This is a genomic window from Nocardia sp. JMUB6875 (assembly GCF_041154655.1).
Lineage (GTDB): Bacteria > Actinomycetota > Actinomycetes > Mycobacteriales > Mycobacteriaceae > Nocardia.
On record NZ_BAAFGR010000024.1, the window covers coordinates 1 to 55,238 of the forward strand.

55 protein-coding genes, 2 pseudogenes and 1 riboswitch (1 of these 58 running past the window's edge) are annotated in these 55,238 nt (G+C 68.9%); of the genes and pseudogenes, 29 read left to right on the forward strand and 28 right to left on the reverse strand.

Going from position 1 to position 55,238, the window contains the following annotated elements; all coding sequences use genetic code 11:
* Positions 1–147: 147 nt before the first annotated feature.
* Positions 148–1,419, reverse strand: a complete 1,272-nt coding sequence (locus ACAM49_RS08645; RefSeq protein WP_369634925.1) for a sensor histidine kinase — start codon at positions 1,417–1,419, stop codon at positions 148–150.
* Between the two features lie 100 nt (positions 1,420–1,519).
* On the opposite strand from ACAM49_RS08645, the gene ACAM49_RS08650 reads away from it, so the two are divergent.
* A complete protein-coding gene (locus ACAM49_RS08650; protein WP_369634926.1) occupies positions 1,520–2,287 on the forward strand; it encodes a TSUP family transporter in 768 nt (255 codons plus the stop codon).
* 4 nt (positions 2,288–2,291) lie between these two features.
* Here the strand turns inward: ACAM49_RS08650 and ACAM49_RS08655 are convergent, their stop codons facing one another.
* Positions 2,292–3,104, reverse strand: coding sequence for a TetR/AcrR family transcriptional regulator (locus tag ACAM49_RS08655; protein WP_369634927.1), 813 nt, complete (start codon positions 3,102–3,104; stop codon positions 2,292–2,294).
* 179 nt (positions 3,105–3,283) lie between these two features.
* Between ACAM49_RS08655 and ACAM49_RS08660 the strand changes: the two genes are divergently transcribed.
* From ACAM49_RS08660 to ACAM49_RS08675, 4 genes are all read left to right on the forward strand, one after another.
* On the forward strand, positions 3,284–4,819 hold the full coding sequence (locus ACAM49_RS08660; RefSeq protein WP_369634985.1) for a TldD/PmbA family protein: 1,536 nt from the start codon (positions 3,284–3,286) through the stop codon (positions 4,817–4,819).
* 37 nt (positions 4,820–4,856) lie between these two features.
* Positions 4,857–6,248: a metallopeptidase TldD-related protein gene (locus ACAM49_RS08665; RefSeq protein ID WP_369634986.1), complete on the forward strand. Its 1,392-nt coding sequence runs from the start codon at positions 4,857–4,859 to the stop codon at positions 6,246–6,248.
* A 119-nt stretch (positions 6,249–6,367) separates the two neighbouring features.
* Complete coding sequence (locus tag ACAM49_RS08670; RefSeq protein ID WP_369634928.1) at positions 6,368–6,964, forward strand: dihydrofolate reductase family protein; 597 nt, start codon at positions 6,368–6,370, stop codon at positions 6,962–6,964.
* Between the two features lie 98 nt (positions 6,965–7,062).
* Complete coding sequence (locus ACAM49_RS08675) at positions 7,063–8,061, forward strand: S1C family serine protease (RefSeq protein ID WP_369634929.1); 999 nt, start codon at positions 7,063–7,065, stop codon at positions 8,059–8,061.
* A 6-nt stretch (positions 8,062–8,067) separates the two neighbouring features.
* On the opposite strand, the gene ACAM49_RS08680 is transcribed toward ACAM49_RS08675, so the two are convergent.
* A complete protein-coding gene (locus ACAM49_RS08680) occupies positions 8,068–8,334 on the reverse strand; it encodes a helix-turn-helix transcriptional regulator (RefSeq protein ID WP_369634930.1) in 267 nt (88 codons plus the stop codon).
* A gap of 77 nt (positions 8,335–8,411) precedes the next feature.
* Between ACAM49_RS08680 and map the strand changes: the two genes are divergently transcribed.
* The 3 genes from map to ACAM49_RS08695 all read left to right on the forward strand — a co-directional run bounded on the left by map (position 8,412) and on the right by ACAM49_RS08695 (position 10,884).
* Positions 8,412–9,179: a type I methionyl aminopeptidase gene (map, locus tag ACAM49_RS08685; RefSeq protein ID WP_369634931.1), complete on the forward strand. Its 768-nt coding sequence runs from the start codon at positions 8,412–8,414 to the stop codon at positions 9,177–9,179.
* Positions 9,180–9,399: 220 nt separating this feature from the next.
* Positions 9,400–10,101, forward strand: coding sequence for a hypothetical protein (locus tag ACAM49_RS08690; RefSeq protein WP_369634932.1), 702 nt, complete (start codon positions 9,400–9,402; stop codon positions 10,099–10,101).
* A gap of 120 nt (positions 10,102–10,221) precedes the next feature.
* Positions 10,222–10,884 carry a TetR/AcrR family transcriptional regulator gene (locus ACAM49_RS08695; RefSeq protein ID WP_369634933.1) on the forward strand — a complete coding sequence of 221 codons (663 nt, stop codon included), beginning with the start codon at positions 10,222–10,224 and terminating at the stop codon, positions 10,882–10,884.
* On the opposite strand, the gene ACAM49_RS08700 is transcribed toward ACAM49_RS08695, so the two are convergent.
* Positions 10,885–11,583 (reverse strand): glyoxalase, encoded by a 699-nt coding sequence (locus ACAM49_RS08700; RefSeq protein ID WP_369634934.1) that lies wholly within the window; start codon positions 11,581–11,583, stop codon positions 10,885–10,887.
* Positions 11,584–11,698: 115 nt separating this feature from the next.
* Between ACAM49_RS08700 and ACAM49_RS08705 the strand changes: the two genes are divergently transcribed.
* Positions 11,699–12,079: a PPOX class F420-dependent oxidoreductase gene (locus ACAM49_RS08705; protein WP_369634935.1), complete on the forward strand. Its 381-nt coding sequence runs from the start codon at positions 11,699–11,701 to the stop codon at positions 12,077–12,079.
* 92 nt (positions 12,080–12,171) lie between these two features.
* On the opposite strand, the gene ACAM49_RS08710 is transcribed toward ACAM49_RS08705, so the two are convergent.
* Both ACAM49_RS08710 and cobN read right to left on the reverse strand, forming a co-directional pair.
* Positions 12,172–12,711, reverse strand: a complete 540-nt coding sequence (locus tag ACAM49_RS08710) for a hypothetical protein (protein WP_369634936.1) — start codon at positions 12,709–12,711, stop codon at positions 12,172–12,174.
* Between the two features lie 340 nt (positions 12,712–13,051).
* Entirely contained in the window at positions 13,052–16,687 is a 3,636-nt protein-coding gene (gene cobN / locus ACAM49_RS08715; protein WP_369634937.1) for a cobaltochelatase subunit CobN, read from the reverse strand.
* 32 nt (positions 16,688–16,719) lie between these two features.
* Positions 16,720–16,855: riboswitch (cobalamin riboswitch) on the reverse strand.
* A 129-nt stretch (positions 16,856–16,984) separates the two neighbouring features.
* On the opposite strand from cobN, the gene ACAM49_RS08720 reads away from it, so the two are divergent.
* From ACAM49_RS08720 to ACAM49_RS08730, 3 genes are all read left to right on the forward strand, one after another.
* Complete coding sequence (locus ACAM49_RS08720; RefSeq protein WP_369634938.1) at positions 16,985–17,239, forward strand: hypothetical protein; 255 nt, start codon at positions 16,985–16,987, stop codon at positions 17,237–17,239.
* Positions 17,240–17,422: 183 nt separating this feature from the next.
* Positions 17,423–18,625 carry a precorrin-3B synthase gene (cobG, locus tag ACAM49_RS08725; RefSeq protein WP_369634939.1) on the forward strand — a complete coding sequence of 401 codons (1,203 nt, stop codon included), beginning with the start codon at positions 17,423–17,425 and terminating at the stop codon, positions 18,623–18,625.
* A 231-nt stretch (positions 18,626–18,856) separates the two neighbouring features.
* Positions 18,857–19,408: a hypothetical protein gene (locus ACAM49_RS08730; protein ID WP_369634940.1), complete on the forward strand. Its 552-nt coding sequence runs from the start codon at positions 18,857–18,859 to the stop codon at positions 19,406–19,408.
* On the opposite strand, the gene ddaH is transcribed toward ACAM49_RS08730, so the two are convergent.
* Complete coding sequence (ddaH, locus tag ACAM49_RS08735) at positions 19,377–20,249, reverse strand: dimethylargininase (protein ID WP_369634941.1); 873 nt, start codon at positions 20,247–20,249, stop codon at positions 19,377–19,379. The genes ACAM49_RS08730 and ddaH overlap by 32 nt on opposite strands.
* 123 nt (positions 20,250–20,372) lie before the next feature.
* On the opposite strand from ddaH, the gene ACAM49_RS08740 reads away from it, so the two are divergent.
* The 4 genes from ACAM49_RS08740 (at position 20,373) to ACAM49_RS08755 (ending at position 23,769) form a co-directional block, all read left to right on the forward strand.
* Positions 20,373–20,843, forward strand: coding sequence for an Lrp/AsnC family transcriptional regulator (locus ACAM49_RS08740; RefSeq protein ID WP_369634942.1), 471 nt, complete (start codon positions 20,373–20,375; stop codon positions 20,841–20,843).
* Between the two features lie 113 nt (positions 20,844–20,956).
* Positions 20,957–21,592, forward strand: coding sequence for a precorrin-8X methylmutase (locus ACAM49_RS08745; RefSeq protein ID WP_369634943.1), 636 nt, complete (start codon positions 20,957–20,959; stop codon positions 21,590–21,592).
* The gene (gene cobJ, locus ACAM49_RS08750; RefSeq protein WP_369634944.1) at positions 21,589–23,187 is read left to right on the forward strand and encodes a precorrin-3B C(17)-methyltransferase; all 1,599 of its coding nucleotides are present in this window, start codon (positions 21,589–21,591) and stop codon (positions 23,185–23,187) included. Before ACAM49_RS08745 ends, cobJ begins: the two co-directional genes overlap by 4 nt.
* A gap of 36 nt (positions 23,188–23,223) precedes the next feature.
* Positions 23,224–23,769: a PadR family transcriptional regulator gene (locus tag ACAM49_RS08755; protein WP_369634945.1), complete on the forward strand. Its 546-nt coding sequence runs from the start codon at positions 23,224–23,226 to the stop codon at positions 23,767–23,769.
* Between the two features lie 6 nt (positions 23,770–23,775).
* Here ACAM49_RS08755 and ACAM49_RS08760 read toward each other — a convergent pair whose 3' ends face one another.
* From ACAM49_RS08760 to ACAM49_RS08775, 4 genes are all read right to left on the reverse strand, one after another.
* On the reverse strand, positions 23,776–24,510 hold the full coding sequence (locus tag ACAM49_RS08760; protein ID WP_369634987.1) for a cobalt-precorrin-6A reductase: 735 nt from the start codon (positions 24,508–24,510) through the stop codon (positions 23,776–23,778).
* Positions 24,507–25,097, reverse strand: a complete 591-nt coding sequence (locus ACAM49_RS08765) for a hypothetical protein (protein ID WP_369634946.1) — start codon at positions 25,095–25,097, stop codon at positions 24,507–24,509. Before ACAM49_RS08765 ends, ACAM49_RS08760 begins: the two co-directional genes overlap by 4 nt.
* Before the next feature lie 287 nt (positions 25,098–25,384).
* Complete coding sequence (locus tag ACAM49_RS08770) at positions 25,385–26,134, reverse strand: cupin domain-containing protein (protein WP_369634947.1); 750 nt, start codon at positions 26,132–26,134, stop codon at positions 25,385–25,387.
* Positions 26,135–26,142: 8 nt separating this feature from the next.
* Positions 26,143–26,712 carry a TetR/AcrR family transcriptional regulator gene (locus tag ACAM49_RS08775; protein ID WP_369634948.1) on the reverse strand — a complete coding sequence of 190 codons (570 nt, stop codon included), beginning with the start codon at positions 26,710–26,712 and terminating at the stop codon, positions 26,143–26,145.
* A 181-nt stretch (positions 26,713–26,893) separates the two neighbouring features.
* Between ACAM49_RS08775 and ACAM49_RS08780 the strand changes: the two are divergent.
* Positions 26,894–27,061: pseudogene (locus tag ACAM49_RS08780) on the forward strand (TetR/AcrR family transcriptional regulator); the annotation flags it as partial.
* Positions 27,062–27,577: 516 nt separating this feature from the next.
* A complete protein-coding gene (locus tag ACAM49_RS08785) occupies positions 27,578–28,210 on the forward strand; it encodes a carbonic anhydrase (RefSeq protein ID WP_369634988.1) in 633 nt (210 codons plus the stop codon).
* Positions 28,211–28,222: 12 nt separating this feature from the next.
* On the opposite strand, the gene ACAM49_RS08790 is transcribed toward ACAM49_RS08785, so the two are convergent.
* On the reverse strand, positions 28,223–28,927 hold the full coding sequence (locus ACAM49_RS08790) for a GAF and ANTAR domain-containing protein (protein ID WP_369634949.1): 705 nt from the start codon (positions 28,925–28,927) through the stop codon (positions 28,223–28,225).
* Positions 28,928–29,132: 205 nt separating this feature from the next.
* Here ACAM49_RS08790 and ACAM49_RS08795 point away from each other — a divergent pair, with 205 nt between their 5' ends.
* Entirely contained in the window at positions 29,133–29,399 is a 267-nt protein-coding gene (locus ACAM49_RS08795) for a cold-shock protein (RefSeq protein WP_369634950.1), read from the forward strand.
* Between the two features lie 95 nt (positions 29,400–29,494).
* Here ACAM49_RS08795 and ACAM49_RS08800 read toward each other — a convergent pair whose 3' ends face one another.
* A complete protein-coding gene (locus ACAM49_RS08800) occupies positions 29,495–29,740 on the reverse strand; it encodes a CsbD family protein (protein WP_369634951.1) in 246 nt (81 codons plus the stop codon).
* A 170-nt stretch (positions 29,741–29,910) separates the two neighbouring features.
* On the opposite strand from ACAM49_RS08800, the gene ACAM49_RS08805 reads away from it, so the two are divergent.
* Complete coding sequence (locus ACAM49_RS08805) at positions 29,911–30,474, forward strand: type 1 glutamine amidotransferase domain-containing protein (RefSeq protein ID WP_369634952.1); 564 nt, start codon at positions 29,911–29,913, stop codon at positions 30,472–30,474.
* Between the two features lie 17 nt (positions 30,475–30,491).
* On the opposite strand, the gene ACAM49_RS08810 is transcribed toward ACAM49_RS08805, so the two are convergent.
* From ACAM49_RS08810 to ACAM49_RS08850, 9 genes are read right to left on the reverse strand one after another with little or no spacing between them, the layout of a single operon-like run.
* On the reverse strand, positions 30,492–31,304 hold the full coding sequence (locus tag ACAM49_RS08810; RefSeq protein ID WP_369634953.1) for a hydrolase: 813 nt from the start codon (positions 31,302–31,304) through the stop codon (positions 30,492–30,494).
* Positions 31,305–31,359: 55 nt separating this feature from the next.
* Positions 31,360–32,274, reverse strand: coding sequence for an ABC transporter substrate-binding protein (locus ACAM49_RS08815; RefSeq protein WP_369634954.1), 915 nt, complete (start codon positions 32,272–32,274; stop codon positions 31,360–31,362).
* Positions 32,271–33,401, reverse strand: a complete 1,131-nt coding sequence (locus ACAM49_RS08820; RefSeq protein WP_369634955.1) for an LLM class flavin-dependent oxidoreductase — start codon at positions 33,399–33,401, stop codon at positions 32,271–32,273. The genes ACAM49_RS08815 and ACAM49_RS08820 overlap by 4 nt, the downstream gene beginning before the upstream one ends.
* A complete protein-coding gene (locus ACAM49_RS08825; protein ID WP_369634956.1) occupies positions 33,391–33,909 on the reverse strand; it encodes an LLM class flavin-dependent oxidoreductase in 519 nt (172 codons plus the stop codon). Before ACAM49_RS08825 ends, ACAM49_RS08820 begins: the two co-directional genes overlap by 11 nt.
* Positions 33,906–35,096, reverse strand: a complete 1,191-nt coding sequence (locus ACAM49_RS08830; RefSeq protein ID WP_369634957.1) for a M20 family metallopeptidase — start codon at positions 35,094–35,096, stop codon at positions 33,906–33,908. Before ACAM49_RS08830 ends, ACAM49_RS08825 begins: the two co-directional genes overlap by 4 nt.
* Positions 35,093–35,797 (reverse strand): ABC transporter ATP-binding protein, encoded by a 705-nt coding sequence (locus tag ACAM49_RS08835; protein ID WP_369634958.1) that lies wholly within the window; start codon positions 35,795–35,797, stop codon positions 35,093–35,095. Before ACAM49_RS08835 ends, ACAM49_RS08830 begins: the two co-directional genes overlap by 4 nt.
* Positions 35,794–36,654 carry an ABC transporter permease gene (locus tag ACAM49_RS08840; RefSeq protein WP_369634959.1) on the reverse strand — a complete coding sequence of 287 codons (861 nt, stop codon included), beginning with the start codon at positions 36,652–36,654 and terminating at the stop codon, positions 35,794–35,796. Before ACAM49_RS08840 ends, ACAM49_RS08835 begins: the two co-directional genes overlap by 4 nt.
* Positions 36,651–37,661 (reverse strand): ABC transporter substrate-binding protein, encoded by a 1,011-nt coding sequence (locus tag ACAM49_RS08845; RefSeq protein WP_369634960.1) that lies wholly within the window; start codon positions 37,659–37,661, stop codon positions 36,651–36,653. The genes ACAM49_RS08840 and ACAM49_RS08845 overlap by 4 nt, the downstream gene beginning before the upstream one ends.
* Before the next feature lie 28 nt (positions 37,662–37,689).
* The gene (locus ACAM49_RS08850; protein ID WP_369634961.1) at positions 37,690–38,706 is read right to left on the reverse strand and encodes an ABC transporter substrate-binding protein; all 1,017 of its coding nucleotides are present in this window, start codon (positions 38,704–38,706) and stop codon (positions 37,690–37,692) included.
* A 107-nt stretch (positions 38,707–38,813) separates the two neighbouring features.
* Here ACAM49_RS08850 and ACAM49_RS08855 point away from each other — a divergent pair, with 107 nt between their 5' ends.
* On the forward strand, positions 38,814–39,617 hold the full coding sequence (locus tag ACAM49_RS08855; protein WP_369634962.1) for an IclR family transcriptional regulator: 804 nt from the start codon (positions 38,814–38,816) through the stop codon (positions 39,615–39,617).
* Between the two features lie 12 nt (positions 39,618–39,629).
* Here the strand turns inward: ACAM49_RS08855 and ACAM49_RS08860 are convergent, their stop codons facing one another.
* The gene (locus tag ACAM49_RS08860; protein ID WP_369634963.1) at positions 39,630–41,003 is read right to left on the reverse strand and encodes an ABC1 kinase family protein; all 1,374 of its coding nucleotides are present in this window, start codon (positions 41,001–41,003) and stop codon (positions 39,630–39,632) included.
* A gap of 102 nt (positions 41,004–41,105) precedes the next feature.
* Between ACAM49_RS08860 and ACAM49_RS08865 the strand changes: the two genes are divergently transcribed.
* Positions 41,106–41,753, forward strand: a complete 648-nt coding sequence (locus ACAM49_RS08865; RefSeq protein WP_369634964.1) for a TetR/AcrR family transcriptional regulator — start codon at positions 41,106–41,108, stop codon at positions 41,751–41,753.
* A 21-nt stretch (positions 41,754–41,774) separates the two neighbouring features.
* On the opposite strand, the gene ACAM49_RS08870 is transcribed toward ACAM49_RS08865, so the two are convergent.
* Entirely contained in the window at positions 41,775–42,896 is a 1,122-nt protein-coding gene (locus tag ACAM49_RS08870; RefSeq protein ID WP_369634965.1) for an esterase/lipase family protein, read from the reverse strand.
* Positions 42,897–43,132: 236 nt separating this feature from the next.
* On the opposite strand from ACAM49_RS08870, the gene ACAM49_RS08875 reads away from it, so the two are divergent.
* On the forward strand, positions 43,133–44,146 hold the full coding sequence (locus ACAM49_RS08875; protein WP_369634966.1) for a MaoC family dehydratase N-terminal domain-containing protein: 1,014 nt from the start codon (positions 43,133–43,135) through the stop codon (positions 44,144–44,146).
* On the opposite strand, the gene ACAM49_RS08880 is transcribed toward ACAM49_RS08875, so the two are convergent.
* The gene (locus ACAM49_RS08880) at positions 44,118–45,368 is read right to left on the reverse strand and encodes a PucR family transcriptional regulator (protein ID WP_369634967.1); all 1,251 of its coding nucleotides are present in this window, start codon (positions 45,366–45,368) and stop codon (positions 44,118–44,120) included. The genes ACAM49_RS08875 and ACAM49_RS08880 overlap by 29 nt on opposite strands.
* Before the next feature lie 307 nt (positions 45,369–45,675).
* On the opposite strand from ACAM49_RS08880, the pseudogene ACAM49_RS08885 reads away from it, so the two are divergent.
* Positions 45,676–47,368: pseudogene (locus tag ACAM49_RS08885) on the forward strand (FAD-dependent oxidoreductase).
* 10 nt (positions 47,369–47,378) lie between these two features.
* Here the strand turns inward: ACAM49_RS08885 and ACAM49_RS08890 are convergent.
* A complete protein-coding gene (locus tag ACAM49_RS08890; RefSeq protein WP_369634968.1) occupies positions 47,379–48,257 on the reverse strand; it encodes an alpha/beta fold hydrolase in 879 nt (292 codons plus the stop codon).
* A 146-nt stretch (positions 48,258–48,403) separates the two neighbouring features.
* Between ACAM49_RS08890 and ACAM49_RS08895 the strand changes: the two genes are divergently transcribed.
* From ACAM49_RS08895 to ACAM49_RS08915, 5 genes are all read left to right on the forward strand, one after another.
* Positions 48,404–49,786, forward strand: a complete 1,383-nt coding sequence (locus ACAM49_RS08895; protein WP_369634969.1) for a TIGR01777 family oxidoreductase — start codon at positions 48,404–48,406, stop codon at positions 49,784–49,786.
* A gap of 186 nt (positions 49,787–49,972) precedes the next feature.
* A complete protein-coding gene (locus ACAM49_RS08900) occupies positions 49,973–50,833 on the forward strand; it encodes a MerR family transcriptional regulator (protein ID WP_369634970.1) in 861 nt (286 codons plus the stop codon).
* Positions 50,830–51,651 carry a helix-turn-helix transcriptional regulator gene (locus ACAM49_RS08905; protein ID WP_369634971.1) on the forward strand — a complete coding sequence of 274 codons (822 nt, stop codon included), beginning with the start codon at positions 50,830–50,832 and terminating at the stop codon, positions 51,649–51,651. Before ACAM49_RS08900 ends, ACAM49_RS08905 begins: the two co-directional genes overlap by 4 nt.
* A gap of 45 nt (positions 51,652–51,696) precedes the next feature.
* Positions 51,697–52,626: an SMP-30/gluconolactonase/LRE family protein gene (locus ACAM49_RS08910; protein WP_369634972.1), complete on the forward strand. Its 930-nt coding sequence runs from the start codon at positions 51,697–51,699 to the stop codon at positions 52,624–52,626.
* Positions 52,627–52,697: 71 nt separating this feature from the next.
* Entirely contained in the window at positions 52,698–53,876 is a 1,179-nt protein-coding gene (locus tag ACAM49_RS08915; RefSeq protein WP_369634973.1) for an AI-2E family transporter, read from the forward strand.
* Here the strand turns inward: ACAM49_RS08915 and ACAM49_RS08920 are convergent, their stop codons facing one another.
* The gene (locus ACAM49_RS08920) at positions 53,877–54,962 is read right to left on the reverse strand and encodes a dihydrodipicolinate reductase (RefSeq protein WP_369634974.1); all 1,086 of its coding nucleotides are present in this window, start codon (positions 54,960–54,962) and stop codon (positions 53,877–53,879) included.
* A protein-coding gene (locus ACAM49_RS08925) for a Rieske 2Fe-2S domain-containing protein (RefSeq protein WP_369634975.1) crosses the window boundary here: on the reverse strand, positions 54,962–55,238 show its 3' portion. The gene runs 725 nt beyond the window's last position; the window shows 277 of its 1,002 coding nt (coding positions 726–1,002); the start codon falls outside the window, past its right edge — the gene reads right to left on this strand; its stop codon occupies positions 54,962–54,964. Before ACAM49_RS08925 ends, ACAM49_RS08920 begins: the two co-directional genes overlap by 1 nt.

Below are 55,238 nucleotides of genomic sequence, written 5' to 3' on the forward strand. Positions count from 1 at the left end.
CCGCAACCCTGCGCGCATGAGCTCCTGGTCATCGACAACGAGAACGGTGATCGGCACCCCCACAACCTATCCGGACGTCCCGCCGGGTACCGCACGCGGGCCGGGGCCGATAGCAGAATGCTCTGGTCAGCGGCGGTGTGTGGACGTTCAGTCGGTCAGCTCGCGGTCCAGGGGGATGGTGGCGCGGACGGTCCAGCCGCCGTGGGGGTTTCGGCCCCCGGTGAGGGTGCCGCCGCGGACGGCTATGCGTTCGCGCATGCCGACCAGGCCCAGGCCGCTGCCGGGGATGCGGGGCGGTGCGGGCGGGGGCGCGGATGTGGTTGCGGCGCCGCTGTTTCCGCCGGCACCGACGACGCGGTGGCCGCCGGTGGTGTGGCCGCAGTGGCTGCCCGGTGTGGTCGGGGCGGGAGGTGCGCCGCCGGAGTCGGTGATGTCGAGCAGGACGTCGGTGTCGCGGCGGGTGACGGTGACGACGGCGCGGGGGTCGGGGCCCGCGTGGCGGAGGGTGTTGGTGAGGGATTCCTGGACGATGCGGTGGATGCCGAGGCTGACCTCGGGGGTGACGGTGTCGAGTTCGCCGGACAGTTCGAGGGAGATGTCCAGGCCCGCGCTGCGCATCATGTCGACCACCTTGGCGATGCCGGCGGTGCCGTGTTGTGGAAGTGCTTCGGGGGCATGCTCAGTGCGCAGTAGTTCGACGGTGCGGCGCAGTTCGCGCAGGGCGTCGCGGCCGGTGCCGGCGATGGTGGACAGCGCCTGTTCGGCGGTGTCGGGATCATGTCGCAGGGCGTAGCGCGCGCCGTCGGCCTGGACGATGATGACGCTGACCGCGTGCGCGACCACGTCGTGGAGTTCGCGGGCGATGCGGGTGCGTTCGGCGGCGACCGCGTCGTGGGCGCGGCGTTCGCGGTCGTAGTCGGCGACGGCCAGGCGCGCGGCGACCTCGGCGTCGTAGGCGTGGCGGGCGCCCACGAATTCGGCCAGGGTCCAGCACAGCGCGTAGAAGAGCGCGGTGAACGCGATATCGGTGCCGCTGGGTTTCCCGATCGCGGCGGCCGAGATGAGGCTGTCGAGGATGAGGATGCCCAGATAGATCAGCCCTTGGCGGCGGCCGACATAGGCGACCAGCGTGTAGAGCATGATGCCCAGCCCCAGCAGCGCCGGATGCACCGAGATGTCGCCGACCGCGCCGTGCACCATCGAGGCGGCGACCGACAGCAGCACCGCGCCGATCGCCGCGGCCCAGGTGTGGGTGCGGCGGAACACGATCGGCACCACCAGCAGCACGCTGAACACGAGATAGGTCGCCTTGGAGCTGCTGTTGCCCACCGACAGCACGTCGATGCCCAGCAACAGCAGGGCCAGGATCGTATCGGTGATGAGGGGCTTGCCACGCAGCCACAAACTGAACCGGCGCACTCGACCACCCTACGGTCCGATCCCTCGATCCCCGTCGTGCGCGACTCGCGGTGCGATCTCCGGTTTGATCTTGTGCAGTCGGCTCTGGTTGGGTCTGTCTGTGAGCCTTGCGGACTGGGCGGTCTTGCTGACCGCGGCGACGGCGGCCGGATGGGTCGATGCGGTGGTCGGCGGCGGCGGGCTGATCGTATTGCCCACCCTGTTCGTGGTGCTGCCCGGTCTGGCCCCGCAGACGGCCTTGGGCACCAACAAGATCGCCGCGTTCTCCGGCACCAGCGCGGCGGTCATCACCTTCGCCCGCAAGGTGCCGATGCGCTGGAAGGTGCTGATCCCCGGCGCGGTGATCGCCGCGATCGCCGCCGCGTGCGGCTCGGCGGCGGTCGCGTTGATCGACAAGAAGTTCTTCGTCCCGATCGTCATGGTGGTGCTCGTCGGCGTGGCGATCTTCGTGACCCTGCGCCCCTCGGTCGGCGTCACCATGGCCACCCATCCCCCGACCCGCCGCAAGACGATCCTGGTCGTGGCCCTGGCCGCGGGCCTGATCGGCCTCTACGACGGCATCCTAGGCCCGGGCACGGGCACCTTCCTGATCATCACCTTCGCCACCCTGCTCGGCACCGAGTTCGTCCGCGCCGCGGCCATGGCCAAGGTCATCAACTGCGGCTCCAACCTGGGCTCGCTGATCTACCTGGCGAGCACCGGCCACGTGCTGTGGGCGCTGGGCCTGTCCATGGCGGTGGCGAATGTGGCCGGGTCCGTGGTCGGTTCACGCATGGCGCTGGCGAAGGGCGCGGGCTTCGTCCGCGCCGTGCTGCTGGTCGTCGTCATCGCCATGGTCATCCGCCTGGGCTGGCAGCAGTTCGGCTAGCAAGTCAGACGCGAGCGTCCTCGGGCTGGCGGTGGATGACGGGCAGGGCGCGTTCGAAGGGCGAGCGCGGCGCGGACTCCGAGGTCAGCCGATGCACCGTCCCGATCGGGCGGAAGGCTTCCGGCTCCGGGCGTAGCGGGACATCGGAGAGCAATTGCGTTTGCTCGCCGGGCAGTTCACGCGGCTCCGGCGCGGGCTGGGACAGCCACGGCGCCAGCACCTTCGAGGTGGTCTCCTGAATCTTGCGTTGCAGCGCTTCGCCGTCCTCGGCGAGCCCGGGCCGCTGGAACAGCACGGTCAGCGCCCCTGACACGGCCCCGACGACCGCGCCCACCAGCGCGGCCGCGCCGACATCGTCGAGTTCCTCGGGGAAGGCGGCACGCAGCTGGCGCGCGATCTCCTGCTGCGAGGCCAGCTGCGCGTAGGCGGCGCGGCCGCTCACCGCGGGCACGGTGCGCGAAACCTGCGCGCGCAGTACGGCGATCCGCGCGGCGAGGGTGTCGCCGAGGTGGTCGCCGGGATTGTCACCGGCGGCGCGCAACGCGCGCAGCAGCACCTCGACGGGGCGTTCCCCGGGCCGGCGGGTGGCGATGGCGCGCACGGCGGCCTGCACTCTTTCGTCCGGCTCGGGGAACAGTAGTTCCTCCTTGCTGGCGAAGTAGTTGAAGAACGTTCTCGTGCCGACTTCGGCGGCGGCCGCGATATCGGCGACGGTGGTCGCCTCGTATCCTCGGCTCTCGAACTGTTCGACGGCGGCTTCGAGCAGGGCTCGGCGGGTGCGTTCCCGTTTGCGATCGCGGAGTGCGGATGGCGGCACGCGGGCAGACAGTACGGCATCCGGTCAGCAAAACGTCGCATGTCCAGCCGTTGTGCGTGCCGTTTCACCGTGTGCGCGTTGGCACTTCGCGCATTGTTGCAGCGTATGCAGGTTTGCGCGGTCTGATATTTCTTGCGGGGTGAGTCGATTCTTGTCGCTGCGGCGTGTCGCCCTCTAGCGTGGTGCGGGTGAGCATCGCTACCGCTGTCGTGGACGACCAGTTCCGCGCGCTGCCGCTGTCCGCGCTCGCCGACGCCGCGTTGAGCGCGGCCCGCGCGGCCGGGGCGGAGTACGCCGACCTGCGTGTGCATCGACTTGTGCAGCAGTCCATCAGGTTGCGCGACGGGCGTGTCGAATCGGTGTCGGACAGTATCGATCTCGGGTTCGCGGTGCGCGTGATCGTCGACGGCACCTGGGGTTTCGCCTCGCACGCCGACCTGACCACCGACACCGCCGCCGAGGTGGCGCGCCGCGCGGTCACGGTCGCCACCACGTTGCGCGCGCTGAACCGCGAGCGCGTCGAATTGGCCTCCGAGCCGCGCTATGACGGCGTCGAATACGTCTCGCCCTACGAGGTCGATCCGTTCTCGGTGCCGACACCGGAGAAAGTGGCGCTGCTGCTGGACTATTCGGACCGGTTGCAGGCCGCCGACGGCGTCGATCATGTGACGGCGTCGGTGCTGCAGGTCAAGGAACAGACCTTCTACGCCGACACCTTCGGCTCCCGCATCACCCAGCAGCGCGTCCGCCTGCACCCGCAGCTCGAGGCGATCACCGTCGACCCGTCGGCGGGCGTGTTCGAGACCATGCGCACCCTCGCCGCCCCGGCCGGGCGCGGCTGGGAGTACGTGACCGGCGCGGACGGAACCTGGGACTGGGCGGGCGAACTCGCGCAGATGCCGCAGTGGCTGGCCGAGAAGGTGAAGGCACCCACCGTGGCGGCCGGGCCCACCGATCTGGTCATCGACCCGACCAACCTGTGGCTGACCATCCACGAATCCATCGGCCACGCCACCGAATACGACCGCGCCATCGGCTACGAATCCGCCTACGCGGGAACCTCGTTCGCGACCCCGGACAAGCTCGGCACCCTGAAGTACGGCACCCCGATCATGCATGTGACCGGCGACCGCACCCAGGAGCACGGCCTGGCCAGCGTCGGCTGGGACGACGAGGGCGTGGCCGGGCAGCAATGGGATCTGGTGCGCGACGGCATCCTCGTCGGCTATCAGCTGGATCGAGTCTTCGCGCCCCGCTTGGGACTCGAACGCTCCAACGGCTGCTCTTACGCCGACTCCGCGCACCACGTCCCGATCCAGCGCATGGCCAATGTGTCGCTGCAGCCGGATCCGGTGCGCGACACCAGCACCGCGGAGCTGATCTCCCGCGTCGAGAACGGCATCTACATCGTCGGCGACAAGTCGTGGTCGATCGATATGCAGCGCTACAACTTCCAGTTCACCGGGCAGCGTTTCTTCCGCATCCGCAACGGCGAATTGGCCGGGCAGTTGCGCGATGTCGCCTATCAGGCCACCACCACCGACTTCTGGGGATCGATGGAGGCCATCGGCGGGCCCTCGACCTGGGTGCTCGGCGGCGCGTTCAACTGCGGCAAGGCGCAACCCGGCCAGGTGGCGGCGGTCTCGCACGGCTGCCCGTCGGTGCTGGTGCGCGGCATCAATATTCTCAATACCCGCGCCGAGGCCGGACAGTAGGCAGCGTCATCTCCACGAAAGGACCGACACGGTGAGTGTGCTCCCCGCCCCCGAGGTCGTCGAACGCGCGCTGCGCGCCTCCCGCGCCGACGAGGCCGTGGTGATCGTCACCGACGCGCACGAGGCGTCGCTGCGCTGGGCCGGAAACTCCATGACCACCAACGGTTCCTCGGTCGCGCGGGACTGGGCGGTGGTCTCGGTGTTCCGCGACGGGCCCAACGCCGCGCGCGTCGGCAGCGTGAGTTCCACCAGCGTCGACCCCGCCGATATCGAGGCCGTGGTGCGCGCCAGCGAGGAGGCCGCGCGCACCGCCGAACCCGCGCGCGACGCCATGCCGCTGCTCGATCCCGACGCCGCCGACACCCCCGATCGCGGGCTGGACTGGTCCGGTGCGCCGGGCACCACCGATATCGGTGTCTTCACCACGCTGGCAAGCGATCTCGCCGCCGGCTTCGACGGCGCCGACCGCCTCTACGGTTTCGCCCACCACCAGATGCACTCCACCTGGCTGGGCACCTCCACCGGGGTCCGGCGGCGCTGGGTCCAGCCGACCGGTTCGGTCGAGATCAACGGCAAGCGCGGCGAGGGCGCGGAGCTGGCCAGCGCCTGGGTCGGCACCGGCACCACCGATTTCACCGACGTCGACACCCCCGGCCTGCTCGCCGAACTCTCCCGCCGCCTGGACTGGGGCAAGCGCCGCGTGGATCTGCCCGCGGGCCGCTACGAAACCCTGCTGCCCCCTTCGGCGGTGGCCGATCTCATGATCTACATGGCCTGGTCCATGGAGGGCCGCGGCGCGCACGAGGGCCACACCGCATTCTCCCGCAAGGGCGGCACCCGAATCGGCGAGCGGCTCACCGACATTCCGCTCACCCTCTACTCCGACCCGAGCGCCGCGGGCCTGCAATACCGCCCGTTCGTGGCGACCCCGTCCTCCTCGGAATCGCTGTCGGTCTTCGACAACGGCCTCACCGCGCAGCGCACCGACTGGATCGGCTCCGGCGTCATCGAATCGCTGGTCTACCCCCGCGCCACCGCCGCCGAATTCGACGCTCCCGTCACGCTTCCCGGCGAGAACCTGCTCATGACCGGCGGCTCCGACGCCACCCTCGCGGACATGATCGCCCGCACCGAACGCGGCCTGCTGCTGACCTGCCTGTGGTACATCCGCGAGGTCGATCCCGCCACCCTGCTGCTGACCGGCCTCACCCGCGACGGCGTCTATCTCGTCGAGAACGGCGAAGTCACCGCCGCGGTCAACAACTTCCGCTTCAACGAGAGCCCCTTGGATCTGCTGCGCCGAGTCTCCGAAGCGGGCCGCACCGAGATCACGCTGCCGCGCGAGTGGAAGGACTGGTTCACCCGAACCGCCATGCCCCCCTTGCGAATCCCCGATTTCCACATGTCCTCGGTGAGCCAGGCCACCTGATCTCGGTTCCCGGGAAAAATTCTTCGCCGACAACGATGATTGCTCGATACCGACTCCGACTACCTCGCAGAGACGGCAATTCCACGCCGCTCTCGTTCCATCGCTGAAGGAGTAGAGCAATGAGCAAAGTAGTCACCGGCGCGAGCATGTCCCTCGACGGATTCATCGCCGGTCCCGGCGAAACCGGATTCGAGCACCTGTTCGCCTGGTACCAGAGCGGCGATGTCCCGATCGCCAGCACCCATCCCGAGATCCCGTTCAACCTGTCCGCCGACGACGCCGCCTACCTGAAGGCGTGGCTCGACAGCGTCGGCGTCTACATCGTCGGCAAGCGGCTGTTCACCCTGACCAACGGCTGGGGCGGCACCCATCCGGCCGACAAGCCGATCGTCGTGGTCACCCACACCGTGCCCGAGGAATGGATCGCCGAACACCCGGAGTCGCCGTTCACCTTCGTCACCGGCGGGGTGAAGGAGGCCGTCGAGGTCGCGCGCGGTATCGCGGGCGAGAAGATGATCGGGGTCAGCGGCGGCGACGTCGCCCGCCAGTGCCTGGACGAGGGTCTGCTCGACGAGGTGTGGGTCGATCTGGTGCCGGTGCTGCTGGGCGGCGGCGTCCCGCTGTTCGGCGCGCTCGCCAACGCACCGGTGCTGCTCGAGGATCCGGAGGTCACCCCCGGCTCGCGCGTCACCCACCTGAAGTACACCATCCGCTGAATCGGGTTGCGCCCTCGGCGAACCGGTTGTCGCGGCGGTCGTACCGCGCGCATCCTGGTTGCAGAGCAACGTAATCATGTAATCGGATGGTGGTCGTCATGGACGACGAAGCTGCCCTCTGGCCGATGGACGAGAACGCCGATGCCGCCGAGCCGGTCGCTCAGCCCGGCTTCGGCGTCCCCGACGCCGCGGCCCTGGACTCCTACTCGCGCACCGTGATCGCGGTCGCCAAATCGGTGACCCCGCACGTGGCCAGCGTGCAGACCCGCCGCGGCGGCGGCTCGGCGGTGGTGTTCACCGGCGACGGCTTCCTGCTCACCAACGCCCACGTGGTGGGTGAGTCCAGCGGCGGGACCGTGGTGTTCGCCGACGGGCTGGAAGCGAAATTCGATGTGGTGGGCGTGGATCCGCTCTCGGATCTGGCGGTGCTGCGGGCCCGCGGCGGCGCACCGGCCGCGGCGGTCCTCGGCGATGCCGACCGCCTGGTAGTCGGCCAACTGGTGGTCGCGGTCGGCAGCCCGCTGGGGCTGGCCGGATCGGTGACCGCGGGGGTGGTGAGCGCGCTGGGCCGGTCGGTGCCGGTCGGCAATCGGCGCACGGCCCGCGTCATCGAGGACGTCATCCAGACCGACGCCGCCCTCAACCCCGGCAATTCCGGTGGCGCACTGGCGGATTCGGCCGGACGCGTGGTGGGCATCAATACCGCGGTCGCCGGAATCGGCCTGGGCCTGGCGATTCCGATCAATGCCACCACCCGCCGCATCGTCAGCACCCTGCTCACCGAGGGCCGGGTGCGCCGGGCCTATCTCGGCGTGGTCGGGGTGCCCGCGCCGCTGCCCACCGCGGTGGCCGCGCGCACCGGCCAGGACGCCGGACTGCGCATCGTCGAGGTGGTGCGCGGCGGCCCGGCCGAACGCGCGGGACTGCGGCGCGGGGATCTGGTGCTGAGCGTGGCGCGCGCGGAAATCCGTGACGCGCAGGGCATTCAGCGGCAGTTGTTCGCCGATGCCATCGGCCGGTCGCTGCCGGTGACGGTGCTGCGCAACGGCGCGATGGTGGATGTCATCGCGGTACCGGTCGAGCTGACCGTCGACTGATCGCGGTCAGGACGCCGAGCGGTGTTCGCGGCTCGGCTGCCAGACATCGGCCAGGTCGTCGAGCGCAATCCCGAGCGCACGCGAGAGGGCCACGACGGTCCCGAACGCCGGGGTCGGCAGCCGCCCCGACTCGATCTTGCGCAGGGTCTCCGGTGAGATGCCCGCGCTCTCGGCCACTTCCAGCAGATCCCGGTTCGCGCGCGCGGCCCGCAGCGCGGACCCCAGGCGGCGGCCGGCCTCGAGCTGGGCGGGAGTGAGCGGCAGTCGGACCATGCCCGTCACCCTACGGTTGGTATTTAAATACCGCAACCGGCTACGGTGGTATTAAAATACCGTTCGAGGAGGTTGTCATGGTGGAGCTCAAGAGCCCGGCCGAGATCGAGAGCATGCGGGTCACCGGCGGATTCGTGGCCGAGGTGCTGAGCGAACTACGGGAGAAGGCCCAGATCGGTGTGAATCTCCTCGACCTGGAAGCCGTGGTCCGCGAACGCATTCGCCGGCGCGGCGCGGTCTCCTGCTATTGGGACTACTCGCCCTCCTTCGGCCGCGGCCCCTTCCGCAACACCATCTGCCTGTCGGTCAACGACGCCGTGCTGCACGGACTCCCGTTCGACTACACCCTGCGCGACGGAGACGTCCTGAGCATGGATCTCGCCGTGAGCATCGACGGCTGGGTCGCCGATTCGGCCGTCACCACCATCATCGGCACCCCCGACCCCGAGGACGCGCGCCTGGTCCGCGCCACCGAAGAGGCCCTCGACGCGGCCATCGCGGTCGCCCAGGCGGGCAACACCATCGGCGACCTCTCCGCCGCCATCGCCGCGGTGGCGCGCGCGGGCGGCTACCCGATCAACACCGAATTCGGCGGCCACGGCCTGGGCCGCACCATGCACGAGGACCCGCACGTCCCCAACAGCGGCCGCGTGGGCCGCGGCTTCCGCCTGCGCCCGGGCCTCACCATCGCCGTCGAGCCGTGGTTCGCGCGCACCACCGACCGCATCATCACCGATCCCGACGGCTGGACCCTGCGCTCGGCCGACGGCTCCCGCACCGCCCACTCCGAACACACCATCGCCATCACCGAATCCGGCCCGCAAGTCCTCACCCGCGCGGCCTGAGCTCGAAAAAACCCTCCAATTCTCCGTGCCGCGAACCCTTCATGTCGACTCGCTCTTCGATGTGGGCTTGACCACATCACTGTGAGCCAGCTAACGTTCCGCCGAACTAAGCGCCCGCTTAGCTTACATGTGACCGGAACCACGTCGGCCCACGACGTCGTTTCCGGCTCGTTCGGTGCACATCTGGCCCGCCAGGTGCAAGCTCGTGAAGGACCCGCAGATGAGGAAAATCGCCGCCACCTCCGCCCTGTTGATCGGCTCCGCCGTCATCGGTTGCGGAACGGCCAATGCCGCCCCGGCCCCGGCCGATCAGGCCCCGGTGAACTACGTGGCCAACACCGCCGAGGACGGCACCATGACCATCCGCACCGATATCGGCTCGTTGGGCGTCGACAACGGTGTCTTCACCATCAAGGGCGCGGACGGCACCGTGGTCGCGGGCACCGAACTGTCCTTCCGCGTGGACGATTTCGTCTTCCCGATCGCCGCCCGGGTCGACAACCACGTCGCCACCCTCACCCCGCAGTTCGACGAGGCGCACGCCGTCTATAAGCCCGTGTCGCTCCCCTATGAGGATCAGGCTCCGTGGAAGACCCAGTACGACCGTGAGCAAGCCGCCTGGAACCGGCTGGCCCAGACCATCACCATGGGCGCGACCGTCGGCACCCTGGTCGGCGGTCTCGGTGGCGCGGCGGTGGGCTGCGTCGTCGGTGCGGGCGTGGGCCTGGTGGCCACCGGTGTGCTGGCCACTCTGTTCGGGCTGGGCCCGCTGGGTGGTTGCGTGCTCGGCGCGGCCACCGTCGGCTTCCTGGGCACCATCGCCGGTCAGCTGTTCGTGACCGCCCCGGCCGTGATCGCCGCCGCCGTGCAGTACTTCACCACCATCAACGCCCCCTTCACCCCGCCCACGGCCGCCAAGTAGCCACCCGTCCCGGCGCGCCGGATTCCGCGCCTCCACACCATCCGGCGCGCCGCACCGGCCGGGCCGCCCTCGGGCCCGGCCGGTGGTGGGATGAAACATTCACTGGGAGATACTCATTCGATGGGTAACGACGACGTGGCGCCGAGCGCCGAGAACGGCGGGCGCGACACCGCCGCGGTAGCGCATCTCGAACTGTCCCAGCGCCGCTTCCCCGAAGGCCAGCGCCGCATCTTCCTGGCCGCCATCGACGCCTTCTCCGAACGCGGCTTCCACGCCACCACCACCCGCGATATCGCGGCCCGCGCCGGGCTCAGCCCCGCGGGCCTGTATGTGCACTTCGGCTCCAAAGAGGAAGTGCTCTACCGCATTTCGCTGTCCTCGATGCGCCTGACCCAGCAGGTCGCCACGGCCGCGGCCGCCGGGCCGGGCAGTCCCGCCGACCATCTCACCGCGGTGGTGCGCGACCTGACGGTGTGGCATGCCGAGCACGCGGCGTCGGTGAAGGTGGTGCTGCACCACCTCACCGACCTGACCGACGAGCATCGGGCCGAGGTCATCGACATCCAGATCGCCATCCACCGACTGGTCCGGGATCTGGTCGCCCAGGGTGTGGCCGACAAGGTCTTCGACGTCGACGACACCCACGCCACCACGCTGGCTCTCATGTCACTGTGCGTGGACACCGCCCGCTGGTACTCCCCCGACTATCGCCGCACACCCAACCAGATCGGCGCGGACTACGCCGCCCTGGCGCTGCGCATGGTCGGCGCGCAGCCGGTCTGATCACTGACCGGCGTCGGTGATCGCACGCAGGTCCTCCGCCAGCGCGGCCCGGTCGGCCGCCGAGAGGCCCAGCGCCTCGATCCGCGCCCGCAGTTCGGCAACCCGGTCGGAATCGCCTGCCACAGCGGCGATTTCGCCCAGCATGGCCAGGGCTCGCGCCTGGTCGAGCAGCGGGGCCGTCGCGGCGAAGCGACGCAGACCGGTCTCGAGGACGCGGGTCGCGGTGGCGTCATCGAGCTTCGAATCGCGGTAGATGCGGGCGTTGTCGAGCACCCGCGCCAGCCCCTCGAGCTGCTTGGAACCGCCGTATTCGGGGTCGGGCTCATCGGGCTGGACATAGATGACGCTGTTGCCGACCGGGTCCACGACCGTGAAACGGGTCTGACCGGGCCGGAACCGCGTGATGCGCGGCGCGCCTTTCACCGGCACCTTGCCGTAGCGGGCCCGCAGGGCGGCCTTGAACTCGGCATGCCACTCCTCCACCTCCGATACTAAGACCAGACAGCCGATATGGGCCTCCTCGCCGCTCATGCCCTTCGGGGTCGGACCGAAATGCAGCTGGTAGCCGTGGCGCTCGACCACACCGTAGATGTAGGGACGGGTCATCTCGTAGGTGACCTCGTAGCCCAGCGTGCGGTAGAAGTCGAGGGTCTCGGGCAGATCCCCACCCCAGAGCACCGGAACCGAAATAGCCGCCATCGTGCGCCTCCTTGCCGATCGGGTTCGAAACCCAAGGTACGGAGACCGGGCGGGTACGCGCCTATGGCTCGGCGCGTGATCGGCGTCACGGCCGTTCAGCGGATAGGCTGCGGGCGTGGACAATACGTTCGAGCCATTGGGCAAGGCGAACTATGTGCAGCTGACCACCTTCAAGAAGGACGGCACCCCGGTGGGTACGCCGGTGTGGGCCGTGCTCGACGAGGGCCGTCTGTATGTCTGGACGGTCACCGACAGCTGGAAGGTCAAGCGCATCCGGCGCAATCCCGAGGTCACGGTGCAGCCGTGCGATTTCCGGGGCAAGACCCACGGCGAGCTGTACAAGGGGTCGGCGCTGATCCTCGACGCGCCCGGCTCGGAGCGGGTGCGCGATCTGATCAAGCGCCGCTACGGGATCATGGGCTGGCTGACCATCACCCTGAGCAAGCTGCGCCGCGGCGACGCGGGCACCATCGGCATCGAAATCGCTCCGGCATAACGGTTTTCGCGCACGCCGCCACGATTTCACGCAGCGCGGAGCCGCCGAACCGACGGGGACCGGTCCGGCGGCGGCAGTGTGCTCCTTCCCGGTTAAGGCTGATCTCCGGCGATGACCGCGCCCAGGATGCCTCCGACGAAGCAGCCGACGATGGCGCCGACCACGAAGAAGAAGAACCCGATCACCGCGCCGACCACGCAGCCGATGAGCGCGCCCGCCACGATCGATCCGGCATTGGCGACATTCTGCAGCGCCACCACCTCGGCGGTCGGGGTGGCCAGATCGGCGGGATTACTGGGCCGCACGGTCAATTCGGTGCCGCCCGCGCTCAGGTCGGGGACGACGGTCAGGACGCGGTCGGCGGCCTGGTAGACCAGCGGCAGCGAGCCGATGATCTCGCCCGAGGGCGCGATCACGTTCACCGCGGCGCCGGCGAGCTCGAAGTGGCCCGCGGCGAGGGTGGTGGTGACGGCGCTGCGGTCCGGAGCCAGGGCGATGGAGTAGTTCACGCCCTGATCGCTGCCGGTGATGCCGGGCGCGGCGAGGACGGGTTCACCGTGTGCGGTCACCGTGGCGACACACAGGGCGGCGACGGAAAGTAAAGCGGTAGCGGCGATTTTGGCAATTCTCATGATGGTTCCCTGCAATCGAAGAGCCGATTCACCGCAGGGCCGAGCGGGCGAATCCCTGGGGAAACGCCGGAACACTGCAACTCGAATTCGCGGACGCGATAGCGCGGCGAATCGGGGAATTCCACATCGAATTATCGAACCCGCCAACGCCATTGGAACATCGGCGGGCGACCCGACGCCTCCCCGAGTACGAAGCCGGGTCGATTCTTATGATCCTCTTAAGGACATACACAGGGAAGACCGAGGTGCCGGGGTTGTCCGCCTTTGTCCTACCTTTTCTCGATAGCCCTGCGCGTCACCCCGACACGCCGTCACCGGCCATCCGACCGGTCGAATTCGCTTACTCCAGTTCGCCTTCGGTCTCCAGATAGATCTGCCGCAGCCGATCGAGGGTCTCGCTCTCGGGCTGCTCCCAGAGTTTCCGCTCCGCCGCCTCCAGCAAACGCTCCGCAATACCGTGCAGGGCCCAGGGATTCGACTGTTCCATGAACTTCCGGTTGGTCTCGTCGAATACATAGGATTCGGCGAGCTTTTCGTACATCCAGTCGGCGACCACATTCGTGGTTGCGTCGTAGCCGAACAGGTAGTCGACGGTGGCGGCCATCTCGAACGCGCCCTTGTAGCCGTGCCGGCGCATGGCCTCGAGCCAGCGCGGGTTCACCACGCGGGCCCGGAACACCCGGGTGGTCTCCTCGGACAGGGTGCGGGTGCGCACGGCGTCCGGGCGGGTGCTGTCGCCGATGTAGGCCTCCGGGTTCTTCCCGGTGAGCGCGCGCACCGCGGCGACCATGCCGCCGTGGTACTGGAAGTAGTCGTCGGAGTCGGCGATATCGTGCTCGCGGGTGTCGGTGTTCTTGGCCGCCACCGCGATTCGCCGGTACGCGGTGCGCATGTCGTCGGCGGCGGGGGCGCCGTCGAGATCGCGGCCGTAGGCGAAACCACCCCAGGCCGTGTACACCTGCGCGAGGTCATCGTCGGTGCGCCAGCTCTTGGAGTCGATGAGCTGCAGCAGGCCCGCGCCGTAGGTGCCCGGCTTGGAGCCGAAAATCCGTGTGGTGGCGCGGCGTTCGTCGCCGTGCTCGGCCAGGTCGGCCTGGGCGTGGGCGCGCACGTAGTTGGATTCGGCGGGCTCGTCGAGCTCGGCGACCAGGCGCACCGCGTCGTCGAGCAGGGCGAGCACGTGCGGGAAGGCGTCGCGGAAGAAGCCGCTGATGCGCACGGTCACGTCGATGCGCGGGCGGCCCAGCTCCTCGAGGGAGATGGCCTCGAGCCGGGTGACGCGGCGGCTGGCCTCGTCCCACACCGGCCGCACGCCCAGCAGCGCGAAGACCTCGGCGATATCGTCGCCGGAGGTGCGCATGGCCGAGGTGCCCCACACCGACAGGCCCACCGAGCGCGGGTACTCGCCGTGATCGGCCAGGTACCGCTCGAGCAGCGAATCTGCCATGGCCTGACCGGTTTCCCACGCCAGCCGCGACGGCACCGCCTTGGGATCGACCGAGTAGAAGTTGCGGCCGGTCGGCAGCACGTTGATCAGGCCGCGCAGCGGGGAGCCGCTGGGCCCGGCCGGGATGAAGCCGCCGTTGAGGGCGTGCAGGATGCGCGCGATCTCGACGCCGGTCTGGCGCAGCCGCGGCACGACCTCGGTGGCGGCGAAGCCCAGCACCTTGCGAACCTCGGTCAAAGGTGTTGCGGTGTCGGCGATTCCGGCCGCCGCGGCCAACTCGCCGTTGAGCATCGTCTCGGTGATCGCGTCGATGGAGTCGACATCCCAGTCGACCTCCTGCATGGCCGCCACCAGCTCACGCGCGAGCCGTTCGAAGGCGTCGACCCGCTCGCGGGCCTCGTCCCCGGCTTCGCTGAGCCCCAAGGCTTCTCGCAGACCCGGCAAATTGACCTCGCCGCCCCACAGCTGCCGCGCGCGCAGCATGGCCAGCACGAGATCGACCTCGGCCTCGCCCGCGGGCGCCTGGCCGAGCACGTGCAGTCCGTCGCGGATCTGCACGTCCTTGATCTCGCACAGCCAGCCGTCGACATGCAGCAGCATGTCGTCGAAGACCTCTTCGTCGGGCCGTTCGGTCAGGCCCAGATCGTGGTCCATCTTGGCCGCGCGCATGAGCGTCCAGATCTGCTGGCGGATGGCGGGCAGCTTGGCCGGGTCGAGGGCGGAGATATTCGCGTGCTCGTCGAGCAACTGCTCCAGACGCGAGATGTCGCCGTAGGTTTCGGCGCGCGCCATGGGCGGGATGAGGTGGTCGACCAGGGTGGCGTGGGCGCGGCGCTTGGCCTGGGTGCCCTCGCCCGGGTCGTTGACCAGGAACGGGTAGATCAGTGGCAGATCGCCCAGCGCGGCATCGGTGCCACAGGAAGCCGACATGCCCAGCGTCTTGCCGGGCAGCCACTCCAGATTGCCGTGCTTGCCCAGGTGCACCACGGCGTCGGCGGCGAAGCCCTCCGGGGCGGCCAGCCACCGGTAGGCGGCCAGATAGTGGTGGCTCGGCGGCAGATCCGGGTCGTGGTAGATGGCGACCGGGTTCTCACCGAACCCGCGCGGGGGCTGCACGATCAGCACCACATTGCCGAAACGCAGTGCGGCGATGACGATTTCGCCCTTGGGGTCGGCGGAGCGGTCGACGTAGAGCTCACCGGGCGGCGGACCCCACGCCTCGATCACGGCCTCGCGCAGATCCTCGGGCAGCGTCTCGAACCACCGGGTGTAGAGGTCGGCGCCGATGCGAATCGGGTTGCCCTCCAGCTGTTCGGCGCTCAGCCAGTCCGGATCCTGTCCGCCCGCGGCGATGAGCGCGTGGATCAGCGCGTCGCCGTCGCCCTGCTCCAGGCCGGGGATCTCCCCCTCCGCGCCCAGATCGTAACCGGCCGAACGCATCTCGGTGAGCAGCTTGATCGCGCTCGCCGGAGTGTCCAGGCCGACCGCATTGCCGATGCGGGCGTGCTTGGTCGGGTAGGCCGACAGCACCAGCGCGATCTTCTTCTCGGCGGCCGGAATGTGGCGCAGCCGCGCGTACCGCACCGCGATGCCCGCCACCCGGGCGGCGCGCTCGGCGTCGGGCACATAGGTCGAGAGACCGTCGGCGTCGAATTCCTTGAACGAGAACGGGACCGTGATGATGCGCCCGTCGAATTCCGGCACCGCCACCTGCGTGGCCACATCCAGCGGGGACAGGCCGTCGTCATTGGCCTCCCACTGCTCTCGGCCGCTGGTCAGGCACAAGCCCTGCAGGATCGGCACATCCAGGTCGGCGAGCGCGCCGACGTCCCAGGCCTCGTCATCGCCGCCCGCCGACGCGGTGGCGGGCTTGGTGCCACCGGCCGCGAGCACGGTCACCACGAGCGCGTCGGCCTTGCGCAGTTCGGCAAGCAGTTCGGGTTCGGCGGTGCGCAGCGAGGCGCAGTACACCGGCAGCGCCCGCGCGCCCTTGTCCTCGATGGCCCCGCACAGCGCGTCGATGTAGCCGGTGTTCCCGGCCAGATGCTGGGCGCGGTAGTACGCGACCGCCACCGTCGGGGCGTCCGCCGCCACTGGACGCGAATCCCGTTCCAGTTCACCCCAGCTCGGCATCTCCACGGGCGGTTCGAAGCCGTGTCCGGTGAGCAGCACCGTGTCGGACAGGAAGTTGTGCAGCTGCAACAGGTTTCGCGGCCCGCCCGCGGCGAGGTAGTTGTGCGCGTCCGCGGCCACACCGCCCGGCACGGTCGAGCACTCCATGAGCTCGGCGTCGGGGGCGATCTCACCGCCGAGGGCGACCATCGGAATTCCGCTGGCGCGCACCGTCTCCAGCCCGGACTCCCAGGCGCGCTTGCCGCCCAGGATGCGCACGATCACCAGCTCGGCGCCGTCGAGCAGACCGGGCAGATCCTCCGGCAGCAGGCGCGCGGGATTGGCGAGCCGGTAGTCGGCGCCGCTGGCGCGCGCGCTCAGCAGATCGGTATCGGAGGTGGACAGCAGCAGGATCACAGGTTTCGGCCTTCCTAGGGTGACGCGCCCAGCATGGTTCGGCGCCCGCCGGAAGGTCTGACTGTCACAGTGGCGCGACCGCACCGGAATTGCACCGGTTTCTTCCGTTCGACGAGCTCGCCGATGCTATCGCGAGCCCTCCCCCGCACCGGCAACCCGCCCGGATCACAGTGCGGCAAAGGCTCGCTCACAGACCTGGGAGACCGACCAGTCCTTCCGTATGCTGCCGGTATGCCAACCACTCCAGGATGGGTCAGGCGGAACCGCTTTGCTGCCTGGTCGGGATACTTTTGCGCATTGGTTGCCTTCGCAACGCTGGCCATGGCCCTCACGGCCGCCGGCTCCGGTCATTCGCAGTGGGCCATGATCTCCGGCATCGTCTGCGCGGCCACCCTCCTCTTCGGCCTCACGGTCATGACCACGACCGTCCACCGCGACCACGTCGAGCACCACAATGTCCCCAGCCTGCTCAACGACACCTGGGAAGCCACCCCCGCCTTCGCCCGCCGCCGCGGCGCGCCGAAGGCCATCGAACCCCACCGCATGCGCTGACCCGAATACTCCCCACCAACCAGATCCCGGGGCCAACCACCCCGGGATCTTCCATGTCGAGCAGTTGTTCGCGGTTGTTTGACACTTTGCAATTCATACTTAGATCGCAATATCTCTAAATTTGGATACAAGTGATGCCCGGTGGATGCTCGACCTCGGGATCCTCCGTAGGCTGGGGGCGTCATGACGCGAACCGATCCCGATTCCTGCCCGGGCGTGCTGCGCCTGCATCAAGCGGCCGATGGTCCCCTCGCCCGTATTCGTGTGCCCGGTGGACGGCTCTCCCCCGAGCAGCTGCAGGCGCTCGCCGCGGCGGCCGTCGATCTGGGTGACGGCAATATCGAGCTCACCTCGCGGGGCAATGTGCAGTTCCGGCAGGTGCGGGACGCCGCGACCCTCGGGGAGCGGCTCACCGAGGCCGGGCTGCTGCCCAGCGCCACCCATGAGCGGGTGCGGAACATCATCGCTTCTCCCCTGTCGGGCCGGGTCGGCGGCTGGACCGATGTGCATCCGCTGGTTCCGGCTCTCGACGAGGGACTTCAGGCGGACCCGCGTTTGGCCGAACTGCCCGGACGGGTGCTGTTCACCCTCGATGACGGACGCGGTGATGTCAGCGGGCTCGGCGGCGATATCGGCGTCCACGCGATCGACGAGAACACCTACGCACTTCTGTTGGCGGGCAAGGACTCCGGGATCCGCATCTCCCCGAGCGAAGCCGTCGACCTGATGCTCGCCGCCGCCCACGGGTTCCTGGAACTGCGCGACGGCCAGTGGCGGCTGCACGAGGTCCCCGACGGCAGCGCCCAACTGACCGAGCATCTGCTGACTTCCCGCTCCGACCTGACCGCCGACGGCGAACCCCTCGAACTCGCTCCGCGCCAGGACATTCCGATCGGCTGGCTGAATCAGGACGACGGCAATGTGGCCCTCGGCGCGGGCGTGCGCCTGGGTTCCCTCCCCGCGCGAACCGCCGAATTCCTTGCCGCGGTCGAACGCCCCCTCTTCGTCACCCCGTGGCGCAGCGTGGTCCTCACCGACCTCGACGAATGGACCGCCGAACAGGTGGTCCGCGTCCTCGCCCCCATGGGCCTGATCTTCGACGCCAACTCCCCCTGGCTGCTGGTCAGCGCCTGCGCGGGCAGGCCCGGCTGCGCCAAATCCCTCACCGATGTCCGCGCCGACGTCACCACCGCCGTCGACTCCGGCCGCGTAATCCCCACCGGCGCACCCCAATTCCCCCGGGAGGCCCTCGACGCCGACGATATCGTCGCGGCCGGCCGCCAGCACTGGTCCGGCTGCGAACGCCGCTGCGGCCGCCCCAAGGGCCACGTCACCGACATCATCGCCACCCCCGACGGTTACCGCATCGACCCCGGGGCCGCGTAGCCCGACAGGCGGCACCCCGCCGATTCGGTGTGGTCGAACCACCTGACCGGCGGGCTGATGGGAGGTCAGACCCCCTGGCAAGCGGGCGGTCGCCCATCACGCCCGTGCGGAAGGCCATCGCGGGCCATCACCCGGTGGGCCGACTACTCCCTGATGATCGGACCGGTATTGCCGCCGCGCATGCTGGTGCAGACTGGATTACCCGCAGGCGGCGCAGGTTGGGAGGCGGGCATGACCGTGTCGAAGCTCAGCGATGAAGAGATCGCGGCGATGTCCGATGAGGACCGCCGGGAGTTGATCCGGCGGTTGCAGCCGCCGCCGGAGCGGGTGCTGCCCCGACCCGAGGTGGTGAAGGTGCATCGGGCGGTGCGGCTGGCGCTGATGGTCGGCGGGTGTATCGGGCTGATTCCGTGGATCGTGTATCTGGGGTTCTCGCTACCGACGGAGTATCACGCGCGCAACTGGGCATTGGCCTGGATCGGGTTCGACATCGTGCTGGTGCTGATGATGGCGACCACCGCGTATTTCGGTTGGAAGCGGCGGGTGGTGTTGGTCCTCCCCGCGTTCGGCACGGGGATATCGCTGCTCGTGGACGCCTGGTTCGACATCGTGACCGCCGATGCCGGGGACGTGTGGGTGTCCGCCGGCACGGCGATTCTCGGCGAGATTCCCCTGGCCCTGTTGCAGATCAGCGGCGCGATCATGCTGCTGCGCTTCCTGATCCTGGCCCACCCGCTGCACGATCCGGGTGTCAGTCCGTTCCGGACCCGGCTGCCGTTCTGACCCGGTGCAGTTCGAGGGTGCAGCATTTCACGCTGCCGCCGGACTTGAGCAGCTCCGAAAGGTCGATGCCGATCGGCTCGTAGCCGCGTGCCCGCAGCTGCTCGGCGAGCGCGGTGGCCTTGTCGGTGAGGAAGACGTGGTAGCCGTCGCAGACGCCGTTGAGCCCCAGCACTTCCGCGTCCGCGTCGGTGGCGATGATGGCATCCGGGTACATCTGCGCGAGCAGTCGCGCGCTCGGTCCGCTGAAGGCGGCCGGGTAGTAGGCGATGGTGTCGTCGAGCACCATGAGCGCGGTGTCGAGGTGGTAGAAGCGCGGATCCACCAGATCCAGTGAGACCACGGGCATTCCGAAGTATTCCGCCACTTCCTCGTGCGCGCCGCGGGCGCTGCGGAAGCCGGTGCCGGCCAGGATCCGGTCTCCGGCGATCGCGAAATCTCCTTCGCCCTCATTGGTTTCGCGCGCGGCCATGACCTCGGCGAAGCCGCGACCGGCCATCCACTCGTGGTAGGCCGGACCTTCCTTCTCCCGTTCGGGATTGGCGAAGCGCGCCGAGAGCGCCTTCTCGCCGATGACCAGTCCGCCATTGGCGGCGAAGACCATATCCGGAAGTCCCGCAACGGGTTCGATCACCTCGACCGAATGGCCGTGCGCCTCGTAGGCGGCCCGCAGCGCATCCCACTGGGCCAGTGCCAGCGCGCGGTCGACGGGGTCGGAGGTGTCCATCCACGGATTGATGGCGTAGGTGACCTCGAAGTGCTCGGGACGGCACATGAGGTAGCTGCGGGGCCTGGGGCGGCGGGCGGCGGGATCACGGGCGGGCAGGGTCGCGACGGACGTCAACGGGACTCCCTCGGAAGCGGCGCGGACGGGGCTGAGCTGAAGGTATGTGGCGTACCGTTGCGCTGGGAATAGCGATTCGTTGCGTTGATCATGGATTCGACGGCGATTCGTTGCGTCAACCCGATGCATCTGCATGATTGCGAAAGGAAACACCTGGTGGACGATCTCGATCGGCGCATTCTGGCCCATCTGCTCGAGCACGCCCGGGCCTCGTTCCAGGAGATCGGCGCGGCCATCGGATTGTCCGCGCCCGCGGTCAAACGCCGGGTCGACAAGATGGTGGCGGGCGGGCAGATCACCGGCTTCACCGCGGTGGTGAATCCGGCGGCCCTGGGCTGGCGCACCGAGGCCTATGTCGAGGTCTTCTACCGCGACAACATCTCCCCCGCCGAACTGCGCCGCAGCCTCGAACCGATTCCGCAGGTGGTCGGCGTCTGGACCATCGCGGGCGAGGCCGACGCGCTGGTCCACGTCATGGCCACCGATATGGCCGAGATCGAGGCCACCGTGGAGCGCATCCGCGAGAACGCCCGCGTCGGGCGCACCCGCAGCAACATCGTCATGTCCCGCCTCCTCGAACGTCCCCGCACCTGACCCGAACCGCGGGCGACGACGCGACCGCGCTTCCGCGCCTACCGCATCCCCGCTGTGGCCCGGCGCACTACCCGCTCATGGCCGCTCGGCGCGCGAAATCTAAGGTGGACGCCATGTCCGACGTACGTGCCAGCTACCTCACCGACGGGGCCGAGATCTATCGGCGCTCGTTCGCGACCATTCGGGCCGAGGCCGATCTGGCCCGGTTCCCGGCGGATGTGTCGCAGGTGGTGGTGCGGATGATCCACGCCTGCGGGCAGGTGGATCTGGCCGGGGACGTGGAGTCCAGCACCGATGTGGTGGCCAAGGCGCGCGCGGCGCTGCGGGCCGGTGCGCCGATTCTGTGCGATGCCAACATGGTTGCCTCGGGAGTCACCCGCAAGCGGCTGCCCGCTGACAACGACGTGCTGTGCCTGCTCGGCGATCCCCGGGTGCCGGAGCTGGCCGCGCGGATGGACAACACCAGATCCGCTGCGGCGCTGGAACTCTGGCGTGATCGTTTGGACGGCGCGGTGGTGGCCATCGGCAATGCGCCCACAGCCCTGTTCCATCTGCTGGACATGCTGGACGCGGGCGCGCCCCGCCCGGCGGCGGTCCTCGGCATCCCGGTCGGCTTCATCGGCGCGGCCGAATCCAAGCAGGCCCTGGCCGAATACGGCGGCGTCGAATTCCTGACCGTGCGCGGCCGGCGCGGCGGCAGCGCCATCACGGCCGCGGCCCTCAATGCGATTGCGAGCGAACAAGAATGAGCAAGCTCTGGGGTGTCGGGCTGGGTCCCGGCGATCCGGAACTGGTGACGGTCAAGGCCGCCCGCGTCATCGGTGAGGCGGACGTGATCGCCTTCCACAGTGCGCGCCACGGGCGCAGCATCTCGCGCGCGATCGCCGCCCCGTACATGCGCGAGGGTCAGCTCGAGGAGCATCTGGTCTACCCGGTGACCACCGAGACCACCGATCATCCCGGTGGCTATCAGGGCGCGATCGACGAGTTCTACGAATCGGCCGCGGCCGTTCTGGCGGAACATCTTTCGGCGGGCCGCACGGTGGCCCTGCTCGCGGCCGGTGACCCGCTGTTCTACAGCTCGTTCATGCACATGCACCGCCGTCTGGCCGACCGCTTCGACACCGAGATCATTCCGGGCGTCACCTCGGTCAGCGCCGCCTCCGCGGCCCTGGGCACCCCGCTGGTCGAGGGCGATCAGGTGCTGACCGTCCTCCCCGGCACCCTGCCGCCGGAGGAGCTCACCCGCCGTCTCCGCGAGACCGACGCCGCCGCCATCATGAAGCTCGGGCGCACCTATCCCGGTGTGCGCCAGGCGCTTTCCGATTCCGGCCGCCTCGCCGACGCCTACTACGTCGAGCGCGCCAGCTCGACCCGGCAGCGTGTGCTGCGCGCGGCGGATGTCGACGATTCGAGCGTCCCGTACTTCGCGATCACGATCGTGCCGGGTCCCGAACCCGCGACGCAGATTCCGCTGACCGGCCAGGAAACCGGCACGGCGGCTACGCAACCGGAGACGGAACAGCAGGGCGGCGCCCCTGCGCCGGCCGTGGCGGCATCCACACCCACCGCAGATTCCGGTGCGGCACACTCGGATTCGGTCGGCGAGGTCGTCGTGGTCGGTCTCGGCCCGGGCGCGGAGGGCTGGACCACACCCGAGGTGGCGCAGGCGCTGGCCGAGGCGACCGATATCGTCGGTTACACCACCTACGTGAATCGGGTGCCGGTGCGCCCGGGGCAGCGGCGGCACGCCAGTGACAATCGGGTCGAATCCGAGCGCGCCGGAATGGCTTTGGACATGGCCAAGGCCGGGGCGAAGGTGGTCGTGGTGTCGTCCGGGGATCCCGGCGTGTTCGCTATGGCGGCCGCGGTGATCGAGGAGTCGGCGGATCCGCAATGGCGGGACGTGCCGGTGCGGGTGCTGCCGGGCGTGACCGCGGCCAGTGCCGTGGCGAGCCGGATGGGCGCGCCGCTGGGGCACGACTTCGCCATGATCTCGCTGTCGGATCGGCTGAAGCCGTGGGAGACGGTGGCGCAACGGATTTCGGCGGTGGCCTCGGCGGATATGGCGTTCGCCGTCTACAACCCGGCCTCGTCGCAGCGGCAATGGCAGGTCGCGGCCATGCGCGAGCTGGTGCTCGAGCATCGCAAGCCCGACACCCCGGTGGTGATCGGCCGCGATGTCGGCGGCCCCACCGAGTCGGTGCGGGTGGTGAGCCTGGCCGAGCTGGATCCGGCCGAGGTGGACATGCGAACCCTGTTGATCGTCGGCGCGTCCACCACCACGGTGTTCGACGCGGCCGGTGGACCCCGGGTGTTCACCTCGCGTCGCTACGGAGACTAATATTCCACAGTAGAACGTAGGCTGGAAGGAGTGCCGGTGCCAGAAGACAAAGCTCGACGCCCGCTCAATTCGACGGCCGCGTCCCTACTCGGATTCCTCCACCACGGCGAAATGTCCGGGTGGGACCTGGTGGCGCAGGCCCAGGAGCGCATCGGCGACTTCTGGACCATCACCCAGAGCCAGGTCTACCGGGAACTGGCCGCCATGCATCAGCTCGGACTCGTCGAGAAGGGCGAGTCCGGCGCCCGCGACCGCACGCCCTATCGCATCACCGAGGACGGTCGCGAGGCGTTCGCCGAATGGATCGCGCGCGATCCGGGCGCGGAGACGATCCGGGTGCCGCTGCTGCTGACGCTGTCCTTCGGCGAGTTCGTGGATCCCGCGCGGCTGGAGCGCATTGTCGCCGCCAATCGCGTGGTCCACGAGCAGCGGCTGTCGGGCTACCTGTCCGGCCAGGACGAGCAGCGCATGTCCCCGTTCGAGCGCGCGACACTCGATTTCGGGATCCGCTACGAGCGGGCCGTCCTGGAGTGGTTCGACCGTCTACCCGAACTGCTGGACCGCACCAGCCGACTGTCCTGAGTCGACTCAGCGCTGCGCGCGCAGCCAATCCCAGGCCGCGGCAACGGTTTCCACCTGTTGCGCGCCGTCGGGCAGCGGCGGCCGGTCGATCATCACGACGGGCAGGCCGAGGGCGCGCGCGGCGACGAGCTTGGCCTCGGTGAGCGCTCCCCCGCTGTCCTTGGTCACCATGACGTCGATTCCGCGCTCGACCAGCAGCGCGGTCTCGTCCTCGACGCTGAAAGGGCCGCGCGCGAGCAGCAGTTCATGATCGCCGGGCACGTCGCCCTCGGGCGGATCGATGGCCCGGATCAGGAACCACGCGTCGGAGTCCGCGAAGGCCGCCACGCCTTGGCGGCCGATGGTCAGGAAGACCCGTTTCCCCAGGGTCGCGACGGCTTCGGCCGCGGCCGTCAGATCGGGGACGCGAATCCATCGATCCCCGTCCTGCTCGATCCAGCCCGGCCGCCGCACGTGCAGCACCGGCAGCCCGAGGCTCGCCGCCGCGGCGGCGGCATTGGCGGTGATCCCCCCGGCGAACGGGTGCGTGGCGTCCACCACGGCTTGTATCTCGTTGTCGGCCAGCCACTCCCGCAGCCCGTCGACTCCCCCGAATCCCCCCACGCGCACCGCGCCGACCGGCAGCACAGGTTCGCGCACGCGCCCGGCGAGCGAGGAGACGATCTCGAATCCCCGCTCGCCGGAGGCGATATCGGCGATTTCCCGGGCCTCCCGGGTTCCGCCGAGAATCAGCGTTTTCAGGGCTGCCCCGTCAGGGCGGCGGAACCCGAGTCGATCAGGGGCTGTCCGCCGACGACCAGCAGGCCGATGATCGCGCCCGGAATCGCGCCGATGCCGACGAAGATCGCTCCGATGAGCCCGCCGATCAATCCGCCGATCGCCGCGTGCTGCAGTTCGGAGATGAACCAGTCGACGCCGCTGATCTCCTTCGCGGACATCACCGGTGTGGCGTCCGAGGTCAGCGTCAGCTGCCGCCCGTCCTGATCCACCGCGGCAACCAGGTCGATCTGCTTGCCCCCGACCACGCTCGACAGGTTCACGCGGGTCAGCACCGCGCCCTCCGCGTTCTGCAGCGCCACCGACCTGCCATCGGCGCTCACACTGAACTGTCCGCCGGTCACCTGCGTAATGATGCCATTCCCGGCCTGCGTCACCGCCACCACATAGTCGACACCCTGCTGGCTGCCCTTCACCTGCGTCACGGCCTGCTGATCCTGCACCGCCGGAACCGGATCCACGGCCGGCGCCGCATACGAGGCCCCCGCCGCGATACCGGTCGCCGCCGCCGCGATGAATGCCGTGGCCACATACTTCGTGTACTGCTTCATGAATCTCCCAATAGAGCTATGCGCCAACCCGCCAACAAGCGGATTACAGCCGGTCACCCTACCGTTGACTAATCGATGTTTCAGTCTGAATGATTCGCCGCGAGAGGCGGTCCAAGGGGGTTGCCAACTGCTGTCCGCAGGAAACCCCGCTGGTCAATGTTGTGCCGCGCGACAATACCGGCGCGCCCGATATGGCCCAATTGCGCACTCCCACGCCGCTTGTCGTCTGTCCTCCCTGCGACATGGGATTACCACGCCTCGAATCGATGAGCTGCACCATCGATGACCTAGGCCCCGGGGAATTCGATCTCGGGAATCTGCCCGGCGTCGAGGAGGAAGTAGCCGAGGAACGTGACGCCGGAATCCTGCCCGTCGAACCGGGCGACGCGCGCGCCCTCGGGCTCGTAGAAGACATCGCCGGGGCGCAGCACGACAGGCCGCTCGCCGTCGATTTGATAGACGGCGGAACCGGTTTCGATGGATCCGAAGACCGGGCCGTTGTGCACGTGCAGCCCGGCCGCGTGGCCCGGGGCGATGGTGATGCGCCTGACCTCGACGCGCTGCACGGCCAGGGCGGTCGGCAGCGCCTGGTCCAGCACGATGGACCGGCTGACCGGCGCGGCGGGTTCGGTATTCGCGGGATCGCCGTTCCGATACTCGGACTCGCCCACTGCCGCGCCGGGCTCGGCCGACGCCCCGTGCTCGGGTATCTCCTCGATCGCGATGTGCGTCATGCCCGACGTGGAAGTCGCGCCGTGCCAATGCCATTCGCCGGGCTCGATGCGGACGGTATCGCCGGTCCGGATCGTCTCCACCGGCCCGCCGCGCCGCTGCACGAGGCCGATGCCTTCGGTCACGGTCAGCGTCTGCCCCAGCACATGCCGGTGCCAGACCGTGCGCGCGCCCGGCGCGAATCGCACGCTGTCGACCTGGGTGCGCGATGTGCCGCTCGGCGCGACGAGGGTCTCGAACCACGCCTCGCCGGTGATCCACTCGACGGGTGCGGGTGTTGTTGTGGCAGTGGACGATATCTGCATGGCGGTGCCTATTCGGTTCGGGAGTGCGCTGCGAGGAGGCCGAGGATGCCGGTGACGGCTTCGTCGAATCGCTGGGGTGAGTCGTCGGCGCGGGCGAGGACGTAGGCGCCCTGCATGACGGCGACGATGGTCAGGGCGGTGGTCGCCGGGTCGAGCGTTCCCGGAAACTCGCCGCGCTCCAGTCCCTCCCGGAGCACAGCCGTCAGCCGACCGCGCAACCACGCGAACGTCTCCTCGACCGGAGCGCGCAGGGCAGGTGTGGCCATCACGTCGGGATCCTGAGTGAGTCGCCCGATCGGGCAGCCGCGCAGAACATCGCGTTCCCGTCGCAGAAACGCTTCGATCCGCGCGTAAGCCGTTGCCTCCGTGGATAACTGCTCCTCGGCGGCCTGCCGCAGCAACTCGGCGCTGCGCTGGATCGCCGCGAGCGCCAACTCCTCCTTACCCGAGAAGTGGTGGTACATGCTCCCCTGCCCGGCCCCGGCCCGCTGCTGGATCGCCTTCGGGGAGGTCCCGACATACCCACGTTCCCACAGCAGCGCCCGCGTGCTCTCGATCAGGCTCTCGCGACTGCTCACCCGAAACACTGTACATACCAATAGGTACAGAGCAAATCGGGAGCCCGATCCGCACTCATTCAGGTGAATTCCCGCCCGGCACTCTCCGCGCGCCGATCCGTGTCATGGAATCGCCGGGCACCTGGCAGACTCGGTGCGGCCCCGCCGCCCCGGGCGGGCATCGCGGTGGAGGTGAGATCCGATGGAAGGGGCGTTCCGGGAGCGGAGAGTGGTCCGGCGGCGGGCGATCGTGGCCGCCGCGGCGGAGGTGTTCGCCGACTGCGGGTATCACGAGGCGAGTATGGAGGAGATCGCCGCGGAGGTCGGTATCAGTAAGCCGGTGCTGTACAAGTCGTTTTCGAGCAAGCTGGAGCTGTATCTCACGGTCTTGGACGCGGCTGTGGACCAGCTGGTGGGCGGACTGACCGAAGCGTTGTGCTGGGCCGGTGGACTCCGCTCGGCCGTGTGGGCGACCGTGAATGCCTACTTCGAATTCGTCGACGGCCACGAGCACTATTCGACGGTGCTGTTCGACGCGCAGGTGGTCGAGGAGCCCTCCGTACAGGGAAAGGCGCAGCGGGCCGGAGCACGGTGTATCGACGCGGTTTTCGGCGCGATCGCACCCCATGTGGCGTGGGAGGCGCAGCGGTCCAGGCTGCTGGCCGTCGGGCTGGTGGGGGCCGCGCAGTCCTGCGCGCGGAATTGGCTGGCGGCCGGGCGACCGATCCCCAAGGACGAAGCGGTCGCGGCGACGATGCGGTTGGGTTGGCGCGGCCTGTCCGGTGTGCGACTGGATCCGGCGGCACGGCCGGAAGCGCCGCCGCTCGCTCTCGCCGATGCCGCGTCCGGAACCGCCGCGTCCGAGGAGGACAGTGTGGTGCGCCGCATGGGCCGCGCCAGCGACCTGACACCGGTGACCGCCTGGAAGGCGTTGCGCGAGGGCAACGACCGTTTCGTCGAAGGCCGGTTCCGTCACCCCAATCAGGGCGTGGCCGATCGAGCGAAACTGGCGGCGGGACAGCGGCCCTCGGTGATTCTGTTCGGCTGCGGGGATTCCCGGGTGGCCGCGGAGATCATTTTCGATCAGGGTCTCGGTGACATGTTCGTGGTCCGCACCGCCGGGCACGTCCTCGACGCCAGCGTGCTCGGTTCCATCGAATACGGCATCGAGATGCTGTCCGTGCCGCTGATCGTGGTGCTCGGTCACGACAGTTGCGGCGCGGTCCGAGCCGCCGTCGACGCCCTCGACAACGGCGTGGTCCCCGGCGGGTTCATCCGCAGCGTGGTCGAGCGGGTGACGCCGTCGATCCTGCTTGCCCGCCGCGAAGGCCTCGAATCGCTCGACGAATTGGAGGGCCGGCACGTGGCCGAGACCGCGGACCTGCTGCGGCAGCGATCGCAGCTCATCGCCGACCGAATCGCCCTCGGCGAGTGCGCGATCGCGTGCGTCACCTACACCCTCGCCGACGGCAAGGCCAAGCTGCGGCGCGTGATCGGCAATATCGGCGAGCTGGAATAACGACGCGATGCTTCAGATCCGGAGGCCCGCTTCGACGATCGCGTGGGCGACCGCGTGCAAGCGGACCTGGTGGGAGCGGGCGTAGCGGCGGATCAGCTCGAACGCCTCCTCGGTTCCGATGCCGCGGACCGTGGCGATGACACCCTTGGCCTGTTCGATCACGATGCGCGACTTCAGGGCGTTGTCGAGCTGTTCGGTCAATTGCTGCTGCTGACGCCACTTTCCGGCATTGACCACATAGCCGGTCGCCATATCGGCCAGGACCCGGGCGGCCTCCCGCTCCGACTCCGGCCAATCCCGGACCCGCTCATCGTAGAGATTGGTCACCCCGATCTTGTGCTCCCCCAGCCGCATCGGCACGCCCGCGGCGGCGACGATCCCGCGCCGGGCGGCCGCGGCGGTGTACTCCGGCCACTTCTCGACATATTCGGAAAGGTCGGGAACGGCGACCACCTGATCAAGGGAGAACGCTTCGATGCACGGACCCTGCCTGGTGTTTTCCTGAACCCGTTCGATCTCGGCGATCTGTTCGCTGGGCGCGGTCACGAACCGCAAGCGTCCCTCCGAGACCAACGACACCCCCGCACCGGACAGCCCCAGCACCTCGATCACGGCGACGATGAGTTCATCCAGCGCCGTCGCCACGTCATAGTCGGCGGGCAACAGCCGCGCGAACCGGGCCAGCGCCGACAACAACGCCGCACTGTCGTACGACATGGGCACCTCCTCGATAGCGCGCCTTCCCACCTCGGCCGGGTACCCGGGCCCTCGCGATGAAACATCCAATTCGGTATCGCTGAATTCGCAAGCGGCGTCGAGACCCACTCGCTCCCGGAATCCCTTCTGCGGCAGTCCGTTTCACTGTGGTCGCCCGGGGAACTCACCCGGCACCAGGAACACCGTCGGCCGAAAGGATCCCGACATGACCATGTCCCCAGCAATTCTCGCCAGGAACGACCGACTCGGCGACGGTCTCGAATCTCGTATGTCCGGCGTCGTTCTCTGGTTCGATACCACGAAAGGCTTCGGCTTCATCGCTCCGGACCAGCAACCCACACGGCGCGTATTCGTCGAATACGCCGGTATCGACCTTCCCGGCTATCGCAGCTTGACCGAACATCAGCCGGTGACCTTCACCATCGAACGAGACGAGCGCGGATTACACGCATCGACCGTCCGTCCGGCCTGACCCCATTCCAGTCGATGGCGCTGGAACCCGCGCCGGTCCCGGTGACGGCATTGGCACCGGTCCGATCACGAGCTCAGGACTTATTCGCGGTCAGCTCAGCGGTTCTGGTGCGAGCGCTGACGCTGCTCTTCGAGTTCCGCCTCGCCCCGCTCCTTCTCGGCCTGGGCTTCCTTCTTGGCGGCCTCACGCTGCGATTCGGCCTTGTCCTGCTGAGCTCGGCCCTCACCGCGCAGATCGTCGTCACCGAAGACGGCGCCCGCGGCCTCCTTGGCCTTACCCTTCACACCTTCCGCGGCGCCTTCGACACCCTCACGAAAACCGCTCTTGTCGTGCTCGGACATGGGAAGTACCTCCAATATCGAATTTCACGGACACCCCGGACCTACCCGCGGGTAACGCGCCAAAACAGCCGCCCGCCCGTCGGTTTCGAGGCGGAAACGACGGGCATACGCACGCTGAGACGACTCGAACGCCCCATCCGATGAAGGCGTCCCGAGCGACAGGAGCGGATATGCCAGGGCCACTTGCGGGGTTTCAGGTCGCGATCATCACCAGCAATACCGGGGTGGAGCACGACGAATTCGTGGTGCCCCGCGACCGGCTGCGCGAGCGCGGCGCGCAGGTGCTGCACGCGGCGGCGAAAGCCGAACCCGTGCAAACCTATCGGCACGATCTCGAGCCGGCCGAGACCTTCGAACCCGACACCACCATCGACAGCCTCGATCCCGTCGAGGTCGACGTCCTCGTCATCCCCGGCGGCACCGTCAACGCCGACCGGCTGCGCACCGACCCGCACGCCTGCGCCCTGGTGCGATCCCTCACGAGCGCGGGCGTACCGATCGCGGCCATCTGCCACGGCCCCTGGGTCCTGGTCGACGCCGAGGTGATCACCGGCAAGACCCTCACCTCCTACCCGTCCCTGCGCACCGACATCGCCAACGCGGGCGGATGGTGGGTCGACGACGCGGCCGTCCGCAGCGACGAAAACGACTGGCCCCTCATCACTTCCCGCAACCCCCGCGACCTCCCCGCCTTCGTCGACGCCATCACCGCGGCCGCCACCGACCGCAGCTGAGTCCATCCGGGCGTCGGCTAGGTGAGGTGGTCGAAATCGCCTCGGGACCAGGCGATGTAGCGGTCGGCGGAGCGCCGGACGGTGGCGCGGGCGTCGTGGTCTATGAGCTTGCCGAAATTGTCGTAGAGGCGATCGAACTCGAATTCCTCGACGGTGGCGGCGATGCGTTCGACGACCCTGGGCGACAGCGGGATTCGGTTGGGGTAGCTGCGCATGAATGTGACCGATTCGCGGTCGGGGTTGGCCTGGATGGTGTCCGCGCCGAACAGCACTCCCCGGCCGTCCGCCCCGGCGGCCCAGTGGGCGGCGGCGCTGCCGGGAAAGTGGCCGCCCACCTGCCGGATCGTGATGCCCGGCAGCAGGTTCAGATGGCCCTTCCAGAATTGGATCGCCGGATCGGGCCGTGCGACCCATTCCTGGTCGGCGGCGCACACGAATACCGGTACGCCGCCGAGCATTCGGCTCCATTCGACCTGGACGCCGTAGTGATGCGGGTGGCTGGCGACGATGGCGACCACGTCACCGAGTTCGCGTACCGTCCGCACGGCGGCGTCATCGACGTATCCGGGCACATCCCACATCAGCATGCCCTCGGCGGTTCTGATCAGATGTGATCGCTGACCGATTCCCACCGTCGGATGCACCGTGAGCCCGAGCAGGTCGGCCTCGACCTCGGTCACGGACGCAACGTGCCCGGACTCCTCCAATTCCTTTCGGGTGGTCCACAATTGCCCTTCGGCCGGAACCCACTGACGCTCGTCGGCGCAGATCCGGCAGCTCTGCGCCGATTCCTCGTGCTCCACCGCACAGGTGCTGCAGATCTTCCACACGTCCCCGCTCCTTCCGCCCGCGCACTTCGCCGGTATCCAGTGTGCAGGCGGTGGATCAATTCGGCGACAAGGTGCGAACGTAATCGTTCAGTTCAGGCAGGACGGCGTCGGCGACGCGGATTTTCCGGTCCACCAGGCCGTTGGCGTAGAAGAGGTCCGCGGCGTGTTGTTGTTCGGCGAGGAAATCGGCGTCGAGCGGGAGCAGGCCCCAGGGGCGGGTGCGCAGGGCGTGTTCCCAGTCGGACAGCGGGCGTCCGTCGTCCGCGGCGAACAGGGCGGCGGCGTCGGCGGGGTTGTCGCGGATCCAGCTGTCGGCCGCCTGGAGGGCGTTGATGATTACGGTGAGTTCCTCGCGGTGGTTTGTGGCGAAGGCGCGGCTGGTGAACCACAGGGAGCGGTGGCTGAACAATCCGTCGGTGGGGATCACCTCACGCAGTTCGGCTTGCTGTTCCACGGCGGTGAGGAAGGGATAGGAGCCGACCCAGGCATCGACGTCACGGGCGAGGAAGCGGTCGGCGGCGTCCTGGTAGGCGTCGACCGGGGTGATGTCGCTCCAGGACAGTCCGGCCTTCTCGAGGGCCAGCAGCAGGAGGGTGGTCTGCCAGGAGCCGTGGCCGAGGGCCACGCGCTTGCCCTTCAGATCCGCGGGCTCGTGAATGCCGGAGTCGGCGTGGACGACGAGGCGGCCGTTCTCCACGCGCGGCCCGGAGACCGCGAGGTAGACGATGTCGTGCCCCTTGGCCTGGGCGGTCACCGGCGGTGTGGAGCCGGTGCCGATGACGTCGTAGCCGCCGTCGAAGAGGTGGTCACCGTGCGCCGAGGGTAGCGCCGAGGTCGGGTCGACGCGTGCGTTGGTGAGCGTGCGCAGATCCACCCATTCGACATCGGGCAGTGACTTTTCGAGGATGCCGAGGTGTCGCAGCACCCACAGGGTGTTGTTCTGCGGGAAGTAGCCGATGCGGATGGTCATTGCGTAATCGCCTTTCCGGCACGATCTTTCAACAGGGGAAGGATGTGGCGGCCCACGCGGCGGGCCTCCTCGAGATGCGGGACCCCGGCCAGGATGAACGAGTCCACGCCGAGCTCGATCAGCTCGTTCAGCCGGTCGGCGACCTGTCGGTAGGATCCGACCAGCCCGAACGGCGGCCCGGGCCGCAGGCGATGGAATCCGCCCCAGACATTGGGTTGCACTTCCAGCGCGCGGAAGTCGGAAGTGTCGGCACCGGCGGTGAATTCGCGGCCGCGGCGGGCGCCGACCGAGTCACCCTCGGCGGCATCCAGGTCGGGCTCCGCACTCCAGCCGAGCCGGATCTGCTCCCACGCCTCGTCCTCGGTGTCGCGGGCGAGGATGTCGATGCGCACCGCGAATTTCGGTGGCTTCGGGCTCTTTTCGCGGACCGCGTCGAATTTCGCGGCCAGCGCGTCGAACGGTTCCAGCCAGGACAGGTAGTAGTTGGCGTGCCGTCCGGCCGCCTCGATGGCCGCGGGTGACGAACCGGAGAAGTAGATCTCCGGAAACGGCTGTCCGGCAAGCAGTTCCGGTAGTCCGCCGTCCTTCACCCGATAGAACCGGCCCTCGTGGTGGAAGTCCCCGCCGCCATGCCACACCCCGCGCAGGACGTCGAGGAATTCGGAGGTGCGCGCGTAGCGGTCGTCGTGGGCGATATCGTCGCCCCACCACTGCTGCGCGGGCCCGCCACCACCGGAGATGATGTTGTAGACGATGCGGCCGCCGGTCACGCGCTGCAGGGTCGCGGTCATCCGCGCCGCCTGCACCGGATGCAGGAAGCCCGGCTGGAAGGCGACCATGAATCGCCAAGTCCGGGTTTCGGCGGCCAGGGTAGCGGCGGCCGCCCAGGGATCGTCGGTATGCGGGAACGAGGGCAGCAGGCCGCCGACGAATCCCGAATCCTCGGCCGAGCGAATCACTTCGGCCATGTAGTCGGTGTGGGTGAACCCGTCCCACCCGCCGCCGCGGCGTCCCGGCGCGAGCGCGTCGGGCAGGTGCGGCGCGAAGCCACCGCGACTGCTGCCCGGCCGGTGCAGGGAGGTCTGGTCGCCCTCCATGGCGATCCGCCAATAGATGTCAACCGACATATGCGGACTCCTTCTCCCCCAGCCGGAAAACCTCACCCGGGTCGTGGCCGACCTCCACGAAGGCGGTGGTGTCGTTGTAGACGTTCGGAAACGCCGTGTCGGACAGCGGTTTCGGCAGCCCGTCGGGTGAATGCCAGAATTCGCGGGCGACAGCCACGAATCGTTCGCGGCCCGGATCGTCGACCGGCAGCTTCCAGCCCAGCCGCCCGCCGGAGAACCGTTGCACCGATGCCGAGAACTTCGCCGCGTACTGCGGAGTGGCTATGTCGCTGTGGAATTCGGCGACGACCTCGATATAGCGGGTCGCGCGCAGCAGTCCCGCCGCGGTCACCAGCGACTCGGGGCCCTCCGGGTCGAAGGGCACCAGCACCCCGGCCAGACCGGCCAGGTCGGCGGCTCGGGCCAGCGCGAGCGCCGAGGATTCCGGGGCCGGGCGCAGATCGGTGAGGAAGGCGGGCAGGCGCACCGGCGGCGGGGCCGGGGTGCGCGGCAGCACGATATGTGTCATACCGAACGGGTCCTTCGCAGTGCGAGATCGGTCAGGGCGGCGACGCCGTCGGCGATCACCGAGTCGTCGAATACGGCCAGGGGCGAATGGTTTCCGGCCGCGCGGGCCGGATCGAGGCCGGGCGGACAGGCTCCGAGCGTGATCATCGCGCCGGGCACCTCGGCCAGGACGCGCCCGATATCGTCGGCGGCCATCACCCGTTCCGGTTCCGCGTATACCCGCTCGGGGCCGAACAGTTCGGTCAATGTGTCCGCGGCGAACCCGGTTTCGCCGGGATCGTTGATGGTGGCCGGGTAGCCGTCGACGATCTCGATCTCGGCGGTGAGCCCGTGCGCGGCGGCGATGCCGTGGCAGACGCGTTCGGCCTCGGCGCCGAGCCGCGCCCGGGTCTGCTCGCTGAAGGCGCGCAGCGTGGCGGTCAGGGTCGCGGTGTCGGGCACGATATTCGACGCGGTCCCGGCGTGCACCGAGCCGATGGACAACACCACCGGGTCCAGGGCGTCGAACCGGCGGGTGACCATGGTCTGCAGCGCGCCGATGGCCGCGCCGAGCGCGGGAATCGGGTCGAGGGTGCGCTGCGGCCAGGCGCCGTGACCGCCCGCGCCGTGGAAGGTCACGGTCAAGGTGCCCGCCGCCGCCAGCGCGGGCCCGCCGCGGTGGCCGAATGTCCCTGCCGGACTGGCGGTTCCGACATGCAGGGCGAAGGCGGCCGCCGGTCGGGCGCCCGCGGCGTCGAGCAGACCCTCCTCGAGCATCAGCCGGGCGCCGTCGTGCCCCTCCTCGCCGGGCTGGAACATCAGGATCGCGTCACCGGCCAGGTCATCACGCCGGTCGGTGAGCAGGTGCGCGGCCCCGGCCAGCATCGCGGTGTGCAGGTCGTGGCCGCAGGCGTGGGCCGCCCCCGGAATGCGGGACGCGTAATCGAGGCCGGTCTTCTCCGTCATCGGCAGCGCGTCCATATCGGCGCGCAGCAGTACCGGTTTCGCGTCGCCGCGCCCGCGCACCACCGCCACCACCGACGACAGTTGCGTGCCGAGACTCACCTCCAGATCGAGTCCGTCCAGCGCGGCCAGCACCTTGTCCTGCGTACGTGGCAAGTGCAGGCCGACTTCGGGCTCGGCATGCAGTGATCGGCGCAGTCGCACCAGATCCGGTTGCAGCGCACGAGCATCCGCGAGCACCGTCATGCCGCCACCTCCACGCCCAGGTCGGCGAGCAGGCGACGACGCAACGCGACGAATTCCGGATCCCCGGAATCACGCGGGCGGGCCACGGTCACCACCTCGTCGGTGACCAGCTTCCCGTCGCGCAGCACGGCCACCCGGTCGGCGAGCCGGATGGCCTCGTCCACATCGTGGGTGACCAGCAGCACCGCGGGATGATGCCGCTCGCACAGGTCCCCGACCAGGTCCTGCATCCGCAACCGGGTGAGCGCGTCCAGTGCCGCGAAAGGCTCGTCCAGCAACAGCAATTCGGGCTGCCGAACCAGGGCGCGCGCCAGCGCGACCCGCTGCGCCTCCCCGCCCGACAGCGTGCCGGGCCACGCCCGGGCATGATCGGCGAGCCCGACCTCGGCCAGCGCGGACAGCGCCGTCGCCCGGGTCTCGGCGGTGCGCGGGCGGCCGATCGCGACATTGGCGAGCACCCGTTGCGACGGGATGAGCCGCGGCTCCTGGAAGACCACCGTGCGCGCGTTCGGCACCAGCACCGTTCCGGAATCGGGGCGTTCCAGCCCGGCCAGGATCCGCAGCAGTGTGGTCTTGCCCGAGCCGCTCGCGCCGAGCAGCGCCAGGAACTCCCCGCGCCGCACGCGCAGATCGATGCCGTCCAGAATGCGGCGCGCACCGAAAGTCTTCGACAGGCCGGTCAATTGGATCGCGGTGGTCATCGGGCACCACCGATCGTGCGCCACGGCATCAACACTCGCTCCAGCGCCCGGATGGCGATGTCCGCGATCAGGCCGAGCAGGCCGTAGATGAGGATGATCACCGACAGGATGTCGGTGCGGGAGAAGTTCTGCGCCTGCGCCATCAGATAACCCAGGCCCGCGGTGGAGTTGATCTCCTCGGCGGCGATCAGCGCGATGACGCTCAGCGTGGTCGACAGCCGCAGGCCCGACAGCAGCGCGGGCAGCGCGCCCGGCAGGATCACCGACCGGATGGTGGCCAGTCGGCCGAGTCCGAACACCCGGGCCGCCTCCAGCAGTTTGGGGTCGGAGGTGCGCACCGCCCCGAAGGTCGACACGTACATCGGGAACGTGGTGGCGACGGCGATCAGGATGACGCGCGCCTGCTCACCGATGCCGAACCAGACCATGAACAGCGGCACCAGCGACAGGAACGGCAGGGCGCGCAGCGTCTGCACGGCCGAGTCGAGCAGATCCTCGCCGAGCCGCCAGGACCCGGTGATGACCCCGAGGGTGAGCCCGGTCGCGACGCCGAAGCACAACCCGGTCCCGGCGCGGCCGAGGGATACTGTCAGCGCATCGGACAATTGCCCACTGTCCCACAGCTTTTCGGCCGCCCGCAGCACCTGCGGCGGTGAAGCCAGCAGATCCGAGGTGAGCACGCCGGTCGCCGACGCCATCCACCACACGGCGAGGATCGCGAGCGGTCCCAGGGCGCGCAAAGTGATCGCCAGGCCGCGAGATCGCCGCCGCGGCACCTTGATTCGAGGGGTGACCAGATCCAGCGGCACGGAATCGGCAGAATCCGTGATCCCGCTGGGGATCTCGAGCGCGGTCATCGGATCTGCGCCGACGTGGTGATGTCGATCAGATGCGGTGCGACGTCGAAGACGCCCTCGGTCACCTGCTGGTCGGCGAAGAACTTGGCGACCTCGGTGAACGCGGCCTTGTCGGCATCGGTGATGGGCGATGCCGTCGCGGCCGCGCGCAGGAATTCGATCGTCAGCTCCTTCTCTCGGCCCTCCACGGCGTCGGGTCCGGCGGTGTGCACGACATTGACCGTGTCCTCGGGGTGCTGCTGTTGCTTCAGGCCCGCCTCGTGCAGATAGTCGTAGAACGCCTTCACCACGGCGGGATGCTGCTGCTGAAACTCATTGCGCACGGCCCAGATCGCGTAGTTCTGTGAGCCGATATCGCCGCCGCTGACCAGGAAATGCTCACCGGAGTTGGCGCGCTCGGAAATGGAGTAGGTCGACCAGGTCGCCCAGGCGTCGACCTGCCCCGAGTGCAGCACCGCGGCGCTCTGGTTGGGCTGCAGGTAGACCCGGGTCACCGCGGCGGCCGGGACATTGTCGCGGGCGAGGGCCTTCAGCAGCAGATACTCGCTGGATCCGCCGTGCCACACCACGACCTTCTTCCCGGCCAGATCCGCGACGGTCTTGATGCCCGAGGAGTCCTTGACCAGGATGCCCTCCGCGACCTTGTCCGGCGCGACGGCCGCGAACAGCTTGAAGCCGGGCTTCTGCGCCAGCGCCGCGATGGCCGAGGTGATCGAGCCTTGCGCGACGTCGAGCTGGTTGTTGTCCAGTGCCTGTGCCGCGGGCGCGAACGGGCCTGCGGTGCCGGTCCATTCGACCTTCGCGCCGACCTTGGCCAGCGCGGCGTCCAGGCTGCCGTCCTTCTTGCCCAATGCCAGCGCGCCGGAGTTGCCCGGATCGGGTATGCGGATGGTGACGGCCGAACCCGCGCCGCCGCCCGTCGAGTCGTGCGCCGTGGAGCACGCGGAGGCGACGGCGGTCAATGCGATGGCGGCCAGGACGAAGGTGCGTTTGACGAGTGCGGCCATGGGATTCTCCGAATAGTCGTGGGGCGGTTCAGCGTTCGGTGGCGCGGGCGCGCACCAGGGTGTGGGCGGCGGCCAGGGGTTCGGCGGCGGTCCAGGCGGCGATATCCACGGGCCGCGCCAGGAAGCCGTGCTCGCGCAGGAACTTCTCCTGCCGGGCGAGCAAGCCCAGGCGGTCCTCGGACAGGTCCAGGCGCAGGTCGGCGCTGCCGGTCCAGGCGTAGGCCCCGGCAACTCCGGTTGCGCCCGCGCCGGTTTCGGCGGCCAGGATGCGTGCGACGTCGGCCGGATTCGCCGCGGCCCACTCGGCGGCCTCGATCAGCACCGCGAGGAAGCGCACCACGATCTCCGGATGCTCGTCGAGCAGGCGCTGATGCACGGTGACCGGGCGCGGGGTGCCGTTATTGATCCGCACCGTCCGATCCGGGAAGGCGTCCAGGTCGATCCCGATCACCGCGTCATAGCGCGCGGCGGTCTCGACGGCCAAGGCGCCCTTGACATATACCGCGTCCACGCGCCCGGCGGTGAGCGCTTCCAGTTCCGCGACCCACTGCGGCGCGTGCGGTGCCGCTTGGACTTCGACGGGCACCACATCACCGAGCGCGAGACCGGCGGCCCCGAGCGCTCCGGCGAATCCGGCCAGCGCCATCGCGCGCCAGAAGTCGATGGCTATGGGGCGGTGCGGAATCGCGATCCGCGCGCCCGCCAGCTGTGCCGGTGTGGCGATCGCGCTGTCCCGGCGCACCAGGATGGCCTGCCGCTCCTCGATCCAGGTCAAACCGATCAATCGGGTCGGTTCGCCATTGCCGCGGGTCCACAGCGCCGGAACATTGCCGCCCTCCCGGAACAGGCCGGTGAGCGCATGGGTGAAGTGATCCTCGGGCGAACGGCCGGTGCCCGCGTCCTGCAGCGAGCGCACCTGGATGCCGTCCGGGGCGAACTCGTCGGTGAACCAGCCGCGATCCGCGGCGATACCGGTGGCGGTCGGCACGGGACAACGGGTGAACCACAGGGTGTCGAGCGTCGACGACAGCGCGGAAGCGGACATGGGGACGATGGTGCCCACTCGCTACGGGCAATCCACGATATGGAATCAGTGGGATTATTACTGCGAGAACATTTTTCATTCATTCCACATTGTGGAAGGATCGCGGTGTGACCACAGCTACGGCCAAACCGCGTGAGGGCGCCCAGGCGGTCCATCGAACCCTCGCACTGCTGCGTGCGTTCGGAGACAGCCCGGAGGACCTGCCGGCGTCGGATCTGGCGCGCCGCCTGGGGCTGGCCTTGTCGACGACACATCGTCTCCTGCAAGCGATGACCTCGACCGGATTCCTCGAACAAGACACCGACACCGCGCGCTATCGGCTCGGGCCGACCGTGGCCGAACTCGGCCGCGCCGCCTATTACCGTCGCGGATTGCACCGCGCCGAGCCGGAATTGGCCGACCTGTCGCGGCGCACCGGCGTCGTCGCCGACCTCGCCGTGCGCGTCGGCGCACACGCGGTCATCCTGGTCGGCGGTTCGCTCGAGGGCGACAACCGTCGCACCCTGCGCAGACCCCTGCATTCGACGGCCCTCGGCAAGGTGCTGCTGGCCTGGTCGGATCTCACCGACGAGCAGATCGCCGCGCTCTCACCGCTGACCGCGCAGACCGACCGCACCATCACCGACCCCCGCACCCTGCGCGACGAACTGACCACCGTCCGCGCCACGGGCTTCGCCCTCAACGATGGCGAATCCGCGTCGGGCGTCCGCTCGATCGCCGTGCCCGTCCTCGACACCGACAACCACGCCCGCTTCGCCCTGGCGCTGCGCTCCTCACCCGACATCCTGATCGACACCCGACTGGACTGGTTCACCGAACAGGCCGCCGCCTGCGCCGCCGCCCTCGAAGTGGTCCTGCTCTCCCCCGCCCAACGCCGATCCGCCCCGCGCCTCCCGCTCACCCCGCACTGACCCGCTTGATGGTCAGTCGCGATCGGACCGCCATTGCTCGATGGCGCGGCCGATTTCGGTGACAGGGTCTTCCCCGTATAGCCATTCGCGGGCGATCCGGTGCCAGTTGTTGGTGGTACGCAACTGCCCGAGCGCGGCGAAGGTGAAAAGGTCTGCGCGGCGGGAGAAGACGTGTTCGGGTGGCAGGAGTTGCCGGCGCATGCCGCGGAATTCCGCGGCCCTGGGGTCGATGGCCATGACCACGGCGCCGGTCGCCAGTTCCGGGGTGACGGTGATCTCTTCGTCCAGCAGATGCCATCCCGCTGCGGCCCAGACGTATTCGAGACATTCCTCGGGGGTGACACCCGAGGCCGGATCGATGATGCCGCGGCGGACCCAGTGCTCGAACAGATCGTCGGTGCGGCGTTCACACGCGGTGCGCAGGCCGGTGCGCTCGTATTCCACGTCGACAGCGTCCATCCGGTGGTACAGCCCGAAATCGACGAAACCCACACGGCCGCTTGCATCGAGGAGGATATTGCCGGGATGCGGGTCGCCGCAGAATTCGTAGTCGGTGAACAATGAGGTGACATAGAAGCGATAGACGAGTTCACCGATGTGATCGCGATCGGCGTCCGGCAGGGCTCGAATACCGTCGAAGGACGTCCCTTCCAGGAACTCGGTCACCAGAACGTGGTCGCCGCAATACTCTTCGACGCTGTCGGGCACCACGATGAACGGGTGATCACGGTAGCGTGCCGCGACCCGATGCTGGGTCGCGGCCTCGCGCGCGTAATCGAGTTCACCGTTGATATTGCGGGCGATCTCGTCCAGTACGGCGGCGTCCCCGGCGCTGGGCAGCACCGATCTCAGTAGCCCGCTGAGCATTTCGAGATTGCGCAGGTCCGCCCGCACCGCGGCATCCACGCCCGGGTATTTCACCTTCACCGCCACCGCGCGCCCGTCCCGCAGCCGCGCCCGGTACACCTGCCCGATCGAAGCCGCGGCGACCGGTGTCTCGTCGCATTCGGCGAATACGCGCGCGAGCGGCCCCAGATCGCCCTCGATGACCTTGCGCATCCCGGCGAACGGCACCGCCGGCGCACGGTCGCGCAGTTCGGCGAGCTTGGCGCGGAACAACTCCCGATGCGATTCCGGTACCAGGTCCAGGTCCAGTACCGACAGCATCTGGCCCAGCTTCATGGCCGCGCCCCGCATGCTGCCCAGCACGGTGACCAGCTGCTGCGCGGCCTGCAGGGCCGAGCGCTCCGCGAGCATCCGCCGAGCCTGTTCGGGCTGCCCGATCATCGACAATCGCGTCCCGACTCCCCGGGCCGCCTGCCCCGCCGCCAGCCGGCCCAGCCGACCGCCGCGCGCGATCCGCCCCTTCGGCATCCTGTCGGCCATCCGAACCTCCCGGCCTTGTCGCGCAACAAGATACCCGACCGCTTTCGATCTTCGATCGCTAAAATGAGGATCGCTCATTTTCTTCGCAGCAAGGAGGCCGCGATGCCGCCGAAGGCTGTGCGCCAACGCCGCCGACCCACTCAGGAACGGTCGAAGGCGACCCGGGAGCACATTCTCGACACCGCCGCCCGGCTTTTCGGGGAGCGCGGCATCGCCGACACCTCGACGAATCGGATCGCGGCCGAGGCGCAGGTGAGCATCGGAACGCTGTACCGGTACTTCTCCGATCGCGGCGTCATTGTCGAGGAACTGCTCGACCGGCTGCTCGAGAACATCGAAATCCGCTTCACCCAATGGGTTTCGGGCGTCTCGCGGCAACCGCTGCCACAATTACTGGCGGCGAAGGAGCGGGTTTTCACCGAATTGCTCGAGGTGTTCACCGAGGAACTGGTCGCGAACGCGAAACTGGTGCGCGCACTGGTGGCGGGCGTCCAGTTCTACAGCAGCGGCCTGCCGGAATTCGAACCCCGCCTGCGGCTGCTGGTCAAGGTCCTGCTGATCCAGATACTCGGCCCGGGCGACGACCACAAATACGACACCATGACCTTCGTCCTGATCAACACCGGTTTCGCCAGCGTCCTGCGTGCCTCGGCACTCGAGGTCGGCAGCCAGGAGCGGCAGGACGCCATCGCCATGACCGCCCGGATGATCAGCGTCTGGATCGAGGCCGAGCTGCGCGCGGCGGGGTGAGCCCGCGAACGACGGTGCGGGTCAGAGCGATCCGCCGCCGCCCATGAGCCACGGGTTGAAGGTGCACTCCAGATTCGGATGCCCGGCCGGATCCAGGGCCCGCAGCGCGATCGACAGCGCCCGTGGCGAATACATCATCGTCAGGTGATCGGACAGGTCCTGCTCGCAGCCGTCCTGCAGCAGGATATTGGTGACCCGCGCACCCGGGCCCGCCTTCAGGAAGGTGAGGTCGACGGGGTTGGTGACCTCGTCGTAGCGGGTGCCCACAATCGTGTAGTCGATGCCGGGCACCGTATCCCCGTTGGCATTGAGCTTGTTCACGAAGTCCGAGCCGATGGTCTGCTGTATTCCCGCGTGCCCCACGAAGATCTCGACGAACCCGAGCACGTCGATCCCGAAGTTGTTGATCGCCCGGCCCAATGCGCCGATACCGTCGAGCGAGGTGCCGTGGTGGGTCGCGCCGAAGGTGACCAGATTGTGCATCTTGGCCGCACCGCCCTCGAACTTGGTGTACCAGTTCGACATCGCACCGCCTTGGGAGTGCGCGACCACATCGACCTGGGCCACGCCGGTGGCGGCCAGCACCCGATCCACGAAGGCGGCCAGCTGTTTCGCCGAGTCCTGGATGTAGCCGGTGCCCATGGTGCCGGGCAGCACCGAACCCAGGCCGCCGCCCTCGACCAGGTTGGAACGCCCGTAATTGAAGGTGAAGGTGCAGAACCCGGCGTCCTTGATGGGCTGGCCCATATAGGCGAAGCCGTTGTAGGCGTTCATCCAGGTGCCGTGGACCAGCACCACCGGCCGCGGGTGTTCGGCGGTGGGCTTGCAGTTCCAGTCGTTCGTACCGGGCGGCGCGGCATCGGGATTGAACAGCCCGTACGCGAAGGCCGCCAGCCACGAGGTCATGGCCGGTCCGTACCCCTTGGTATCGGAGGCGTAGCCGCCCGAGAGCCCGGAGCTCGAGCCGGAGCCGCCGAAGCAGTCGCCGGAACCGTTGCCCGATCCGGCGCCGCTGCCGGAGGTACAGGCCGATCCCGAACCGGGCTCCGCGGTGGCGCCGGCGCCGGCGAATCCGACCGCCAGTAGCGAAACTCCCGTCAGGACCGCGGTTCTGACCGTCCTGCGGCGCGTACTTTGTCTCATTTCGTGCCTTCCTTCAGCGCGAGCTGGATTCGAGTTCCGCTGCCGCCGAATGTTTTCCGGCATCGAAACCGGGCTCAAACTAAGCCGCTCCCGGAAGGCCTCAGAAGGGCTCGCGCCGAACCCTGGATCAGCTCACCAATGTCGAGACCGATATTCCGTGAGAACTTCCAGATATCGGTCGAATTCCGCGCAGACGGAACCGGGGCGGAAAGACTCGGATCCGGAGAGGAAAGACAATGAACCGTGACACCCTCACCGCCGGAGCCGAGCAGGCTCTGGCACTCGTCGGACGGCATTACCGCTGCGCGGAACCCTTCCCGGTGGAGCGGGCCCGTATCCGCGAATTCGCCCGCGCCGTACAGGCTTTCCATCCCGCCCACTGGCAGGAGGCGGCGGCCGCGCGCCTGGGATTCGATGCCGTGGTCGCCCCGCCCACCTTCGCGGCCGTGGTGTGGCAGCGGGCGCGGCGCGAGGTCCTGGAGAAGCTGATCACCGGCTACCGCCTCGATCGCGTCGTGCACGTGGACCAGACCCTGGACCTCGGCCGCCCGCTGCTCGCCGGGGATCTGCTCACCTGCGAGGTGTACTTCGAATCCTTTCGGCATTTCCGATCTTTCGACGTCCTCACCCTCACCGCCGTCCTCACCGATCGGCACGGCGTCCAGGTCCAGACCGGCTCCACCGCACTCCTGGCGCGCACCCGCGATCACGTGGACACCCGGGCCCGCGAAGCCTTCTCACGCCCGGGCCGCACCGAGGCCGACGCCACCGTCACCGCCGACCTGCGGCGCACCCGGCCGCCACGTACCCGCGTCGACTTCGACCGGCTCACCGAGGACACCCGGTTGCCTTCCGCGGGAGCCACCCTGAGGGCGCGCGATCTGGCGAATTACGCACGCGCCGTGGGTGGCCCGCACCCCGAAGACCTCCTCGTTCCCGATCCGCACGGCGACGCGCGGACGGTGGTGGCGCCCGGCATGCTGGTCTCGGCGCTGGCCGCCGGATATGTCACATCCTGGACCCGCGACCCCGCGGCGGTGACCAAATTTCGCGCCGAATTCGCGAATCATGTCCACTACCTGACCATCCCCGAGGGCGGGGACGCCGACATCGACTTCACCGGCCGGATCGTCGCCCGCGATCGCCACCACCGCACCGCCACCGTCGCGATCGAGGCGATATCCCAGGGCCGCAGGCTCTTCGGTTACGCCAGCACCGAGGTCAGTTTCGCACCGTCGGCCGCGCGCTGACCGCGTGATCGGAGAACGATCGCGCGATGAGCGCCGAGCGTAACTGCCACAGGTCGGCGGTGCGGGTGGGATCCAGACCGGTCAGCTGGCTGATGCGTTTCAGCCGATAATCCACGGTGTTGGTATGGATATGCATGAGGCGAGCGGTGCGCTGGCGACTGAGATTGTTGCCGATATGGCATTGCAGGGTCTGCAGCAATTCCGGATGCGCGTCCAGCGGATCCAGTACCGCCCTCAGGGTTTCGCGGCCCGGGCCCGGCCGGGTGAGCTGGTATTCCAGGGCCATATCGGTGAACCGGTAGAGCCCGGCCACGCACTCGAGCCGCTGCACCATGTCCAGCAGTTCGTGCGCGCGGTCGGTCGCGTCCGGTATCGCCTCCGGGGCGGCGACCACCAGCGCAGCGGTGATGGGCACCCGCCCGGCCGCGGAGAGCAGGGCGATCAGCTCGTTCAGGCGCTCATCGGCGAGCGTCGTCGTGGGGATGAGGATGGTGCCGCCGTCCACACTCAGCAATGCCAGCGGCGCCTCGCCGCAGCGGGTCGCGAGTTCGGCCTGCACGCGGCGCAGTTTGCGGCGCGCCACCACCTTGCCGTCTAGCATCGGGTGCTGTTCGTCCGGATGCGCCGGAATGGCAAGGGCCAGCACGTAATACTCGGCCGCGATCTCGATGCCGCATTCGCGGGCCATGGTCGAGGTCGGGTGTCCGCCCAGTAGCGCCGAGGTGAGGGTGTGCACGGCGGTGTGGTGCTCGCCGACCACGGCCTTGTGCTCGCGCACGTAAGCGCGGGCGACGGTCGCGCTGATCGTATCCAGCAGTGTCACCACGAGTTTCGCGCCGTCGATCAGATCCTCGTGATCCTGCGCGGTCGCCCGGGACATGACCCGATCCATGCCGAGCTTGAAACCCTCGTGGATGGAGTGCAGGACGGTGTCGATGGGCACGCCCTCGCGCGCCCAGCCGGCCGCGGCCTCGGCCAGCCTGCCGGTCTTGGCCGGGAGGTCCCGGCCGTCGAGCATGCTCACCGCCAGTTCCAGGCATACCCGGGTGACGGTGGTGACCTCGCCGGAGATGAGGTCACCGGGCAGGGTGGCGCACGGGATGACGTGGTCGACGAAATGGCCTACCAGCTGCCGGGATACCGTTCGCACATCTTGCAGCGGGGTGGACATCGGCTGACCGGAGACGGTCAGGCCCACCCGCGACGTTCCGTCGGTTGTCATCGTCGACTTCCTTCCGATCTACGCACTTCATCGGTGGTTGTCGAACTCTAAGATGATCACGGGCTCACCTTCCACTCTCTTTCGCGGCGAGCGGCACGCGACCGTGAATCGGCCGAATGATCTGCGTAAACAAGCGTTTGGTGTAACCGGCCGCGGACGGGCATCGACGAGTGTTGGTGAGATCCGCTCACTTTTCGGGAGCAGTCTCCAAAGCCGCGTCGCCGCGCCTGGGATCCGCCACAAAGACGTCCGCGAAACGCACCGGACCTCGAATTACGCTGTTACCGTCCGAGTTCGGAGGTGGACCATGGGCACGCGCGAGGCCGACTACGATGTCGTGATCGTCGGGTCGGGATTCGGCGGCAGCGTCACCGCGCTGCGGCTGACCGAAAAGGGCTACCGGGTCGGGATCCTCGAAGCCGGACGGCGTTTCGCCGATGACGATTTCGCCCGCACGAATTGGGATCTCCGCCGCTACCTGTGGGCGCCGCGGCTGGGCTGCTACGGAATTCAGCGGATTCACCGGCTGCGCGACTGCTTCATTCTCGCCGGGGCCGGAGTCGGCGGCGGATCACTGAATTACGCCAATACCCTCTATCAGCCCGGCCCGGCGTTCTTCCGGGACCGGCAATGGGCCGAAATCACCGACTGGGAGACCGAACTCGCCCCGCATTACGAACGGGCCCGGCGCATGCTCGGGGTCGTCACCAACCCGCGCCGCACCGACCCGGACCGGATCATCGCCGCGGTCGCCGAGCAGATGGGCGCGGGCGACACGTTCGTGCCGACACCGGTCGGAGTGTATTTCGGGGAACCCGGAAAGACCGTCCCCGACCCGTATTTCGGCGGCGTCGGACCCGCACGCACCGGCTGTCTCGAATGCGGCGAGTGCATGACCGGGTGCCGGCACGGCGCGAAGAACACCCTCGTCAAGAACTACCTCGGGCTCGCCGAACGCGCCGGGGCCCGAGTGCATCCGATGACGACGGTCACCGCGCTGCGGCCGGGGACCGACGGCGGCTGGCGCATCGAAACCAGGGATACCGCCGCGCGAATCCGACGCCGCCGCACCGTCTTCGCCGCCCGGCAGGTGGTGCTCGCCGCCGGAACCTGGGGAACGCAACGACTGCTGTTCGCCATGCGAGACGCCGGGGTGCTGCCGGCGCTCACCGCGGCTGGGCGTGCTGACCCGCACCAATTCCGAGGCCATCCTCGGGGCCGGGCGCACGACGGTCGATCCCGCCGTGGACCTCACCGGCGGGGTGGCCATCACCTCGTCGTTCCATCCCACGCCCGACACCCATATCGAACCGGTGCGCTACGGCAAGGGCTCCAACGCCATGGGGCTGCTGCAGACCTACATGATCGACGGCGACGGCCGGGTGCCGCGCTGGGTCAAGGTCGCGATTCCCGCACTGTCACACCCGGTCCGGACCGTGCGGCTGCTGCGCACCAAGCAGTGGAGCGAGCGGACGCTCATCCTGCTGGTCATGCAGAGCCTGGACAATTCGCTGACCACCTCCACCCGGCGCGGACTCTTCGGCCGTCGCCGCTTCACCAGCGAACCCGGTTACGGCGCACCGAATCCCGGCTGGATCCCGGTCGGGCACGAGGCCACCCGCCGCGTCGCCGACCAGCTCGGCGCGACCCCGGGCAGTACCTGGCCGGATCTGTTCAACCTGCCCATGACCGCGCATTTCATCGGCGGCTGCGTCATCGGATCGAATGCCGAGCAGGGTGTGATCGACCCGTATCACCGGGTGTACGGGTACCCGACGCTCAGCATCGCCGATGGCTCGGCGATCTCGGCGAACCTGGGCGTGAATCCGTCGCTGACCATCGCGGCCCAGGCGGAACGCGCGGCGTCCATGTGGCCGAACAACGGCGACGCCGACCCGCGCCCGGAATTGGGCCGACCGTACCGGCGCATCGCACCGATCGCGCCCGGGCGCCCGGTGGTACCCGAGCACGCACCGATCTTCCTTCCGATAGTCGGTTAGGCCCCGGCCGTCAGCGGAAATGCTCGATCAGCAGCCGGCTGAGGGGTTCGGGGGCCTCCTCCGGAATCCAGTGGGACACACCGGGTAGCACCTCGAGGCGAAAGGGACCGTCGACATACCGGTGGGTCGATTTCACACCGGTGTCGAGGACCGCGGTGTCGCGGTCGCTCCAGATCTGCAGCACCGGCACGTCGACACGGCCGCGCAGCAGGCGCGGAGAGGTGAACGGCATCCCGCGATACCAATGCAGTCCCCCGCGCGCGATCGCCCTGTCGCGCAACCGATCCGCGTCGCGACGGGCCACCTCCGGGGACTGTCCGGTCCGCCGCAGCAGCGTCGGGAACGCGGCCGTCCGCATCATGAATTCCGGAATCAGCGGCAGCTGAAACAGATACATGTACCAGGACGCCACCCCTTGGCGGCTGGTGAGCATCGCCCGCAGGAACGCGCCCGGATGCGGGACCGACAGCGCGGTCAGCGACCGCACCTGACCCTGCCCGTGGATCGCCGCCGCCCAGGCCGCGGCCGCACCCCAGTCGTGGCCGACCAGATGCACCGGCCGCCCGATCTGCCCGATCATCGACAGCACATCGCGGGCCTGTTCGTCGAGCCGATACTCCCAGCGCCAGCGGGGAGCCGCGGTGGCGCTGGCGCCCCGCAGATCCGGCGCGAACGTGCGGAATCCCGCCTGGTTCAACAGTTCCGCCGTCGCCGCCCAACTGCGCGCGTCCTGCGGCCAACCGTGCAGCAGCAGAACCGGTTCACCGGCGAGCGGGCCGGAATCGACCACCGGAAATTCCAACTCACCGCGGCGAAACGTGGCGATCCGCCCCGGATCACTCCACACGCCACCGGACCCACCGGCGGATACGTTCGTCCTCGTCGACATCGGTACCTCCTGCGATCGCGCCATTGCCGCTCCAGCGTGTCACAGCGCCCACGTTTCCGCTACCGGCAGTTACACATAAATAGATTGAACGCATTGAACGATGCACAATCGTGGCACCCTTTTCGATGGGGGCCTAGAGTCGAGGCATGGGCATCGAGTGTTCGAGCGTCGTCTCCGCACCGCTGACCGACGTCTTCGACTGGTTCTCCCGTCCCGGCGCCTTCGCGCGACTGGCACCACCCTGGCAACCGATCCGGCTGCTCGAGGAAACCCGTTCCCTCGCCGACGGACAAGCGGTACTCGGTTTGCCAGCGGGTCTGCGCTGGGTCGCCCGCCACGATCCGGCCGCCTACGATCCGCCGCATCGTTTCGCCGACGAGGTCGCCGCGACGGGTCCCGCTTCCCGGCCCGCGGCACTGTTGATGCGCTGGCGCCACATCCACGAGTTCGAAGCGGTGGACGCCGAGCACACCAGGGTCATCGACCGGGTGCACACGCCGGTGCCCGCCGCATTGCTGCGGGCCACCTTCGGCTACCGCTATCGCCAGCTCGCCGAGGATCTCGCCGCGCACCGGCGAGCGGCCCGGGCTGGACTCGGTCCCCGGACCATTGCCGTCACCGGGGCCGGCGGGCTCGTGGGGTCGGCGTTGACGGCCTTCCTGAGCACCGGCGGCCACACCATGGTGCGGCTGGTCCGCCGCACGCCACGCGAACCCGCTGAGCGGCAATGGAATCCGGCCGCGCCCGATCCCGCGCTGCTCGACGGCGTCGATGCGCTGATCCACCTGGCCGGTGCGTCGATCGCGGGCCGGTTCACCGAACGGCATCGCCGCGAGATCGCCGAGAGCCGCATCGGACCCACCCGGGCCCTGGCCGAACTCGCCGCGCGCGCCGGGATCGAGGTCTTCGCCAGCGCGTCGGCGATCGGCTATTACGGCTACGATCGCGGCGACGAGACGCTGACCGAGGACAGCGGCCGCGGCGAGGGCTTCCTCGCCGATGTCGTCGCCGACTGGGAGGCCGCCACCGACCCCGCGGCCGAGGCCGGGGTCCGGGTCGTCCGGGTACGCACCGGCATCGTGCAGTCCCCCGCCGGCGGCACGCTGCGCCTGCTGCGCCCGCTGTTCGCGCTCGGGCTCGGCGGGCGCATCGGCGATGGCCGGCAATGGATGTCCTGGATCGGCATCGACGATCTGGTCGACGTGTATCACCGTGCGCTGTGGGACGATTCGCTGTCGGGCCCCGTCAACGCCGTGGCGCCCGACCCCGTGCGCAACACCGACTACACCGCGACGCTGGCGGCAGCGCTGCACCGGCCCGCGCTGCTGCCGGTCCCCAGGTTCGGCCCCGCGCTGCTGCTGGGTTCCCAGGGCAACCGGGAACTCGCCGCCGCCAGTCAGCGCGTACTGCCCGCCGCACTGACGGCGGCCGGGCATCACTTCCGCAATCCCGATCTCGACTCCGCCCTGCGCCACCTGCTCGGCGAGAATCCGCCCGCCGCAACCGAATTCGACACCGCCCAGCGCTGACCATCGCCCGCTACGTGCTCTCCACCGAAATCCGCATCGTTAGTGCATCATTTTGCTAGTATCGATCCGGTCCCAGAACACGGCGACTCCGGGAAACACGAGTAACGGCTGGGTGCCCGAAGCGTCGACGGTGTCGCAGCAGCGCCGCCCGCACATCGTCGACGCGGCCCGGGCACAATCAGGGTCATGTCACCCCGTCCGACGATCACCCCGGATCAGGCCGGTTATTCCGTCCGCGTGGTCGCCGAGCGCCTCGGCATCCCGACCGCCACCCTGCGCAGCTGGAATCGCCGCTACGGCATCGGGCCTCGCCAGGATCGGCCCGGACGGCATCGGCTCTACTCCGAAGGCGATATCGCGGCGCTCGTGCGGATGCGCGAACTGCTCGACACCGGTATGAGCGCGGCCGCGGCGGCGGCCGCCATTCGCGGTCCGGCCTTGCCGCGCGGCGACCGGGCGGTGCTGCTGGCCGCCGCGTTCGCGCTCGACGAGCAGCTGGTGTGCGGTCTGCTCGAACAGCATGTGCGCGCCCACGGCGTGGTCGAGACCTGGAATGGGTTGTGCCGCCCCGCCTTCGCGGAGGTCGTGGACCGCCAGCTGGGTGGCGACCGGTGCATCGACGTGGAGCACCTGCTGTCGTGGTGCCTCATCGCCACCCTGCACCGCCTCACGCCGCCGGTGCCCTCGCATCCCGCCCCGACGCTGGTGCTGGCCTGCACGAGCGGTGAAACCCATTCGCTGCCATTGGAAGTGCTGCACGCCGCGCTGTCCGAACGCGGGATCGGCGCGCGCATGCTCGGCCCGGACGTCCCGACCGAGGCATTGAGCGCGACACTGGACCGCATGCCCGCTCCCGCCACCGTCATGCTCTGGTCCCAGCGGGAGGCGACCGCGCTGACCTCGGCCGTGCGCGCCTGCCTGGCCGCCGACGCCCGCGTCAACGTGGGCGGAGACGGCTGGCAGGACGTGCTACTGCCCGACTCGGTGGTCCGCCTGACCAGCCTCACCGACGCGGTCGAACGCCTCGCCCACCCGGCGGCGCGATGACACGGCAACGCTCCGGCGACGCACGAGTCAACGAACTCGGCGAATTCTTGCGTGCCTGCCGCGGGGCCGTGCGGCCGGAGGAGGCCGGGCTGGTCGCACACGGCCGTCGGCGGGTCGCGGGATTGCGGCGCGAGGAAGTCGCCGAGCTCGCCGGCATGAACGCCGACTACTACACCCGGCTCGAACAGGGACGTGAGCGTCACCCGTCGGCGCAGATGCTGGCGGCGTTGAGTTCGGCGTTGCGGCTGAACGAGGCGTTGCGCGAGCATCTGTATCGGCTCGGGGGCATCGCCGCGCCCGCGCGGACCTCCAGTGAGACGGTCGGTCCGACGGTGCGCGGCCTGCTCGATTCCTATCCGGCCGCACCGGCTCTGGTGTTGAACCCGGCGATGGACATCCTCGCCGCCAATGCGGTGGCCGAGGTCTTCTTCGCCGGATTCCCGCGCCTGGACAATCTGGCCCGCATGACCTTTCTCGAACCGGCGGCCCGCCGGTTCTGCGTCGAGTGGACCTGGACCTGCCAGGCCATGGTCGCGGGCTTCCGGCAGGCGGGCGCGCTGTTTCCGGAGGACCGGCGGCTGCGGCAGGTGGTAGCCGAGCTCCTCGACGCCAGTGCCGAATTCGCCGAGCTGTGGCATTCGTACACGCTGTGCGCGGCGACGAGCGAGGCCAGGCGGTTCCGTCATCCCGAGCTCGGCGCGCTCGCGCTGACCTACGAATCCTTCGATGTGCGCGGCGCGGCCGGTCAGCGGCTGATGGTCTATCGGGCCGAGCCCGGCAGTGCCACCGCCGCGGCCCTGGCGGGTGCCGGGGTGTAGCGCACCCAGGCAACCGGGTGGCGCGGGTGCTTACCATCACCGACCGTGAAACCCTTCCCCCACCATCGCACTCGGTCCCGCCGCGGCGTGGCGGCGGGCGCGGCCCTGCTCGCGCTGGCGGCCGCCGGTGTCGCCGCACCGGCGACCGCACGGGCCCAATCGGATTCGTGCCCGTCCGTCACCGTGTCCACGGTCGCCACCGCGGTGATCCCATTCGTGGACTGGGCCGAGAACCTCGGGTTCGACGCGCAGGGCAATCTGTGGGTGGCGCGGCTCTACCGCAACGAGGTCCAGCGTTACGACGCCGCGGGCCGGATCACCGCGACGGTGCCGGTGCCCTCACCGGGCGCGATTCGGCTGGGTCCCGACCAGCTGCTGTATGTGGTCTACGGCGACAATTCGCTGAACTTCGCACCCGGCGTGCACGACAGCGGTGTCGTCCGCTTCGATCCGGCGGCCGCCACGCCCGTCGCCGAACCCTTCGTCAGCGGTTTGACCATGGCCAACGGAGCCGCGTTCGATAGCGCGGGCAATCTGTACGTCGCCGACACCGGAATCGGGGTGCTACGGGTCCGCCCCGACGCCACGATCGACACCGAGTGGTCCGCGCAGGCCAGGATGTTCGGCGTCAACGGCCTTGCCGTCCACGGCGATTCGGTCTACACCACCGTCTACCTCACCCCGCAGGGCCGACTGCTGCGCATCCCGATCGCCGACTCCGCCCGGCAGAGCACCACCGTGGAGACGGCGCTGGCCGACGATCTCGCGGCGAGCCGGGACGGATTCCTCTACGTGGCCTCCACATCCGGCGCTCTCCTGCGCGTGGATCCCGATACCCACACCACCTGCACGCTGCTGAACCGCGACCCCTTGGCGGCGGTGGCCGCGCTCCCGAACTCCGACGACCTGATGGTCGCCACCGGCCGCGGGGACGTCCTCCGGGTTCACTTGCGAACCAGCGGCTCCGGCTCCTGAGCACCCGCCGACCGCGCAACACGCCCGGTCCGGGCCGACGGATCGGGCCGCGACGCCGCTACGTTGGCGGTGTGCCAGACGAGACGACCACCAGCGCAGCGGGCGAGCCAACTCCGGACGACGGCCCGCCGCCCCCGGACACCAAGGACGACACCGCGATCACGCCCGACCGGCTGGCCGCGGCGGTGCTCCCGGCCTGGCTGCCGCGCGCGTACCTGCTGGCGGCGGCCACCGTGGCGGGGGTCGTCATCACCTTCTGGGCGTTGATGCGCCTGCACGGTCTGCTGACGGTGCTGGTGGTGTCGCTGTTCCTGGCCTTCGCCATCGAGCCCGCGGTGAACTGGCTGGCGGCGCGGGGCTGGAAGCGCGGAGCGGCGACGCTGTCGGTGTTCGTGGTGGTGACCGGGGTGCTGGTCGGATTCGTGTGGACCATGGGCGAATTGGTGGTCGGGCAGGTGACCATGCTGATCAAGAACCTGCCCGAGTACACCGAGAGCACGGTCACGTGGGTCAATTCCACGTTCCACACCGATGTCTCGGTCACCGATCTGACCGATCGCTCCTCGGAGCTGAGTTCGTCGCTGCAATCGTGGGCGCTGGGCTTGGCCGGGGATGTGTGGGGTATCGGGACCACCGCGCTGGGCGTGCTGTTCCAGGGTTTGGGCGTGCTGCTGTTCACCTACTACTTCGCCGCCGACGGGCCGCGCTTCCGCAATGCCGTGTGCTCACTGCTGCCGCCGCGGCGGCAGCAGCATGTGCTGCGCGCCTGGGACATCGCGGTCGAGAAGACCGGCGGCTACCTGTATTCGCGTGCACTGCTGGCTTTCTGCTCGGCGGTGGCGCACTACATCGCGATGCGGGTGCTCGACATTCCGTCGGCGTTCGCGCTGGCGCTGTGGGTGGGCGTGGTGTCGCAGTTCATTCCCACCGTCGGCACCTACCTCGCGGGCGCGCTGCCGGTGATGGTGGCGCTGGCCCACAGTCCGCGGACGGCGCTGTGGATCCTCGGATTCATCGTGGTGTATCAGCAGTTCGAGAATTACCTGCTGCAACCGCGCATCACCGCGACCACCCTGGACATGCATCCCGCCGTGGCCTTCGGCGCGGTGCTCGCGGGCGCGGCGTTGTTCGGCGCGACGGGTGCGCTGCTGGCGATTCCGGTGACGGCCACCGCGCAGGCGTTCCTGTCGGCCTATGTCCGCCGCTACGACGTCGCGACCCCGGAGGTGGCGGCCACCGGCAAGGCGTGATCAGCGTTTGAAGCGGCCCGCGAAGGCGCGCAATGGCAGATCGGCGCTGGTGATGATGCCCGGGCGCGCGGCGACCACGGATTTGATCGAATTCAGGGCCGGCAGGCCGGTGACGGTCATGCCGATGGAGGCGAAGTTCTCCGGATCGGACAGGTCGAAACCCCTGGGCGGCAGGATCATATGCTTGCTGTAGATGGTCGGATCGCCGATGACCTGGGTGATGTAGCAGCCCTTGATGTTCCACGACGGTTCGGTGTGCGGGGTCATCTGCCACTCGAGGTGGGTCTCCACGCGCGGCACGCCGTCGACCATGCCCTGGTATTTGATGTAGTTGGCCCCGAGCGAGCCCTTGGGCAGGAAGTACCAGCCGAGATCGATGTCCTTGGTGCACGCGCCGAGCTCGTAGCGGAAGGCCACCTCGTCGAGTTCGAGGCCGAAGGCGTCGGCCATCAGATAGACGGAGTCGGCGAAGACCGCGGTGTACTTGTGCAGTGAAGCGGGAATCGTCGGATCGTCGATCGGGCGGCCGTAGCCGACGGCCTTCCAGGTGTCGACCGAATGATGGCAGGACACGTCGACCGATTCGGTGACGGTGACGTTCTCGATATCGGCGACGTCGGCGGTGTGCACGATACTCAGAATCTGCGCCAGACCGGGATTCATGCCGGTCCCGTAGAAGGTCGAACCGCCACGCTCACAGGCGGATTGGATGACCTCGCTGACCTTGCGGCCCGAGGGATGCGGATGATTGGTGTCGCGGTGGAAGCCGGTGATCCAGTCCGCGGTGGTGACCACGTCGATTCCGGCTTCCAGCACCCGCTCGTAGAGGTCCTCGTCGGGGAACACACCGTGGAAGGTCAGCACATCGGGCCGGGCCTCGATGATCTCCTGGACAGAGCCGGTCGCGACCACACCGATCGGTCCGATGCCCGCGATCTCACCGGCATCGCGACCGATCTTCTCCACCGAATAGCAGTGCAGACCGACCAGTTCCAGGTCGGGATGATTGCGGATGCGGGAGATCATCTCGGTGCCGACATTGCCGGTGGCGACCTGGAAGACCCGGATCTTTGCCGCGTTACTCATCAGGACAGGGCCTTTCGATCCTCGGTGGGGTAGAACTGGCTCGCCCAGGCGCGCAGCGCGGTGAACCCATCGAATTCCTTGCGCGACAACGCCGGTGGGTCCGAGTAGCGCTGGTGCGCCCAGATGTGGATGTCGGCTTCGAACTGCTCGATCACGTAGTCGGCCATCGCCTTGCCGTACGGGCTAAGTTCCTGGGAGTCGTCGCCTGGCTTGCGGCCGATCCACACGGTGAATCGGACATCGCAGGTGTGCTCGTCCACCGGTGTCACCGCCGGC

What these genes read in the sequence shown, in the direction of transcription:
- ACAM49_RS08670 (WP_369634928.1), top strand. Translation starts at nt 6,368, where the DNA reads ATGAGCAAAGTAGTCACCGGCGCGAGCATGTCCCTCGACGGATTCATC.
- ACAM49_RS08675 (WP_369634929.1), top strand. Translation starts at nt 7,063, where the DNA reads ATGGACGACGAAGCTGCCCTCTGGCCGATGGACGAGAACGCCGATGCC.
- ACAM49_RS08680 (WP_369634930.1), bottom strand. Translation starts at nt 8,334, where the DNA reads ATGGTCCGACTGCCGCTCACTCCCGCCCAGCTCGAGGCCGGCCGCCGC.
- map (WP_369634931.1), top strand. Translation starts at nt 8,412, where the DNA reads ATGGTGGAGCTCAAGAGCCCGGCCGAGATCGAGAGCATGCGGGTCACC.
- ACAM49_RS08690 (WP_369634932.1), top strand. Translation starts at nt 9,400, where the DNA reads ATGAGGAAAATCGCCGCCACCTCCGCCCTGTTGATCGGCTCCGCCGTC.
- ACAM49_RS08695 (WP_369634933.1), top strand. Translation starts at nt 10,222, where the DNA reads ATGGGTAACGACGACGTGGCGCCGAGCGCCGAGAACGGCGGGCGCGAC.
- ACAM49_RS08700 (WP_369634934.1), bottom strand. Translation starts at nt 11,583, where the DNA reads ATGGCGGCTATTTCGGTTCCGGTGCTCTGGGGTGGGGATCTGCCCGAG.
- ACAM49_RS08710 (WP_369634936.1), bottom strand. Translation starts at nt 12,711, where the DNA reads ATGAGAATTGCCAAAATCGCCGCTACCGCTTTACTTTCCGTCGCCGCC.
- cobG (WP_369634939.1), top strand. Translation starts at nt 17,423, where the DNA reads ATGACGCGAACCGATCCCGATTCCTGCCCGGGCGTGCTGCGCCTGCAT.
- ACAM49_RS08730 (WP_369634940.1), top strand. Translation starts at nt 18,857, where the DNA reads ATGACCGTGTCGAAGCTCAGCGATGAAGAGATCGCGGCGATGTCCGAT.
- ACAM49_RS08740 (WP_369634942.1), top strand. Translation starts at nt 20,373, where the DNA reads ATGCATCTGCATGATTGCGAAAGGAAACACCTGGTGGACGATCTCGAT.
- ACAM49_RS08745 (WP_369634943.1), top strand. Translation starts at nt 20,957, where the DNA reads ATGTCCGACGTACGTGCCAGCTACCTCACCGACGGGGCCGAGATCTAT.
- cobJ (WP_369634944.1), top strand. Translation starts at nt 21,589, where the DNA reads ATGAGCAAGCTCTGGGGTGTCGGGCTGGGTCCCGGCGATCCGGAACTG.
- ACAM49_RS08765 (WP_369634946.1), bottom strand. Translation starts at nt 25,097, where the DNA reads ATGAAGCAGTACACGAAGTATGTGGCCACGGCATTCATCGCGGCGGCG.
- ACAM49_RS08770 (WP_369634947.1), bottom strand. Translation starts at nt 26,134, where the DNA reads ATGCAGATATCGTCCACTGCCACAACAACACCCGCACCCGTCGAGTGG.
- ACAM49_RS08785 (WP_369634988.1), top strand. Translation starts at nt 27,578, where the DNA reads ATGGGCCGCGCCAGCGACCTGACACCGGTGACCGCCTGGAAGGCGTTG.
- ACAM49_RS08790 (WP_369634949.1), bottom strand. Translation starts at nt 28,927, where the DNA reads ATGTCGTACGACAGTGCGGCGTTGTTGTCGGCGCTGGCCCGGTTCGCG.
- ACAM49_RS08795 (WP_369634950.1), top strand. Translation starts at nt 29,133, where the DNA reads ATGACCATGTCCCCAGCAATTCTCGCCAGGAACGACCGACTCGGCGAC.
- ACAM49_RS08800 (WP_369634951.1), bottom strand. Translation starts at nt 29,740, where the DNA reads ATGTCCGAGCACGACAAGAGCGGTTTTCGTGAGGGTGTCGAAGGCGCC.
- ACAM49_RS08805 (WP_369634952.1), top strand. Translation starts at nt 29,911, where the DNA reads ATGCCAGGGCCACTTGCGGGGTTTCAGGTCGCGATCATCACCAGCAAT.
- ACAM49_RS08815 (WP_369634954.1), bottom strand. Translation starts at nt 32,274, where the DNA reads ATGACCATCCGCATCGGCTACTTCCCGCAGAACAACACCCTGTGGGTG.
- ACAM49_RS08820 (WP_369634955.1), bottom strand. Translation starts at nt 33,401, where the DNA reads ATGTCGGTTGACATCTATTGGCGGATCGCCATGGAGGGCGACCAGACC.
- ACAM49_RS08825 (WP_369634956.1), bottom strand. Translation starts at nt 33,909, where the DNA reads ATGACACATATCGTGCTGCCGCGCACCCCGGCCCCGCCGCCGGTGCGC.
- ACAM49_RS08830 (WP_369634957.1), bottom strand. Translation starts at nt 35,096, where the DNA reads ATGACGGTGCTCGCGGATGCTCGTGCGCTGCAACCGGATCTGGTGCGA.
- ACAM49_RS08835 (WP_369634958.1), bottom strand. Translation starts at nt 35,797, where the DNA reads ATGACCACCGCGATCCAATTGACCGGCCTGTCGAAGACTTTCGGTGCG.
- ACAM49_RS08840 (WP_369634959.1), bottom strand. Translation starts at nt 36,654, where the DNA reads ATGACCGCGCTCGAGATCCCCAGCGGGATCACGGATTCTGCCGATTCC.
- ACAM49_RS08845 (WP_369634960.1), bottom strand. Translation starts at nt 37,661, where the DNA reads ATGGCCGCACTCGTCAAACGCACCTTCGTCCTGGCCGCCATCGCATTG.
- ACAM49_RS08850 (WP_369634961.1), bottom strand. Translation starts at nt 38,706, where the DNA reads ATGTCCGCTTCCGCGCTGTCGTCGACGCTCGACACCCTGTGGTTCACC.
- ACAM49_RS08860 (WP_369634963.1), bottom strand. Translation starts at nt 41,003, where the DNA reads ATGGCCGACAGGATGCCGAAGGGGCGGATCGCGCGCGGCGGTCGGCTG.
- ACAM49_RS08865 (WP_369634964.1), top strand. Translation starts at nt 41,106, where the DNA reads ATGCCGCCGAAGGCTGTGCGCCAACGCCGCCGACCCACTCAGGAACGG.
- ACAM49_RS08870 (WP_369634965.1), bottom strand. Translation starts at nt 42,896, where the DNA reads ATGAGACAAAGTACGCGCCGCAGGACGGTCAGAACCGCGGTCCTGACG.
- ACAM49_RS08875 (WP_369634966.1), top strand. Translation starts at nt 43,133, where the DNA reads ATGAACCGTGACACCCTCACCGCCGGAGCCGAGCAGGCTCTGGCACTC.
- ACAM49_RS08880 (WP_369634967.1), bottom strand. Translation starts at nt 45,368, where the DNA reads ATGACAACCGACGGAACGTCGCGGGTGGGCCTGACCGTCTCCGGTCAG.
- ACAM49_RS08890 (WP_369634968.1), bottom strand. Translation starts at nt 48,257, where the DNA reads ATGTCGACGAGGACGAACGTATCCGCCGGTGGGTCCGGTGGCGTGTGG.
- ACAM49_RS08895 (WP_369634969.1), top strand. Translation starts at nt 48,404, where the DNA reads ATGGGCATCGAGTGTTCGAGCGTCGTCTCCGCACCGCTGACCGACGTC.
- ACAM49_RS08900 (WP_369634970.1), top strand. Translation starts at nt 49,973, where the DNA reads ATGTCACCCCGTCCGACGATCACCCCGGATCAGGCCGGTTATTCCGTC.
- ACAM49_RS08905 (WP_369634971.1), top strand. Translation starts at nt 50,830, where the DNA reads ATGACACGGCAACGCTCCGGCGACGCACGAGTCAACGAACTCGGCGAA.
- ACAM49_RS08920 (WP_369634974.1), bottom strand. Translation starts at nt 54,962, where the DNA reads ATGAGTAACGCGGCAAAGATCCGGGTCTTCCAGGTCGCCACCGGCAAT.